A 57671-nucleotide genomic window follows, 5' to 3' on the forward strand; every position below is an offset into this window, starting at 1 on the left:
GCGCGCGCGCCGCGGTTCGACGCATGCTGCGGGCCCTATCTCGCGGGCGACGCCCGCGCCCCGAATGCGCTCGAATTGATGCGTTCGCGCTACACCGCCTATGTGCTCGGCGCCACAGACTACTTGCGCGCCACATGGGACCCTGCCACCTGTCCCGTCGATCTCGACGTCGACACCGACAGCGCCGATGCGCCGCGCTGGCTCGGCTTGCAAGTGAAGCGATTCGAAACGCGCGACGCGCGGCACGCGATCGTCGAATTCGTCGCCCGCTACAAACAAGGGGGCCGCGGACACCGGTTGCACGAAGTCAGCCGCTTCGTGCGCGGCGAGGACGAACGCTGGCGCTACGTGGACGGCGACGTCAGCGAGCACTAACTCGCACACATTTTTAGGCGGCCTTTGCTTCGGCAAAAGTTGCCGACACATCGACCCGGGCCGCGTCGCGCCCCGGGTTCTCCTGCATTGCGCAGAATATTTCGGCGACGCTACGATGGCGCTGCATCGCCGCTGTACCCCCCACTCCCGTCGCATCCCCCGATTGGCCGCCGCCACCCCGCCGCTGCCTATGGGGCGAATTGCGGCCGGTGCCGGGCTCTTTTCGGGCAACGGCATCGCGAAGGGCTCGCGGATACTGAGCAGGTCGGGCGCGCCATGGGTGCCCCGCTTGCCGTAGCGGCGCTTTTTTGTAATCAGGGCAGACGCGCATGGGTTTGAAGAACGTATTCGTCGGTTGTTTGTGCGCGTGCGCATGGGTAAGCGCTTTTGCGGGCGCGACGGCCACGGCGCCTGGCGACGCGAATACGCTGCGCGAGCTGACGCTCGCATCGAACGACACGCGGCCGCTCGGCCGTGCAAGCGTGGCACCGCTCGAGTTCGGCAACGACGCGTACGCGTTGCCCCCACTCGCGGGGAACATGAACGAACAGATCGTGCGCATCCCCGTCGACGCGGCCGGCACGATCACGCTCGAGGCAACCATCTACAAACCCGACGGGCAAGGACCGTTTCCGCTCGTCGTGTTCAATCACGGGAAGATCGAAGGCGATCCGCGTTCGCAGCCGCGCAGCCGCCCGCTTTCGTTCGCGCGCGAATTCGTGCGGCGCGGTTACGTCGTCGTCGCGCCGAATCGCGAAGGCTTCGCCGAATCCGGCGGTACGTATCGCCAGGAAGGCTGCGACGTCGAGAAAAACGGGATCGCGCAAGCCGACGACGTCAAGGCGACGATTGCCTTCATGGCGAGCCGATCGTACGTCGATGCATCGCATATCGTCGTGGCCGGCACTTCGCACGGCGGCCTGACGACGATGGCGTACGGCACGAGCGCGGTGCCGGGCGTTCGGGGGCTCATCAATTTCTCGGGCGGCCTGCGACAGGACGCTTGCAGCGGCTGGCAAGACAACCTCACGCATGCGTTCGAGCAATACGGCGAAAGCGTGCACGTGCCTTCGCTCTGGATCTACGGCGACAACGACTCCGTTTGGAGCCGCGATTTGACGAAGCGCATGTATGCGGGCTACGTCGGGCATGGCGCCCCCGCTCGCATGGTCGACTTCGGCGATTACAAGAACGATGCGCATCGGCTTGTCGTCGATCGCGACGGCGTGCGCATCTGGTGGCCCTCCGTGGAGGCGTTTCTCGAACGGATCGGCATGCCCACGCGCGTGCAGTACGAAGTCCAGGCCCCGCCGGCACCGCAGCCGTCCGGCTTTGCGGCGATCGATGCGGTCAGCGCAGTGCCCTACCTCGATGCGGCCGGACGTGCCGCTTATCGGAACTTCTTGAACCAATACCCCACCCGCGCGTTTGCCGTGTCGTCCTCGGGTGCGTGGTCGTGGGCGGAAGGCGGCGACAACCCGATGTCGGTCGCACTGAACAACTGCCGCAAGGAAAACGGCAACTCGCCGTGCCGGCTTTACGCCGTGGACGATCACGTCGTTTGGAACGGCTCGTCCTCCTCGACGAACGCTTCGCAAACGGCCTCCTCGTCCCATTCCGACAGCGCCAGCGAATCGGCACTGGCCAGCCGCGATTGATCCGATCGTTGGGTGCGCGAACTTCCCGAGTTCGCGAGCCGCGTTCTAGCGCCAATTCTTCGCCCATTTCTCCCTTTCTTCTGTCGAACGCGCCCGTCGGCGCGTTGCACGTACGCGTGCCTAGTGCCTGGAAATCGGTTCCAGCTACGCGACAGCAAATTTTTTTCTGATGCAGGGGGTCACTCTGCCGTCGCTATCTGAGCCGATTTCGGTCGATCGTTTCCAAAGCGTCGCTAGCTGCTTCGAACCGTGCCGAACGGCTAGCCGGAGCGGCCTGCGCGGGTAGGTGCAATCGCGCGCCGAACACGTTAATCTCACGCCGTTTTTGTTCGCGCGGCGTGGGTCGAGTTTGACAATCAGCAGACCTGTCGCGCGCTTTTCGCATGAATGGGGCGCGAGCGCGCGCGGCTTTCATGCCACGGAGCGGTGATTGGACAGCGCATGAGCAGAGAACTAACCAACGATCGTCGAACGCAAGCGCCGCCCGGCGCAGGCGAGGCCGAGCGCGATTGGGTCGCCCGCAGCCTTGCGGCCGTGTGGCATCCCTGCACGCAGATGAAGCATCACGAGCGGCTACCGCTCATCCCCGTCGCGCGCGGCAAAGGGGCTTGGCTATACGACCGCGCGGGTCGTCGCTATCTCGACGCGATCAGTTCGTGGTGGGTCAACTTATTCGGTCACGCGAACGACGATATCAACGCGGCGCTAAAAACCCAGCTCGACACGCTCGAGCACGCGATGCTGGCAGGGTGCACGCACGAAACCGCGGTCGAACTGGCCGAGCGCCTTTCCGCGCTCACGCACGGCACGCTGGGCCATGCCTTCTTCGCATCGGACGGCGCCTGCGCCGTCGAGATCGCGTTGAAGATGAGCTTTCACTACTGGCGCAATCGGGGGCGATCGGACAAGCGCGAATTCGTCTGCGTGGCGAACGGCTATCACGGGGAGACGATCGGCGCACTCGGTGTGACCGATGTCGCCTTGTTCAAGCATGCCTACGATCCGTTGATCCGCTCGGCGCATATCGTCGCTTCGCCCGACGCACGCCGTGCCGAGCCGGGCGAAAACGCGGGCGACGTGGCTCGGCGCGCGTTGGACGACGTGCGCGCGCTGCTCGATGCGCACGGCTCGCGCATTGCCGCGCTGATCGTCGAGCCGCTGGTGCAGTGCGCGGCGGGCATGGCGATGCACGATCGCGCGTATGTAGCCGGATTGCGCAAGCTGTGCGACGAGCACGACGTGCATCTGATCGCCGACGAAATCGCCGTGGGCTGCGGCCGCACCGGCACGTTTTTCGCCTGCGAACAGGCGGGCATTTGGCCGGATTTCCTGTGCTTGTCGAAAGGCATCAGCGGGGGTTACCTGCCGCTGTCGCTCGTGCTGTCGCGCGACGAGATCTACGCCGCGTTCTACGACGACGACACCACGCGCGGCTTTTTGCACTCGCATTCGTACACGGGCAATCCGCTTGCTTGTCGCGCCGCGCTCGCGACGCTCGATCTGTTCGCGCGCGACGACGTCCTCGCGCAAAACGAAAAGAAGGCGCTCATGTTGATGGAGGCGCTGTCTCCGCTGCGCGCACACGAAGCCGTGCGTGCCGTGCGCCGGACGGGGACGATCATTGCCTTCGACGCCGTGCTGGACGGGGACGCCGCGCGCACCTTCTCGCGCCGGTTCTTCGAGCAAGCGCTTTCGCGGGAACTGCTGTTGCGGCCGATCGGCACGACCGTCTACTTAATGCCCCCCTATATTTTGGACTCCGAAACGATTGCGCTGCTTGCCTCGCGTACCTGCGAGACGTTCGAAGCCACGTTGGGGCAGGGAGCACGCCGATGATGCTACTCGATACCTTGCGCGAGGGGCTCGCCGATCTCGATGCGCGCGGGTTGACGCGCCGGCGCCGCGTCGCCGATACGCCGTGTGCCGCGCGTATGACGGTGGGCGGCCGGCCGATCGTCGGTTTCGCGAGCAACGATTACTTGGGGCTCGCCGCGCATCCGCTGTTGGCCGATGCGGTTGCCGAGGGGGCGCGCCGTTACGGCTCGGGCAGCGGCGGCTCGCATCTGCTGGGCGGCCATTCGCGTGCGCATGCGGTGCTCGAGGAGACGCTCGCGACATTCGCGGGCAGTTTCGTGGATGCGCCGCGCGCCTTGACGTTTTCGACGGGATACATGTCGAATCTCGCCGCGGTGACGGCGCTAGCCGGACGCGGAACGACGTTGTTTTCCGATGCGCTGAACCATGCGTCGTTGATCGACGGTGCGCGGCTCTCGCGCGCGCAGGTACAAATCTATCCGCATGGTGACACGGAAGCGCTCGCGGCGATGCTCGAAGCCTCCGATACGCCGGTCAAGGCGATCGTGACCGATGCCGTCTTCAGCATGGACGGCAGCCTTGCGCCGCTCGCCCGGCTGGTCGAATTGGCGGAGCGCCATGGTGCGTGGCTGCTCGTGGACGATGCGCACGGGTTCGGCGTGCTCGGGCCGCAGGGCCGCGGCGAGGTGGCACAGGCCGCGTTGCGCTCGCCGAATCTCGTCTATCTGTGCACGTTCGGCAAAGCTGTGGGCGTGGCGGGCGCCGCGGTCATCGCTCACGAGACCGTCATCGAATGGCTGCTTCAGCGCGCGCGCCCCTACATCTTCACGACGGCCGCATCGCCGGCCGAGGCGCATGCCGTCTGTGCCAGTCTTGCGCTGATCGCGGGCGAGGAAGGCGATGCGCGCCGCCGCCATCTGGACGCCCTGATCGAACGCACGCGTGCGATCTTGCGGTCGACGCCATGGCGCCCCATCGATTCGCCGACGGCCGTGCAGCCGCTGATTATCGGCGGCAACGAAGAGACGCTTGCGCTCGCCGCTCGCCTCGACGCCGACGGATTATGGGTACCGGCCATCCGGCCGCCGACGGTGCCGGCCGGCACATCGCGCCTGCGTATTTCGCTGTCGGCGGGGCACGGCTTCGACGATCTCGACCGCCTGCAGGCCGCCCTCGTTCGCTGTGGAGCATCCGCATGAACCCGCCGCTTTCCCTGTTTGTTACCGGCACCGATACCGAGATTGGCAAAACGCTGGTCTCGTGTGCGTTGTTGCGCGGATTTGCCAAGGCCGGCTTGTCGGCTGCCGCGATGAAACCGATTGCCGCGGGTGCGTATTTCAGTGCGGAAGACGGCACGTGGCACAACGAGGACGCCGATCAACTGGATGCGGCAGCGGGTGCGTTGCTGCCGCCTGAAATGAGGACGCCTTATTTGCTGAAAGCGCCGGCCGCGCCGCACATCGTGGCCGCGCAAGAGGGCCGCACGCTCGATCTCGCGCCGATCGTCGACTGTCACCGGGAGGCGCTGCGGCGAGCCGACGTGGTGGTTGTCGAGGGCGTGGGCGGGTTTCGTGTGCCGCTCGATCGGCGTCGCGATACGGCGGACCTTGCGCTTGCGCTGGGGTTGCCGGTGGTGATCGTCGTCGGCGTGCGGCTTGGCTGCATCAACCATGCGTTGCTGACTGCCGACGCGATTGCCGCGCGTGGTCTGCATTTGGCGGGCTGGGTGGCAAACATCGTGGACCCGGCGATGCGTTTTGCCGACGAAAACGTCGAGACGATTCGTGCGTGGTTGGAACGCGAGCATGGGGTGCCGTTGCTCGGAACGATCCCGCACTTAGCGCCGCCGTCCGCGGAGCATGCCGCTGCGTACCTCGATATGTCCATGCTTTTACGCGCGTTGCGAGCGCACGCCGGCTGACCGGCTCCCCACCTTGCTTTTCGACTCAATCGATTCCCAACCGGATCAACGATATGACTGAAGCTCAACACGTTATGCAGAGTGCCTTGCCCGACCGCGATATGGCACGCGGCAACGAATCGAAGGCTAGCGCGACGCCGCGCTGGCGCGTCGCCGACGTGATCGCGCTGTACGAATTGCCGTTCAACGATTTGCTGTATCGGGCACAGCAGACGCATCGCGAGCATTTCGACGCGAACGAGATACAGCTTTCGACGTTGCTGTCGATCAAGACGGGCGGATGCGAAGAAGACTGCAAGTATTGCTCGCAATCGTCGCACTACGACACGGGCTTGAAAGCCGAGAAATTGATGGAGGTGGATGCGGTGCTCGAAGCGGCTCGTGCGGCGAAGCAAAGTGGCGCGACGCGGTTTTGCATGGGGGCGGCTTGGCGCAGTCCGAAAGAGCGGCATCTCGAGCCGATCAAGGAGATGATTCGGGGCGTGAAGGCGATGGGACTTGAAACGTGCGTGACGTTGGGCATGTTGGAGGACGATCAGGCGAAGGCGTTGCGCGAGGCCGGGTTGGACTACTACAACCACAACCTCGACACGTCGCCCGAGTTTTACGGACAGATCATATCGACGCGCAGCTACCAGGAGCGGCTGGATACGCTTGAGCGGGTGCGGGATGCGGGCATTAACGTTTGTTGCGGCGGCATTGTGGGCATGGGGGAATCGCGGCGCGAGCGAGCGGGGTTGATTGCGCAGTTGGCCAACATGGATCCGTATCCTGAGTCGGTGCCGATTAACAATTTGATTGCGATCGAGGGTACGCCGCTTGGCGAGGTTGAGCCGATCGACCCGTTCGAGTTCGTGCGTACGGTGGCGGTGGCGCGCATTACGATGCCGCGTGCGGTGGTGCGACTTTCGGCGGGGCGCCAGCAGATGGACGATGCGTTGCAGGCGTTGTGTTTCTTGGCGGGGGCCAATTCGATGTTCTACGGCGAACAATTGTTGACCACGGGCAACCCGCAGGCCGATGCGGACCGTCGGCTATTGGATCGCCTGGGCATGCGCACGGGCAGCCCGATCCCGGCCGAATCGGGCGAGTCGTGCACGGGCGGCTGCGGCCACTAACTATGGGCGAGAGGCGAAAGCCGCCATCGAGGCGGCTTCGCCCGGAAGGCCCTGTCGGAAGGCCCTGTCGATCGTTTTACGGGGACGGGGCAGTTTAGACGTGGCGGTAGCGATCACGTGCGTGGCTCTGCCTGCGCCTAGGGCCTGACTGTCATTGTGGGCGAGTGGGTAGACAACCTTTGCTGTCCGCCCAAGGACGCGCCTTTCTTTTGGTTACTTTTCTTTGGAAGACAAAGAAAAGTGACCGCTGCCCCGCGGAGGGGCGACGCTAATAGACCGATAAGAAAACAGGTTTCACGACGGGGCGTGCGGCCCACCGCATCGACTCCCGCATCGACTCCCGCATCGCCTCCCTCCCCGCATGGCCCTCACCAACGACCGAGGCCGGCCGTAAAATAACGCCCGTCCTCAATCGCCTGAGCCGTGCGCAGCACGCCCCCGATTAGATGAAGATTCTCTTCTACAAACCCGAAATCGCGGACGCGAGCCACTGGCTCGCATTATTCGCCCGCGAATTGCCCTCGGCCGAGATCCGCGTATGGGCGCCGGGCGACACGCACGCGGCCGATTACGCTGTGCTCTGGCGCCCCCCGCCCGAGCTGTTCGCGGGCCGCGAGCACCTACGCGCCATCTTCCTGCTTGGAGCCGGCGTCGACGCGCTACTCGCGCTCGAACGTCGCCGGCCGGGTACGCTACCGCCTGGCGTGCCGATCGTCAGACTAGAAGACACCGGCATGGCCGATCAAATGACCGAATACGCGCTACATGCCGCGCTGCGCTACCAGCGCCGCTTCGACGAGTACGACCTCGCGCAGCGAGCCTGCACCGTTTCAGGCGCCGGCGCGCCATGGCAAGCCCTAGAACCGCACCCACGCGCATCGTTCCCTATCGGCGTGCTCGGCCTCGGCGCGCTCGGCGCCCACGTCGCCAGCGCGCTAGCGGCATTCGGCTTCCCGGTCCGCGGCTACAGCCGCAGTGCGAAGACGATCAAAGGCGTCGCCACGTTCGCGGGCCGCGATACGCTGCCGGCCTTCCTAGACGGCCTGAAGCTGCTCGTGAACCTGCTACCGAGCACGCCTGAAACGGACGGCATCCTAAACCGCGAAACGTTCTCGCATCTCGCGCGAGGCGCCTACCTCGTCAACCTCGCTCGCGGCACCCACCTCGTCGAACCCGATCTCATCGAGGCCCTAGATAACGGCCGGCTCGCCGCCGCGACGCTCGACGTGTTCGCGCAGGAACCGCTCGCACAGGACCATCCGTTCTGGCGCATGCCGCGCGTGACAATCACCCCGCATATATCCGCACTGACCTTGCCCGAGCCGGCAGCGGTTCAAATTGCGCGTAAGATTGAAGCGCTTGCTCGCGGCGAGGCGATTGGCGGCATCGTCGATCCTCAGCGCGGCTACTGAATTCAGACAGATCGGCTCGTCCGTCGGCGCCCGTTCGTGCGCCGCTTCTTGCGGGGCCCGATTGCTTAGCATTCCAAACGAATACCATCGAGGAGACGTTCCATGTCTTTACCGAACGCAGTCAAGATCGTCGAAGTCGGCCCGCGCGACGGGTTGCAAAACGAGAAGGAGTTCGTGCCGACCGAGGTCAAGATCGACCTCGTGAATCGACTTTCCGCAGCCGGTTTCCGCAACATCGAATCGGCCTCGTTCGTCTCGCCGAAGTGGGTGCCGCAGATGGCCGACGGCGCGCAAGTGATGGCCGGCATCGAGCGCGGCAAGGGGACGACCTACTCCGTACTCACGCCGAATATGAAGGGCTTCGACGGTGCGCTCGCCGCGCATGCCGATGAGATCGTCATCTTCGGCGCGGCCAGCGAGGCGTTCTCGCAAAAGAACATCAACTGCAGCATCGCCGAAAGTATCGCGCGCTTCGAGCCCGTCGCACGCGCCGCGAAGGAAAGCGGCATGCGCGTGCGCGGTAGCATTTCCTGCGCGCTCGGCTGTCCGTATCAAGGCGACGTACCGGTGCCGGCCGTCGTCGATGTCGTGCAGCGCATGGCGGCGCTCGGCTGCGATGAAATCGACATCGCCGATACGATCGGCGTCGGCACGGCGGGACGCACGCGCGAAGTGTTCGCGGCCGTGACGAAGGTGTTCCCGCGCGAGCAACTGTCCGGGCATTTTCACGACACATACGGCCAAGCACTCGCGAACATCTACGCAGCGTTGCTCGAAGGTATCGAGATTTTCCACGCGTCGGTGGCCGGGCTCGGTGGATGCCCCTATGCGAAGGGCGCCACGGGCAACGTCGCCACGGAAGACGTCTTGTATCTCATGAACGGGCTCGGCATCGAGACGGGCATCGATCTCGACGCTGTCGTGGCGATCGGCGATTTCATTTCGAAGTCGATCGGGCGCACGAACGCTTCGCGCGTAGGACGTGCGCTGCTCGCGAAGGCGGCCAATGCCGCATGCGCCGCGTGAATTCGGGACGCAACCGCCATTAGATCGCGAACGCGAAACGCTACGAACAATAAACGTGATGAACGAACGAGACATGGAGCATCCGCAGTTCACGCCCACCAACATGCCCGATGTATCGGACGCATCCGAGCCGCTGGTCGCGCTGCCCGATTCGGCACAACGCGTCGCGCGCCTGCTGCGCGAATGCGGCCACGAAAAGCCGGTCGTCATGCTGCCGCAGACGGGCAAGACGTCCGCCGAGGCCGCGGCGGGGCTCGGCTGCTCCGTGGCGCAAATCGCGAAATCGATCTTGTTCCGGCGACGCGACGACGATGCGCCCGTGCTCGTCGTCGCGAGCGGCGCGAATCGTGTCGACGAAGAGAAGGTGGCGCAGCATGTCGGCGACATCGCGCGGGCGGACGCCAAATTCGTGCGGGAAAAAACGGGCTATGCGATCGGCGGCGTCTGCCCGATCGGGCATTTGACGCCACCGGTCACGCTGATCGATTCGGATCTGCTGCAACTCGAAAGCCTGTGGGCTGCGGCGGGCCACCCGCATGCGGTATTCAACCTATCGCCGCAGGAGTTGATTGCGATGACGGGTGCGCCAGTCGTAGATGTGGCCCTGCGCGCGTAAGTGCCGGACAAAAAGAAAGCCGTTCATCATCGAGGACGAACGGCGCAATTTCCGACGTGATCAGCGTCAGTTGTCATCATACCGATGCGCCCGGCCGCGACGCATCGGTGATTTCCCTGCAGATCGGCGAAAGCGGCTTTCAGTCGCATCGAGCGGTGCGGTACGCGTCGCGCTTAACGGCAACCCCACGGGCGCCCTCACGCCGCATCGGTACGATCGGCCAGCCGAAGTTCACGCCCGCGGCCGCGAGCAGGATCAACACAGCGCCAGCCAATTGAACCCATGCAAGCGTCTGTCCGAACGCGAACCGGTCGCAGACGATCGCAACGATCGGGTAGATGAACGAGAGCGCGGCCGTCATTCGCGTCGGCAGTTTCTGAATCGCCCCGTAGAGCAATACGTACACGAGCCCCGTATGCACGACGCCGATCGTGGCCAGATCGGCCCACGGCATGAAGGTCCCGGGCAGCGCATGGTAATCGACGAACGGCGCGAGTAGGAACACGCCAAGCGTGACTTGAACCAACGCGATCAATTGCGGCGGCGTGCCCTTCAACCGCTTCGTAATGATCGACGAAACGGCGTAGAAGAACGCCGCGCCCAGCGCATAGCCGATTCCTTCGAGATATTGCCCCGGCACGGCCAGCACGGCCGGCTGAACCTTCACCACCAACATCAGCCCGACGAACGCGACACCGAGCCACGCGGCCGTCGATGCCGTAATGCGCTCGCGAAACACCACCGCGCCGAGCGCGACAAGCATGAACGGCTGCGTGTTGTAGGCGACGGTCGACATCGAGATCGACGCCCGCGAATACGCGGCAAACAACAAGACCCAGTTCGCGACAATCGCCGCGCCGCCCGCCGCCGAAAGCGCAAGCGTGCGCCAGCTCAGCATGTCCTTGCGGACCAAGCCGAGCGCCACGCAGATAACCGCGAGCGTGGGCGCGCCGAGTGCGCAACGCACGAACACGACGTTTTGCGGCGATTGCCCCGACGCGACGACAAGCCACCCGATCGTGCCCGAGATCAACATCGCGGCGATCATCTCGAAGGCGCCGCGCCGAATGTCCTTGCCTGTCTGGTTAGCCATGGATGCACCTATGCTGGAGGTTCGTAGCCGTCTCCACGCTCGCTTTGCGCCCCACTGGGAGCGGGCCGCGCGTTGAAGATCGATGCAATCAGTCTAGCGATTCCAAACCCATCCAGACATGGATAAACTTAGGCAAATCGCACATTCTTTCTTCGAAACGAAGGCCGATATGTCAAAACGCCTTGCGGGTGGCGCACCGGCCGCCGGACTCGATGCCACCGATCGCGCGCTGCTGCGCTTGCTGGCGGAAGACGCGCGCATGCCTGTCGCCGACCTCGCCCGAGAAATCGGGCTGTCGGCCCCCAGTACGGCCGAGCGGCTGCGCCGCCTCGAAGCCCAAGGCGTGATCGAACGCTACACGGTACAGGTGGATCCGCGCGCGCTGGGCTACACCTTGCAGGCGATCGTGCGCGTGAAGCCGCTACCGGGGCAGCTCCATCTCGTGGAAGACGAGATCCGGCGCATTCCCGAATTCGTCGAATGCGACAAAGTCACCGGCGACGATTGCTTCATCTGCCGGCTCTTTTTGCGCACGATCGAAGAACTCGACGAGATCTTGATGAAAGTGGGCGAGCGCGCCGAGACGAGTACCGCCATCGTCAAGGCGACGCCGGTGGGAAGGCGCTTGCCCCCGCTCGGGCCCGCCGAGGCACGCAAGGAAATGGCGCCGGAGAAAGCGCCGCGTGCGCTCAAGCGCGGCGTTCGTTGATATGGCGCTCGGGCTTCACCATCCGTTCGCCCGATTCGTCCGCCTCGAAGAAGTCGTGAATCTCGGCGATCAGCGCATCGGGCGCTTCTTCAGGAATGTAATGACCGCATGCGAGTGCGCGGCCGCTCACGTCCCGCGCCACGCGCTGCCATTCGTGGAGTGGGTCGAAACACCGCGCCACGACACCTTCCGCCCCCCACAGCACCCGCAGCGGACATCCTATCTTGCGGCCCCGTTCCAGGTCGGCACGGTCGTGCTCGAGATCGATCGTCGCCGAGGCCCGGTAGTCCTCGCACATCGCATGCACGGCACCGGGCGCGCATAGGGCGTCGCAGTAAGCGCGCAACGCATCGGGCTCGAACGGCGCCAGCCCTGCATGGCGGCCACCCATTACGGCTTTGACGTAGGCCTCGGGGTCTGCCCCGATCAGCGTTTCGGGCAGCGGCTCAGGTTGGATCAGGAAGAACCAATGAAAGTAGGCCGTCGCGAACGCGCGATCGGTGCCTTCGTACATCGCCAGCGTGGGCGCGATATCGAGCAGCATCATGCGCTCGACCGCGTCGGGATGATCGAGCGCCATCCGATGCGCCACGCGCGCGCCGCGATCATGGGCGCACACGAGAAAGCGATCGAACCCGAAATGACGCATCACGGCCACTTGATCGGCCGCCATCGTCCGTTTCGAATAGGCCGCATGCGTCGGATCGCTCGCGGGCTTGCCCGATTGGCCGTAGCCACGAAGATCCGTAGCGACCACGGTAAAGTGCTCGGCCAGCCGCGTGACGCAGCGATCCCAAATCCGATGCGTTTGCGGATGCCCGTGCAGCAGCAACAAAGGGGGACCCTCTCCGCCTGTCAGACCGAAGATATCGACGCCGCCGGCGTCGACGCGAAACGGAGTAAAGTCGGCGAAACTCATAGCGCTCGCTCCTGCCTCTTATCGTTGTTCGAACCTTTCGTATTCTAGAAGCGTCAGGGGCGCGCGCTCGTTCGGAGCGCCACTAAACGTAGAACCAGAGCACTCACTCGAAAGCCCAGAGGCACAAGCGCCGCGTTCGGATCGCCTATAATTCGAACGTTCGTTCTTTTAATGAAGAGGAGACACGCGTCATGGCCTTGCCTGCCGTTCTACAGAATCTGACGCTGCCTGTCGTCGCGTCGCCCATGTTCATCGTCAGCTACCCCGAACTGGTGCTGGCGCAATGCAAGGCCGGCATCGTCGGGTCGTTCCCCGCGTTGAACGCCCGCCCCGCGGAACTGCTCGACGAATGGCTCACGCAAATGGGCGAGGCGTTGGCCGCACACCGTGCGGCGAACCCCGGCGCGACGATCGGGCCGATCGCGGTCAATCAGATCGTCCATCAATCCAATGCGCGGCTCGAGCATGACGTGCGCGTGTGCGTCGAGCACAAAGTACCGATCTTCATCACGAGCTTGCGGGCGCCCGCCAAGGAGATCATCGATGCCGTCCACAGCTACGGCGGCATCGTGCTGCACGACGTCATCAACCTGCGGCACGCGCAGAAAGCGCTCGAAGCCGGCGTCGATGGGCTGATTCTGGTCGCGGCCGGTGCGGGCGGCCATGCGGGCACGACCTCGCCGTTCGCCTTGGTCGGCGAAGTGCGGCGGATGTTCGACGGTCCGATCGTCCTCTCGGGTTCGATCGCGAACGGCGGCTCGGTTCTCGCCGCGCAGGCGATGGGCGCCGATCTGGCCTACATGGGCACGCGCTTCATCGCCACCCAGGAAGCGCACGCCATCGACGACTACAAACATGCGATCGTCAATGCGAGCGCGTCGGACATTGTCTACACGAACCTATTCACGGGCGTGCACGGCAATTACATTCGCGAGAGCATCGTCAACGCCGGGCTCGATCCAGATGCGCTGCCCGAGTCCGATAAGACCAAGATGAACTTCGGCAGCGACAAGGCGAAAGCGTGGAAGGACATCTGGGGCGCGGGGCAAGGCGTCGGCTTGATGGACGACGTGCCGAGCGTGGCCGAACTCGTCGCGCGCCTGAAGCGCGAATACGACGACGCGCGCGCGCGGCTCTCGCTGCGCTAGTCGAAATCGCGATCGAGCGGGCGCCGGGCGCTAGCGACCTCGCCGCACAGCCAATCGGCGAAAGCGCGCACCGCGGGTTTGTCGCCTCGCGCCTTGCGGATCAGCAACCAGAACGCGTTCGCATCCGGCACCTGGGCCGTGCCGATGCGTTCGAGCCGGCCGGCAGCGAGATCGTCGGCGACGAGCGCGAATGGCGCGAGTGCAATGCCGCGGCCGGCGATCGCGGCTTCGATCGCCAAATGCATCACGCTATAAAGCGGCCCCGATTCGGCGGCCGCGCCCCACTCGGGCGAGGTCAGGCCCGTAGCGGCGAGCCAGGCAGTCCATACGTTGTCGGGCCGGCCGCTGCTTGCATTGGGAGCCGAGTTCGGGCTCGGGCTCGGACTCGGGCTCGGGCTCGGCCTCCCACCGGCCGCCGACGGCGGCAACGTCACGCGCACGAGCGGCGCGGGCACGGCTCCCCCCGCCTGCGAGAGTTCCGCGGGCAGCTTGGCCCGCACCGACGGGCTGCAGACGGGCACGACTAGATCGGCAAATGCGAGCCGTTGCGCCTCCCACTCGCGATACGGCCCCGGCCCATAGCGCAATGCCAGATCCACCCGCCCATCGGCCGCGAGATCGACAAGCGCTTCCGATACCAGCAATTGCACCTCGATGTACGGATGACGCCGATGAAATGTATCGAGCCGGGGCGCCAACCAACGCGACGCAAACGAAGGCACTGCGCTGATCACGAGCGTATTGCGCTCCTGCACGCGCACGGGCGCCGCCGCCATCAAGGCTGTCTGAAGCTGCGCAAATGCGCCGGACACTTCCTTCGCCAACGCGGCACCGGTCGGCGTGAGGCGCACCGCCCGATTGAGCCGATCGAACAGCGCCGCGCCCACGTAGGTTTCGAGCGCGACGATCTGCTGGCTAATGGCGGCCGGCGTCACGAACAATTCCGCGGCCGCGGCCTTGAAGCTGCCTAGACGAGCGGCCGCTTCGAACGCGCGCAGCGCGCTCAGCGGCAGATTGTGGACAGAGATGGCAGTCGGCATCGCGTCAGTTTAGCGAAACTAATCCGACGCCGAAAAATCTCGTTTGTCGCCACGGCGCGCGTCCACCTATGCTGGCATTCCGATCGTTCGATACGCTTAGGACTCCCGATGAATGCCAACGAATCGTTTCTCTTTTTGCTCGGCAGCGCGCGCGGCAACGGCAACACCGAACAACTGGTTCGCCTAGCCGCTGCCGGCTTGCCTGCCGACGCCACGCAGCACTGGTTGCACCTTCGCGACTATCCGCTGCCGCCTTTTGTCGATATTCGACACGAGCCGGCGCCTGTCTACGAAACGCCGACCGGCACCGAAGCCCTTCTGCTCGAGCGCACGCTCGCGGCTTCGCATCTCGTCTTCGCCATGCCGCTCTATTGGTACAGCCTGCCCGCGGACGCCAAACTGTATCTCGACTATTGGAGCGCGTGGATGCGCGTGCCGGGCGCCGATTTCATGCGGCGCATGGCAGGCAAACGGTTGTCGGTCGTGACGACCGTCAGCGACGAAAACCGACGCGTCGCCGCGCCATTGATCGACTCGCTGCGCTTCACCGCCGAGTACCTGAAGATGGAGTTTCGCGGCGCAGCCGTCGCATTCGGCAATCGGCCCGGCGAAGCGCTGGCGGAAGGTGGGATCGTCGACGAAATCGCCACGCTGCTGTCGGCGCCTGTCGCCGCTTGAGCATTCGTCGAATGCGACTTGGAGGAGCGGTTCGTCGATACGGCGCGCCTACATGGTGCGCCGATACTGCCCGCCTACCTCGAACAGCGCGTGCGTAATTTGTCCCAGCGAGCACACACGGACTGCGTCCATCAATACGGCGAACACATTCTCGTCGTTCATCACAGCGCGACGTAGCCGGTCGAGCATCGGACCGGCCTCGTCCCGATGACGCGCATGAAAGGCACGCAGACGGTCGAGTTGGCTACGCTTCTCGTCGCTCGTGGAGCGCGCGAGCAACAAAGGCCCATGCGCAACGGAGGCCTCCTCGCCAACGAACGTGTTGACGCCGACGATCGGATAAGAGCCGTCGTGCTTGCGATGCTCGTAACGCATCGATTCGTCCTGGATGCGCCCGCGCTGATAGCCGGTTTCCATCGCGCCAAGCACGCCGCCGCGCGAAGTCAGCCGGTCGAACTCGTCCAGTACCGCCGCTTCGACGAGATCCGTCAGTTCCTCGATCACGAAGCTGCCTTGGTTCGGATTCTGATTCTTGGCCAAGCCCCATTCGCGATTGATGATGAGCTGGATCGCGATAGCACGGCGCACCGACGCCTCGGTTGGCGTGGTGATCGCTTCGTCGAATGCGTTCGTGTGCAGCGAATTGCAGTTGTCGTAGATCGCGATGAGCGCTTGCAGCGTCGTGCGGATGTCGTTGAAGGCGATCTCTTGCGCATGCAGGCTACGGCCCGACGTTTGCACGTGATACTTCAGCTTTTGGCTGCGCTCGTTCGCGCCGTATTTCTCGCGCATCGCCACGGCCCAAATGCGGCGTGCCACGCGGCCGAGTACCGTGTATTCGGGCTCCATGCCGTTCGAAAAGAAGAACGACAGATTCGGGGCGAATGCGTCGATCGCCATGCCGCGAGCGAGGTAGGCTTCGACGTACGTGAAGCCGTTTGCTAACGTGTAGGCCAGTTGCGTAATCGGGTTCGCGCCCGCTTCGGCGATGTGGTAGCCCGAGATCGAGACCGAATAGAAATTGCGCACACCGTGTTCGATGAAATACGCTTGCACGTCGCCCATCGTCTTCAAGCTGAACTCCGTGGAGAAGATGCAGGTGTTTTGGCCTTGGTCTTCCTTCAGGATGTCGGCTTGCACCGTGCCGCGCACTTCGCGCAGCGCATGAGCGCGCGTGTGCGCGATCTCTTCGTCGCTCGGCTCGCGCCCCTGTGCTTCGTAGCGCGCGCGCAGCCGCTCGATTTGCTGATCGATCGCCGCATTGAAGAACATGGCCAGGATCGTCGGCGCGGGGCCGTTGATCGTCATCGATACCGATGTCGCCGGGTCGCACAAATCGAAACCGTCGTAGAGCGTTTTCATGTCGTCGAGCGTGGCGACCGATACGCCCGAATTGCCGATTTTGCCGTGGATATCGGGACGCTCGTCGGGATCTTCGCCGTAGAGCGTCACCGAATCGAACGCCGTCGACAAACGTCGAGCGGGCATGCCCTCCGAGAGCAGTTTGAAGCGGCGATTCGTCCGGGGCGGATCGCCCTCGCCCGCGAACATGCGAGTCGGATCCTCATTCTCGCGCTTGAAGGGAAACACGCCGGCCGTGAAGGGGAAATAACCGGGCAAGTTTTCGAGCATGAGCCAGCGCAGCGTCTCGCCGGGATCGACAAATTTCGGCAGCGAGACCTTGCGGATCGACGTGCCCGATAGCGTCGTCACGGTGAGCGGCGTGCGCAGTTCGCGGCCGCGGATCGAGACGACGCGCTCCTCGCCGGCGTATTCGGCCACGGTTTGCGGCCAGGCATCGAGCAACGCGCGTTCGCGTGCGCCGAGGCGCGCATCGCGTTCGGCGATCAGCGCATCGAGGCTCGCGGCTACGGAACCGGCTGCACCCGGTCCGTCGCCCACCATCGCCATCCGCTTCGCTTCGACGAGTTGCCACCGTTCGCGCGCGTATTGCGCCTGCTCGAGCGCGCTTGCACGGTAGGCGCGGACAGTCTCCGCGATCTCGGACAGATAGCGAACCCGCGCAGCCGGCACGATCGCACCGCCTTCGCGCGAGTGACGAACGTCTAGCCGCGGGAGTCTCGGTGCGGGCTCGGGGGCGCGCAAGCCGAACTCGCGCAACCCGTCGGCGATTCGCCGGTAAAGGGCCGTCACGCCATCGTCGTTGAAGCGCGACGCAATCGTGCCTACTACCGGCATGCGTTCCGGATCTTCGCCGAAGGCCTCACGGTTGCGCTGCATCTGCTTGGCGACGTCGCGTAGCGCATCGAAGGCACCGCTGCGATCGAACTTATTGATGGCGACGAAATCGGCGAAGTCGAGCATGTCGATTTTTTCGAGCTGGCTGGCCGCGCCGAACTCGGGCGTCATCACGTAGAGCGATCGGTCGGCCACCTGCGCGATGGCGGCGTCGCCCTGGCCGATGCCCGAAGTCTCGACGATGACTAGGTCGTAACCGGCTGCCTTACACGCCGCGATGGCGTCGGGAATCGCATCGGGCAATTCGCTGGCCGCCTCGCGCGTGGCGAGCGAGCGCATGAACACGCGCGGGCCGTCGCGCCAGTCGCCGATCGCATTCATGCGGATGCGGTCGCCAAGCAGCGCGCCGCCCGACTTGCGGCGCGACGGGTCGATCGCGAGGACCGCGATCGATAGCGTATCGCCGTAGTCGAGCCGGAAGCGCCGCACGAGTTCGTCGGTCAGCGACGATTTGCCGGCGCCGCCGGTGCCGGTGACGCCAAGGACCGGGACAGGCGGCGCGGCATGGATGCGTTCGGCGAGCGCCGCGCGCGTCGCGGCATCGGCTCGGTTGTTTTCGAAAGCGCTAATGAGTTGCGCGAGGGCGCGTCTGGCCTCGGGGCTGCCGCTGCCGAGCCTTGCGAGCAGTTGGGCGGGATCGTCCTGCGTATGTGAATCGGCGTGCGCGGCGGCCTTCGCGCAGCGGGCGATCATGTCGTCGATCATCCCTTGGAGCCCGAGCTGCTGGCCTGCCTGCGGCGAATAGAGGCGTTCGACGCCGTAGCGCATGAGTTCGTCGATCTCGTCGGCGACGATCACGCCACCGCCGCCGCCAAATACAAGGATGCGCTCGCCACCGCCTTCGCGCAGCGAATCGACGAGGTATTTGAAGTATTCGACGTGGCCGCCCTGGTAGCTCGAGACGGCGACCGCGTCGGCGTCCTCGTCGAGCGCGGCGCGTGCGATTTCGGCCACCGATCGGTTATGGCCCAGGTGGATCACCTCGACGCCGCTCGCCTGCAAGATGCGCCGGATGATGTTGATGGCGGCGTCGTGCCCGTCGAACAGCGCGGCGGCCGTGACGAAGCGCAGACGCGGGCCCGGCGTGGGCCGCGTAGGGCCGAGACGTTGGGGCATCGAAAGATCGGTCATGGGCTGGCCTCGCTCGCTTGCGGCGGGTGCGCGTGATCTTTGGAGTATAGGCAACGGTGGCCGGGGGCCGGGTGGGGCGGGCTCTGGTATCGCGTGTCGAATGGTTGGGTATTGCTAGGGTTGAAGCGATGCGGCGGCGCAGCAGATCGGGCGAGAGGCGGCATGACGGATTGCCTACGAAGGGAGCCAATCGGCACCGAGCGATGGTGCTGCCATTCAGAATATTCCGATTTCTTTGGAATGGCCGCTAGCTAGCGTGTGAAGCCTCGCATTTCTCACAGGTTTGAGTGACAGTCGCCGCCGACAAAACCGCATTTCGTTACCATACCGAACCTCTGGCCGCACGCGAAGCATTTGGTGATACCCGGCCCGCCTGCGCCGTCGCTCGTTCGCGGGCTCGAGCTGACGCTCATATTGGACGAATACGCATTCGCCGGTAAAAGCATGGCCACGTTTGGAGCCTTGATGGAACAGTTCTTTGCACCGTATTTGATGACGAACGAATAGCTCGAGCTGTTGCTTCGTTCATCGAATACCGGGGTCGATCTGTGGCAGGGCATGCCGCGGGCGGGGTGCATCGAAGCAATATGACCGCGAGGGATGGCAACGCGATGATTGATCGCGGACGGGCGACGGCGGCTCAGAACGGTACGCCCGGGAGGCGATAGCGCGGCACAAAATGCCACTCGCATGCCTCTGGATCGAACATCGCGATTTGGTCGTAATCATTCGCATCCGTGTCTCTATCTGAATGGCTGCTATTGATCGCTTGCAACGCGTTCGTCGCCCAGCGCAGTTTGCTGCGGCGGGCAAGCAGTTGGTTGACTTCGCGCCAAGCGAACAGGCCGGCAGACTCGAATAGCTGCGACATCGTGAAGAATATCCTGCGATCGATCTCGATGCTCGGCCCCGCCGGACATGGGGGCTGCACCCAGCCTAGACCGACGAGCCGGCCGTCCGGCCGCTGCAAAACGCGATAGTTTCGCGCTCGCCATCCGAGGTGCACGACGATCGAGCGCTGCGTGTCGCCATCGATTGGGGCGTCCTCCGGGATGTCGGAGACACTAACCGCTTGATAGAGGCTATCGCTTCCCGCACAGAGCGCCACGGTGTCGATGAGGGCATCGAATGCACTGAGGTAGCAGCGCACCAACGGCCGTCGACGAAACGTCCATTCGCTCACGAGCCTGGTCGGCGCGTGTTCGTCCGCGCACCGCACCACGAATGGGTCGCATTGCGCGGTGCCGGCCGAAGGCAGGAGGTCCGGGGTGATCAGCATGGGGCTTTTCGTTGCACGGCTAGGCAAGGCTCGAGATGAGATGGCATCCGCACGTCGCTTGGTGGCCGTGACGAGCAATGGGAATCCCGTTGTCCGTCATCGATTCGTCTCCCTCGAGGATCACGTTGGGTTCGACGTCGGGGTGCTTCGGGCAAGACACGCGGTCGCCCTTGCGAGCGACGAATTTGCCATCGAAACGCATCGTGGACGAGGCGGTGATCACCTTGCCGCCGTGGTCGGTGGGGTCGTCTAGTCGGATAAGGTTCATCATGATGGGTCACCGGTTATAGGGAAGTTGCGGGGCGCATATGTGGTGGTTTGTCAGCCAGCAGACCTTAACGCCGTGCGCCATTGTTACGCATACAGATAGAGGCGCGAAGCTTTCGATAGAAGACAGGATCGTCTGCTATGTCTTTTTCCGTCAGCAGCATCTTCAACGATGAGTAGTCCTTTCCACCGCGACACTTCAACCCCAAGAACAAAAACGCCGCGCTAGCATATGGATCTTCCGTACTAGGAAAGACATCCGCGCCAGAATCGACTACGTTCGATACTATTCGGCTTACATCAGCCGAAGACATTTTTGTGCTCTTCACGACATTGATGGATTGCACCTTGCCAAGATGAAGCGAGGTCTGCACGGTTCCAACAGACACTAAGACGCCCTCGTACGGCAGCAAATAGTTGTAGGTCACGTGTCCCTCCATGCCGCCGGAATTTACAATTATCGACAAGAAGCCGAGCGGGCTTGCTTCAACCGACGGTTAATCATCCGCATCATACTCGTAGGTTAGCGGGGCTCGGTTTTCTTCGATATGGACGGTGACCGTAACGCGCTCTATCCGCATGCCATCGGAATTCTCGCCTGAACTTACGGAGTATTCTGCGGAGTATGCTTGATTTTTGGTGAATTTTCCATGCAGTGGTTCCGCGTTCGCGGAAAGCGCAAAAACCACACCTGTCACAAGCGATAGCTTACAAAGGATTTTTATCGTACTCATTTTCAACATCACTCGGACCACCCGCCATGATAACTCGCCGGCCTGGACCGTGGGGCCAACACGCGTTTTAGCTGCCGGTCGATTCAATCCAGCGAAGCCCGAAATCTACGAAGCTGACTCAGGTAAGTTTACAGAATCGGCTTTCATCCACTTTAATATACTCACACCATCTTTATTAACGTATTTGACGAGAATCCAATTTAACTTGTTTGTGTCCAACAACACAACCTCGTTCCCCTTCACAAGATACATCCTCGTCTTGAACGTTTCATCCGGCTGATCGTATAGTGGCGCCTTGTCGACGACAATCTTCGAAGTTGGCACGGGCATTTTATCCTGCGCGGCTTGTGCGAGATTGGATTCAATGTACTTCGCGTCGCGCTGATCCCCTTCCCTTCTTAGCTGACGAGCAATTTGCGCGTATGCATCTCTATTTACCGAACTTGGAGGTTCACACGCTATCATATTCTCGGCGCCCAAATTGTCTTTCAGCGCAGATTTAATCGAATATTGACTGGAACTCATACTTGCCGCGAGATATCCTTGCCACAGAACATTCGCGCTGTCGAAATCGTAATTCAGCATCGCACCGTCCACATCGTCCTGATCCTTGCCGCCCACGACCCAAGAGTCGCGTCCCTTGTTCCACTCGCCACCGCAAAGCTCCCCCGTTTGCATACTGACGATGCATCCTGTCTGCGTATCCAGCACGGGACAGTACTGCCTCGACTGAGCGGTCGGCTTATCGCCCGGCCGGGAAGAAACCATTAGCGCTCTGATAACATCTAGAGCGACATATCTACCAGTCGGGGAGATTTGTGGCGAAAAATCGTTCTCGTACACAATCCCCTCTTCCGATGTAAACGACTCCATCGGCAGAAGATTAATGCTTTTTCCTTTCGAATTAAAATATATAGCCCGCTTCCAACCAGGCCCAAACTTCGCCCTATCGTTAGCTCCAAGGGGCGCAGAGAAGAGTAATGAGCCTCCGCCCGGGAACACAAAACGGCTCTGAGCCTCCGATGCAGCAGCCGAAATCGCGGCTAATGCCAGCAACAGAAAGAAAAATATCGAATACTTGTTTTTCATTCCCCGTCCGTTTACGCGTGTGTCCTCGCGCCCATTCTCATATATTTCCACAGGGCCCAAATGTCCTTCTTGCGACACGATCACCTTATGAACTTGGCCGTCGTGCCCCACATCAGCGGAAAATATTTCCGCCGACGCAAAGCACGGGAGCGCCGCAAGCGTTAACGCAGCAACCATCGTATTGGCAGTTTTTCGACTCAAGAATCGCCCTGAACCTCAAATTTTAATGCGGCTACGCCAACAATACCCCATCGGATACGACTCAACAACAAAACACTAGGAATTTGGCGATGATCAACAATACCCATCAGTCATCAATATCATCGACAGGGGGAACGGTTTCGATTCCACGCTTGGCTCTCGGGCTGATTGTTTGATAGTCCCCTGCGTCGCACGTCAAATTTACCAGCCGCCTCCCATTCTTTTTGACATAAACACCACTAACATTGCCCTGGTAGATCACATAGTCATATTTTCCAGACTTGAATTTCAAATGAACTATGTTTAAATTTCCACCGAATATATCACTTATCGCGAGTTTATTTTTCGGGACAACCGGTGTGCTTGGGTATTGAAATTCCACATGACCAGGTCGGCCAATTCTATATTGAACGTACCCGTTTTCAGGGGAGACATTCCCTGAAGCACAAACCGAAATTACTTTATCTTTTACCGGGCAACTGAAGTAAATGTCTTCAAACGAGGCGCACAACGTTTTCTCGCCAGATTGAGCTAAGGCAGGCCTTATATAAAGAAATACGATAACGAATGCAGCACAGAATATTTTCATCCGACGCTCACACATTGCGAGTACCTCCGTTCATCATGATCAATCACCTTTCGCGTCAAATTCGCAGAGTGGATGAGGGTTAAAGGTCTGGATCGAGTTCAGTCGCAGCATCGCAACCATTGCAGTTGGGCTACGGTTGGACAAGCTGCCACACCCTCCACCCACTAAATATTTCTACTAGGCGCTTTATCTGTCGCTTTGTGCGACTTGGCACGCGCGCCATGAAATGATCTCGATCATTCGCTATTATCGGACTCGCATTCGTGTCGAGGTGAAACACACCCGCCACCGACGATAGGTAGGTGATGTCATAACAGTACGCCATTCCTGATTCGCCTGGCCGCTTGTCAAGCAAAACGAACATACTCGCGGACAATTTCTTCCTGTCCGCCGGCGAACAAAGTGGCGTCGATCCAAATCTATCGGGCACGACAACATCTTGGCTTTGCTGTAAAAATCCAACCTTAACGTAACGTCCGTAATTCAAACCAATCACACTATCGCCATCGACGAGAAAATTTTTGTTTTCCTCTGCGGTATCCGATCCAACGCATTGAAGCAGAATCACGGATGAATTTTTTCGCCATGCTATGGATACAATGTTCGTCCCACAGACGGGTCTCGTTTCTTGCAAAGGTCGAGTGAACTCCGCTGAACATTCACCGTTCGCATCACAGTTACCGAAGAGCGGCATCGGCGCACCTAACGCTGCAGCGTTTAAGGACGCTAAGGCAGCAAAGCAAACTACGAAATCACGTTTGGCAAACATGCGTGTACATCCCGCGAATCGGCATCGAGGCAACTTAGTTCCATATCGCATGGTGCGCCAACCACACTTTACCTCCAACCATGCGCACCGTAATAATCAGATAAAAATCAATTGCAAGATTCGACGCTCTTACGCTCAATCCATCGCCTCAATTCCTTTCTATTTGCCATGACATATATAATTTGGCAGTACCCTCCGTCCGGCGACGGCCCAATAACGGTGACATCATCACCTTTTATCAAATAGGCTTTGGAGATTGTCGCCGCCGAAGGCGCGTCAAACAAGTATGCCCTGTCGCTTATTATTTTTCTACCATGCAAACTAAGAATCGGGGCTGAACTCGCGTCAATGCTACCTCCAACGCCAGAGTCAAGAGTAGATCTCAATTTTCGATAAAAAAGCGGGTCATTCTCAGGCTTCACCTTATTCAGCAAACCTTCAAGATTTCGGTAACCAACACTTCCTTTAAACCCGCCCCCTCTCAAAAACAGGAAAGCCGCCTCACCGTAGTGATCGCCCCCGTCCTCGCCAAATGCGTTCGGATTTTTGTTGACCGCCATCAAGACCAAATGATTTATGACATCTCGAGACAAATGCTCGTTCGCGCTGACATCAATGGAGCTTGCTTGGTTACCAATGAGCCCGATATGCACTTTCCCAATGGACCTCAACTCGCCGCCAACGGGGATAACGTAATTATATGTCACATCGCCGTCCGCAGCCCCACAATGATCGACGATCACTAAGACGCCAATCTTGCTCGCACTCACAACGGGACCACAGTCCGTATCATACTTATATACAATAGGAGACGCCGCCCCGCTTATCTTCAGGGTTATTATCGTATGCCAAATCGGCGTTATACCGTCAGAGTCTTTTGCCGGCTCCGCCGTAAAATCACCAGAATACGCCTGACTCGTTGCAAAATTTCCAATCAAGCTAGGCGCACCACTGGCGACAGCGAAGCGCATGCCAACAACGCATAGAAATGCGAAAAATAGCCTCTTCATCTCAGTTACTCTCCGCCAAAATTCTTCCCCTAGCCTGCGCGACCAATTTTACGGCCTTTTCGAACAGAACCTCCCCGATAGCCGGCCCGTGTGGCTGGCATTGAGCCATCTCGATTGCGGCCCTCTTCGTTGGTATCGAAACCGCCACACTCAACACCAACCTGCGCGAGGAAATGCACCTTTCTAAGGCAAGTCGTTATTTCGAATTCATTCATGTAGAGATTCAGCAACGCGAGGAACTCTTGTTTGTCCGTACCGCGTAAGGTCGGGTCAAATGCACTGCAAAACAATCCATTCGACTTGGCTTTATCAGAGCAAACGAAGTCGAGTTCTTTCATCGATAAATCTCTCCCACAGAGACAGCCGGACGCAAAATTTCCGATAAGCCCAATGGGATGAAAGTGCCAAGCAGTCGCCGACGAGGATGGGAAATCCTTGACCGCGGCGACCTGTTGATTCCACCATTGCAGTTTTTGAATCCGTTCCAATTCACTCTGCCAGATCGGTGCCCGTTCCTTCACGATCGGGTCAGGGCTACCCATCTATCCATGCTGCCACCCCATTCACTCTCGTACTTAACCACTAAGTGCGACAAGGCTTCGGCCAACCATGACGTGGTATGAGCTGTTGCGACCTCCTGCGCAGTGATCGTTCCGAACGGGTTGCAAGGCGTTGGGTCCGTTATATGGCGAAGACGCTGCTCAATTTGCACCGACATTTCCTATTGTTTTCAGGTCGTGGAATGTCGACATTAGAAATCACCGAGCGACAGCGCGCAAATCGTCCCTACGCTTCCTCGAGTCGCGCATCGAGTTGATAGAGGTATCCCTTGCCCGTGCCCGGATGCGCAATGTGACTGCCCGCCAAACTCAAAAACTTCATCGGTACCGGCGCGACGGGCTCCGCGGCAGGGCACCGCGCGCGACGCTTCACGCTAAGCAGCGGCAGGCCAGCCAACGGCGCATCGAAAAACTGCCGGCGGATTTCGCGCGCAAGCACCTCGGCCAGTAAACTCGGAACCGCGTTGCCGATCTGTCTCTGAACCTCGATGCGATTGCCAGTGATCCGCAGATCCTTCGGAAAGGTTTGCAGCCGCGCCAGTTCCTCACCGCTTAAGCGCCGATTCTTCCAGTGGAACGGCCCGGTTGCAGGCCCGGGTTGCGCTTGAATGGTCCATGCAGGCCGGTTCTTCGCCAGCTTCAACAAGAAATTCCAATACCTGCGACGCCAGCCGAACAGCGGCAAGCCGCCCATGCGGTCTGTGTGCCATAGGTAGTTCATCCCCTCGGGAATCGACGGCAGCAAATCGGCCCACTTGCCGGTGAGGCTCAAATCGTCCTTCGGTTCTCTCGTTCCGCCAATCGCGTCCCAGGCGGTCATCCAAGGTTCAGCGAAGAGCGAAGCCGGGCCTTCTGGATCGTAGTGAGTCGGAACAGGCGGTACAAACACGCGCCCGTCTCGCGCGCCAATCACGAATACGCGGCTGCGTGTTTGAGGAACGCCGAAGTCGGCAGCGTTGAGGGTGACGACGACGGGACGATAGCTGGTTTTATGGGTCGCGTTGATACGTTCGACGGCGGCGAGAAGTAGCCTCAAGCCCTCGTCCTTGCCGCCGAAAGCGAGCCCCTCTACGTTCTCAAGTAAGAATGCGCGTGGCCGCACGTCTTCGAGCACTCTGAGATATCCGCCCAACGTGCTCGCTCGCGGGTCTTCCAGACGCAAGCTGTCGCCCGATTTCCACCAACCGCTCTTCGAGAACGGTTGGCAGGGCGGACCGCCGATCAGCATATCGACCGAGCGCGCGCGCAGCCCTCCCACCTTCAAGATGTCTTTGGTGGCGGTCTCGAGTAAATCGTCTTCGATGACAGGCCAATCGCGGCTCGCACGGAGGCTTTCGCAGCACTGGCGGTCCCTTTCGAGCGCGACTCGAGTCTCGAAGCCGGCCGCTTCGAAGCCATAGTCCAAGCCGCCCACGCCGGTGAACAGACTCAATACCGAAAACTGCTTTGTCGTCATTATTCCTGTGCGGGAGAACAAAGAATCCCCCCGCCGCAACGCTCCGGTCGTGACAGGCCCGAACGTGACCCGCGAGGCCAAGACTCCCTCTGCCTCGCGCGCCCCATCGACCATCCGCTTAGAACTTCGCCCGAATCCCCGCCCCCACCGTTTGCCCCGTCGACAACCCGCTCAAGCGGTCGTTCATATAAGCCGCGTACAGATCCGTGCGCTTCGACAGCGGATAGTCATACCCGAGCGCCCACGTGCGGCGCGTTTGATCGAGCCCGCCCGCGTCGCGCGAATAGGCGTACGACGCCATCACCGTACCCGGCCCGACCGGCACCGTGACGCCACCCTGCCCGGTGTTCACGTGCCAGCTGCCGCCCGTCAAGTTGTCGTTCTTCGTGTACATGTACTGGCCGTAGAACTTCACGAACTTCAAGTCGTAGCTCGCCCCGAACTGGGCGACGCTCTGGCTCTTGAACGGTACGATCGTCCCGAACGCCGGAACGTTGACGAGATCGCCCGGGCTATTGTTGAAGTTCACGTACTGATAGACACCGGTCGCGGCAAACGGCCCGTGGAAGTACAGGAACTGCGCGCTCCACTTCTTCGCACCGTTGTTCCCGGCTTGGTTGCCGAGGCCGTACATGATGCTGCCCGAGAGGCCGTTATAGTTCGGCGTCGAGTATTGCACCGCGTTGTTCCAACCCGAATCGCCCACCACGCCCGTGTCGGTCCCGTACGTCGCGCCCGTCGGCGTCGCCGTGTTGCCGAGGAACACGTGATACACCATCGGCGAGAACGTGTACGAATCGATGAAGGGGTTGAACAGGATCGTCGAAACGAAAAGATGCGTCGTCAGGCGGCCCGCCGTCACCGTACCGTAAGGCGATTCGATACCCACATACGCATTGCGCGAGAAGAAGCTGTCGCCCGTGAAACGCCCGTAGTTGCCGTTTTGCGGCAGGAAGAAGTCTTCCAACGTGAAGACAGCCTTATAGCCGCCGCCGAGGTCTTCCGCGCCCTTCATCCCCCAGTACGACGTCGACATGCCGCCGCCGCCTTCCACAAACGCGCGTTGCCCGCCTGGGAATTGCTGCATCCCTGCCCACGTGTCGACCTGGCCATAGAGCTGAACGCTCGATTGCGCATGCGCGGCCGTGCCTGCGGCGGCAGCAAAGGCGGCGACGGCCGCCATGCGGAAACTCTTCTTCAGCGCGCGGCTGACGGTGGCTTTCATACGATCTCCTGTCTTTGTCAAAAAAGTGAAGCGTGCGGCCGCTGGGGCGCCGCGGCGCGCCTACGTTGTTCGGGGGCGGATCCATCGTTACGGACCATATTGATGGACAAAATTACGTCCGCTTATTGCCGGTATAGCGATTCGATTAAGCATGCTGCATACGAATGCACGGCTGCCTCGGCACAGTGCGCGAATACCGCCGCATGCACCCGGCGAGCGCACGACCATCGGCCGGAAAGGCGCGCCGGCGTTCGCTCGCAGACTTCGGTGTCGAAACAGGGAGCAATATGACGCACGGCCCGCGGACGACAAAATGTTTTTGTCCGAGGAGTGCTTCGTTGTCGGTGGAATCGGGGATCCGAGTGCAAAAGTGTGGCGTATTTGCATCACACGCCCGCACAGCACCGATGGATTAAACGGGATGGGTAAACGAGGCGACCGGGTTCGCCGAGCCGCGGCGAGCTTTAGCCGCCGCGGCCACCGGCAAGGATGAGAAAAGCGAATGCGAGGACGCCAGCGGCAAGCGCCGCGGGCGGATTAATTGCGATAGACCGACGGCTGCCTCGCGCCGCGCGGTTCGTCGCCGTTCGCATTGGGCGGGCGCGGAACGTGAGTCGCCTCGCGCTCCTCGTTGTAGCGAGCGATATCCGCACGGATCGAGCCCGCCCGCATGTAGGCGTTGCCGCCCTCGCGCGCCAGCGTGCGAGCCTCGTCGCTGACAGGCCGGAACGGTACGGTCGACGGTGCCAGCGCAGGGGCCGGCACTATGTGTGCGCCACCGTGCCCGTACGCGTCCGTCGCCATGACGAACGAGCGGGGTTCGTTACCCCGGGGCACGCGATGCGGCGCGAGCGGGGCGGCGGAACGATGCGGCGCGCCCCAGAATGCATGAGCGTTCGGCGCGGCAAACTGCGCCCGGTAGCCGTGCGGCGGCTGAGCATGGGCGATCGAAGCCGCAGCCGCGCAAAGCGCCGCTGCCGCCCAACGTCCGATGATGTTTAAAGCCGAATCCGCCATGATCGATGCACTCGCCTACCGCCCTATGGGATGCCGTCGCGCACCGGCGCGTCACACGCGCCATCTTTACCGAGCGGTCGTCAGATAAATCGTGCTCCGAGGGATCTCGATGTGTAATTTATGGGTCGCCCATCAAGGTGTCGAGGCAAAAAGTGTTAGGCGAGCGACGCCGTTGTAACTCGGTGTTACCGTGGCGGTTTTGTCTGCGGCCGCGTATTCGTGCGACCATTTCGCCGCACCGCGCATCGTCATTTGCGCCCCGATTTTCCGTCACGGGTTTTGCGCCCGTCGGCGGTTCCATTTCGCAATAAAAGAGAAGTTCGCTTATGCGCCGCCCTCCGTTTCTGGTTCCCGACAATTTCACGCTTGCGCTCGTCGGTACCGTCGTCTTTGCCAGTCTTTTGCCTTGCAGGGGCGAGACGGCCGTCGCCGTTAATTGGATAACCAACATTGCCATCGGTCTGCTGTTCTTCCTGCACGGCGCGAAACTCTCGCGCGAAGCGGTGGTGGCGGGCGCGACGCACTGGCGGCTGCACGTGCTCGTGCTGCTCAGCACGTTCGTGATGTTTCCGCTGCTCGGGCTCGCTTTGAAGCCGTTCGTCGCACCGCTCGTCACACCCGCGCTCTATACCGGCATTCTGTTTCTCTGCACCCTGCCGTCGACTGTCCAATCGTCGATCGCCTTCACGTCGATCGCGCGCGGCAACGTGCCGGCCGCCGTCTGCAGCGCGTCCGCATCGAGCCTCATCGGCATCTTTCTCACGCCCGCGCTCGTGAGCATCGTCGTCACCAACCACGCCGCCACCTCGGGCTCCGGCTGGCATACGGTCGGCGCAATCGTCATGCAATTGCTCGTGCCGTTCGTGGCGGGTCAGTTGCTCCGGCCGCTCATCGGTCCGTGGATCGACCGCAATCGCGGCGTATTGCGCTTCGTCGATCAAGGCTCGATCTTGCTCGTCGTCTATACGGCATTCAGCGAAGCCGTCAACGAAGGGCTTTGGCATCACCTGCCGCTCACGGCGCTGGCCGGCCTGTTCGTCGTCAACGCGCTGCTGCTCGCGGCCGCGCTCGGCATGACGTCGTTCGCCAGCAAAAGGCTCGGCTTCAATCGCGAAGACCAAATCACGATCGTCTTTTGCGGTTCGAAGAAAAGCCTCGCATCGGGCATCCCGATGGCCAAGGTCATTTTCGCCTCGCAGGCGGTCGGCGCCGTCGTCTTGCCGCTCATGCTCTTTCACCAGGTGCAGCTGATGGTCTGCGCCGCCCTGGCTCAACGCTGGTCCGCACGCGAAGATTCCGGGGCGGCCGGTGCCCGGGGGCGCTAGACAAGCCAGGCGCCGGCCCCAGGGGAGCTAGCGTCGCGCGCGCGTACGCACCGCTCCACCGTGGACGGCATGAAATATTGCATTGCATCCAGAATCCCCCTATCTCTCCGATAGAGAAAATCGATTAGGGCGCCGAGTTTTTTGCCGTCCGAAAAGAACTGCCGCCCGGCGGCAAACGTTTGGCGTTTCGAAGATACATAAAAAATGTGAATCCGCCGCCTTTGCAATTGGCTGAACAGCGCCTCGCGTGCGCCTCAAAAGCTCGATCGACGTCCGTCAAAAAGCACCGTATCCCCCCAGGCGACCCTCCGTCGCTCATAAATCTTCTTAAAACCGTTCCGCGCGGCATTTAGCGCTATTAGAATGGCGCCACGAAACGGGGTGCCGATAAGCTGTTTCCGTGAATGCCGAAATTGCACTTCCAAGCGAGACAATAAATGACCAGCGAGGATCGATCTCACGACGGTCGCCATGAGGCGGCGTCGCGCCGCTTGCGGCGCATCCGGGGGCGGCGCGCCAAAACGATCGAGGCGCCGGAAGACAATCTTTCGTTCGAAGACTACGCCGCCCACCGGCTCTGGTCTTTTCTCTGCGCGCAACTCGCGACCGCGCTCGTCGGTTACGTGGTGCTCGTGGCGGGCGACGCATGGCTCGGCAAGCAGCATATGGCGCCCGTGGCGCTCATGGCTGCCCTGCCCGCGCTGCCGATGACGTTGGCCTTGTTGTTCGCTTGGACCCAGGGCAGCGGGCTGCGAGCGAGCCTCGCCGCCCTTGCCTTCATCGCCTCGCTCGAGGCCGGCATCGTCATGCACGCGCTCCAATGGGGCGACGGCATGCTGATCGTGCTGCCGGCCTTCGTTCTGATTCCGTTGACGTTCAGTCCCGTGCTGCTCCGAGGATGGGACTTCCCGGCCGCGGCAATCCTTGCCGTGGCGGGCCCGCTCGCCCTCGTGGCGATCAGCCAGCCGCCCGCGGTCGAACAGTTCGGCGTCGTCTTGTCGATGTTCATCGCCATCTCGACGAGCCTCGTCACGAATCTGTTCGCGCTGCGCTCGCAGAAGAAAAGTTTTCGGCTAGAACGTCAGCTGCGCGCCTTCGCCGATATCGACGAACTCACGCAGCTTCCGCGGCGGCGCCGCATGTTCGAACTCGGTCGCCGGATCTTGCTGCGCGCCGAGCGCGTGGGGCAGCCGTTTTCCGTGCTCTATATCGATGCCGATCACTTCAAGTCCGTCAACGATCGCTTCGGCCACGATGCCGGCGACCGCGCGCTGCAACTGATCGCCCAGCATATCCAGCACAGCATGCGGCCGAGCGACGTCGCCGGCCGCTTCGGCGGCGACGAGTTCGTCGTCCTGCTGCCGGGCACCGACGAGCATGACGCCGCGCGCGTCGCCGAACGGCTGCGGCGCCGGATCGAGGACTGGCGCCAATTCGAAGTCGCGTTGACGATCAGCGTCGGCGTCGCTCAGCACCTGCGCGGGGAGCCGATCGAACGCGTGATCCGGCGCGCCGACGCCGCGCTGCTCGACGCCAAAGGCAGCGGCCGCAATCGCGTCGTCATCGCCGCGCGGCCGTACGAGGTCGCCATGCCGCTCAAGGAAGCCGACGCGATGGGCCGGGCCGACCGCGTGCGCGAACACGTCCGAGGGGACGCCGCCAACGATTCCCTGGCTCAGCCCGGGCGCGAGCCGCTCGCCGATTAGGGCCGCGGCGGCCGAGCCGGCCGGGGGCCCAGTGAGCACGCCGTCTCACACACCCTAGCGAGACCGCATCCAGTCGCGCACCCAATCGGTGCATCGATTCATCGAAAATTCATTCAACTCTCAAGCGTTGCGGTCGATAAGCCGATGGTCCAATCATTCCGGCTTGTAGTCCTGTCATGTCTTTGAGCCAGTCCCCGTTGCTCGACCAACCGAGCGTTGCCGAGCTGATCGCTCGGCGCACGCTGACCGCCGTCTTCCAACCGATCGTCGATTTCGACGGCGGCGCCATTTTGGGCCACGAGGGCCTGATCCGCGGCCCCGCCGGCTCCGCGCTCGAAACGCCCGGGGCGTTGTTCGCGCAAGCGGCCCGCGAAGGGCTGTCGGTCGCACTGGAACACGCGGCGGCACGCACCTGCGTCGCGGCGTTCGCGAGCCTAGGGTGCGAGGGTAAGCTGTTCCTGAATTTCAGCGCCGAAGCGCTCGTCGGCCTGGGCGAGACGCGCGATCGCACCGTTGCTTGGCTGCACGAACACGGCTTGGGGGTCGATCGGATCGTGCTCGAGCTGACGGAACAAGGGGAGATCCCCGACGTGGCCCGGTTCGTCCCGGCCGTGGGCGCGCTGCGCGAAACAGGGATCCAGTTCGCGCTCGACGACTACGGAACCGCCAATGCGAGCATGAACCTGTGGGTGCGATTGCAGCCCGACGTCGTCAAGATCGATCGGTTCTTCATCCACGACATCGCGAACGATCCGCTGAAGTTCGAGGCCGTGCGCGCCATGCAGCATTTCGCCGGTGCGAGCGGCGCGCGGCTCGTGGCGGAGGGCATCGAAAACGCGGCCGATCTCATCGTCGTGCGCGACATGGGCATCGCGTTGGGTCAAGGCTTCTTTATCGGCCGGCCCGCCGCACGGGCGTCGCGCGAATTCGCGCCGAACGCGCGCGAGGCGCTGAGCGCCGGGCATATCGCGGTCTTTCCCGGCGCGACGCGCACCCCCGTTGCCGCCTCGCCTTCCGGCGGCATGGCGGCCGCGAAAATGATCGTCGCCGCCCCCGCGCTGCCTAAAAGCGCCACGAACAACGACGTGCTGGAACTGTTCAACCGCCTGCCGACCTTGCACGCCGTCGCCATCGTGGAGCACGAGCGCCCGATCGCGCTCATCAACCGGCGCGCCTTCATGGATCGCTACGCGCTGCCCTACCACCGGGAACTCTTCGGCAAGCGTCCTTGCATGCTGTTCGCCAACGCTTCGCCGGTCGTCATCGAAAAATCGATGACCGTGGAACAAATGGCCAAGCTGCTCGCCAGCGACGACCAACGCTACCTCGCGGACGGCTTCGTGATTACCGACGAAGACCGCTATGTCGGGCTCGGTACCGGCGAGAGCCTGGTGCGCGCCGTCACGGAGGTGCGCATCGAAGCGGCCCGCTACGCGAACCCGCTCACGTTCCTGCCCGGCAACATCCCGATCAGCTCGCACATCGCCCGGCTCGTCGAGCATCGTGCCGAGTTCCATGCCTGCTACGTCGACCTGAACCACTTCAAGCCGTTCAACGATCGCTACGGCTATTGGCAGGGCGACGAAGTGCTCAAGTTCGCGGCGGCTGTACTTGCCGACGTCTGCGATCCGACGCGCGACTTTCTCGGCCATGTGGGCGGCGACGACTTCCTCGTGTTATTTCAGAGCGAGGATTGGGCTGAGCGCGCGAAGCGGGCATTGCGCGCGTTCGACACGGGGGCGCTGCGCTTTTACGCGGACGAAGACCGCGCCGCGGGCGGGATCCACGGCGAAGACCGGCGCGGCAACCCCACCTTCTTCGGTTTCGTGACGATGGCGATCGGCTGCGTGCGGGTGAGCCCCGACGCGCGCGGCGGCTTGCATTACGGCAGCGAGGAGATCGCCTCCGTGGCGGCGCTCGCCAAACATCGCGCCAAGCAGGAAGCCAGCGGCTTTTTCGTCGTCGACATGGAGGAAGGCGCGGCGCAATTGCATCTGCACGAGCCCCCAGCCGCCACGATGGCGCAGCCCGTCGGCGCGCTCGGCTAACACGCGCCGAAATCGTCTGCCGATGCGATACTGCACCGGTGCTCAGCCGGCGACGCGCCTGAGCGCGCATCCGCGCGCGACGCCGTCGGACGACGAGGATCCCTCCGATGGGACAACTGTACGAAAGGGGCGCGCGCCTCCTACGGCGGCTTTACGACCGGCGGCTGGTCGAGCCCGCTATCCTGGACATCGCTAGCGATTTCCCCGAGGCGGCCCAGTTCGTCGCCGCGCTGCCGGCACTGCGCGCCGAAGCGCTAAGCGTCGCGCGGCGATTCGACGCCATCCCCAGGTTTCACGACATCATGCCCGCACAGGCCGACATCTCAGCCAACGATGCGCGCGACTGGCGCATGTACATCATGCAAGCCTATGGCGTACCCATCCACCGTAATCTCACGCGCTGTCCGACGCTCGCCGCGCTCGTCGCACGCACCCCCGACGTGCTGTCGGCTTCGTTCTCCTTTCTGGCGCCGGCCAAACACATTCCGCCTCATCGAGGGCCATTTCGCGGGATCGTGCGCGGCTATCTACCGCTCGTCATGCCGCTCGATGCGGCCGGCCGCCCCGCCGCCATGCTCACCGTCGACGGCACAGTCCACCGATTGCACGAGGGCGAGTTCATGCTCTGGGACGACACGTTCGAACACGAAGTGCGCAACGCGAGCGATAAGGTGCGCGTCGTCCTGCTTTTAGACATCCGCCGCCGGCGACAGCCGCCCGGCTTGCGGCGTCTGTCGAATTTGATCATCGGCATCGTAGGACTGGGCATCCGCCTCCAGCGCGCCAAAATAGCCGTTTAGCATTTTTACTAAACATCTTTTCATTCAACCTTCCTTACTGCATCGACGCTTAAGGTGAATTCCTAACGTCTGCCCACGAATCGTTCGCCATTTTTACTATACAATTGACCGCATTCTCACCCACCCACTGCGAGCGACGATGGCCACCACGATTCGCGACATCGCCCGAGCGGCGAACGTGTCGATCGGCACGGTCTCGCGCGCGTTGAAGAATCAGCCGGGATTGTCCGAAGCCACGCGGTTGCGTGTCGTCGAAACGGCCCAGCGGCTGGGTTACGATGCGGCGCAGTTGCGCCCGCGCATTCGCCGCCTGACCTTCTTGCTGCATCGTCAGCACAACAATTTCGGCGCGAGTCCGTTCTTTTCGCACGTCCTGCACGGTGTGGAAGACGCCTGCCGCGCCCACGGCATCGTGCCGTCGCTGCTGACGGCGGGGCCGCTCGACGACGTCGCCGAGCAACTCCGGCTGCATGCGCCCGACGCGATCGCCGTCGCGGGCTTCGTCGAACCCGAAACGCTGGCCGCCGTCGCCGCGATGCAGCGCCCGCTCGTGTTGATCGATCTTTGGGCGCCGAACATGCGCTCGGTCAACCTCGACAACGCGGACGGCGCGGCGCTCGCCATGCGCCACCTGTTCGCGCTCGGGCGCCAGCGCGTCGCCTTCATCGGCGGTTCGCTCGCGCACTACAGCATCGCGCAGCGCGCGCTCGGCTATCGGCGTGCGTTCTTCGAGGCCGGCCTGCTGTTCGATCCCTCCCTAGAAACGTCGATCGATGCGCATTTGCCGCCCGACGAAGGTGCGGCGTTAGCGATGCAGCGCTTGCTGGACACGCACGGTCCGGAGCGCACCCCGAACGCCGTCTTCGCCTACAACGACGTGGCGGCCTTGGCCGCGATGCGCGTCGCGCTCGCACGCGGCTTGCGCGTGCCCGAAGACATCGCGTTCGTCGGCTTCGACGATATCCCCGCCGCGTCGCACGCCACGCCTGCGCTGACGACGATCGCGATCGATAAAGAAGCGCTCGGTGCGCGCGGCGTGCAATTGCTGCTGGAAGACACACCCGGAGAGCTAACGGTGCGCCTGCCCGTGAGGCTCGTCGTGCGAGCGAGTACGGCCGGCGGTACGGACGCGCAGCATGCGTTCGGCGGGGCCGGCATTGAATCGGAAACCACATCATGACGAAGCTGCCCAACGCCTCTCGAAGCCCCAAGCCCGCATCGGGCGCCATCCATACGAATACGATGGTGCCGCCCGTCGGCGACTTTCGCGATCGTGCGTTCCTGCTGGAGCACGTGGCCGACACGCTGGCGTTCTACGCGCCGACGGTTCACGACCCCTCCGGCGGCTTCTACCACTACTTCAAGGACGACGGCACGGTCTACAACCGCAGCTCGCGCCACCTCGTCAGCAGTTGCCGGTTCGTCTTCAACTACGCGGCCGCCTATCGCCATTTCGGCGATCCACAATACCTCGAGTACGCACGCCACGGTCTCGCCTTCCTGCGCGATGCGCACTGGGATCCCGAGCATCGCGGATACGACTGGGAGATCGAGTGGCGCAACCGCGAGAAAAAGACGACCGACGGTACCCGCCACTGCTATGGCCTCGCGTTCGTGCTGCTGGCCCAGGCTCATGCGGCGATGGCGGGCATCGAAGAAGCGCGGCTGCAGATCGCCGAGACGTTCGAGTTGATGGAACGCCGCTTCTGGGATCCGGCTGCCGGCCTGTACGCCGACGAAGCGACGCCCGACTGGCACGTGTCGACCTACCGTGGCCAGAACGCGAACATGCACACGACGGAAGCGCTGCTCGCGGCCTACGAGGCCACCGGGCATCTCGTCTACCTCGATCGCGCCGAGCGCGTCGCGACGAACATCGCTCAGCGCCAGGCGCAGCTTTCGCACGGGCTCGTCTGGGAACACTTCCACGCCGATTGGTCGGTCGATTGGCACTACAACGAAGAAGACAGCTCGAACATCTTTCGCCCGTGGGGTTTTCAGCCCGGGCACCAGACCGAATGGGCCAAGCTGCTGCTGATCCTCGAGCGGCATCGCCCGCTGCCTTGGCTGGTGCCGCGCGCCGTGGAACTGTTCGACGCCGCACTCACCCATGCTTGGGACGACGAACACGGTGGCCTATGCTACGGCTTCGGCCCCGACGGCAAGATTTGCGACCACGACAAGTACTTCTGGGTGCAGGCCGAAACGCTCGCCGCGGCGGCGCTGCTCGGTCATCGCACGGGCAGCGAGCGCTTCTGGGATTGGTATGACGAGATCTGGAGCTATAGCTGGACGCATTTCGTCGATCACCGTCACGGTGCCTGGTATCGCATCCTCACGTGCGACAACCGCAAGTACAGCGACGAAAAGAGCCCGGCCGGCAAGACCGACTATCACACGATGGGTGCCTGCTATGAGGTGCTGAACGCGCTCGTCGAGACCAACGGCGACGCAACCGGCGCGCAAGCGTCGGGCGTGCAGGCTGGCGCCGGCCCTAACGGTCTTAATGGTCTGAATGGCCTTGACGGTTTCAACGGTCGCGGCGGGGCGACAGGCATCGGCGGAAACGGAGACGGAAACGGAATCGGCGGCAATTTCGCGAACCGAGCTTGAACATACGATCTATGCAAAATCCAAACGCAATGAGCACGGCCACCGCGACGAAGGCCGAACCCGCCGGATCGCCGGCGGCTTTTCCGCAGTTCGTCAGCGCGGGCGATATCCTCACCGATCTCGTTCGCACGGGCGGCCCGCATTGGCAATCCCATCCGGGCGGCGCAGGCTGGAACGTCGCGCGCGCGGTGGCGCGCCTGGGCGTCCCGAGCGCGTTTGCCGGTTCGATCGGCGTCGATTGCTTTTCCGACGAACTGTATCGGGCGAGCGAAGCCGCCGGTCTCGACTTGCGGTTCTTGCAACGCGTCGAGCGCGCGCCGCTGCTCGCGATCGTTCACGAGACGCACCCGCCCGCGTACTTCTTCATCGGCGACGCGAGCGCCGATTTGGCATTCGATCCCGAATCGCTGCCCGAAGGCTGGGCCGGTGCGGCGCGCTGGGCGCACTTCGGCGGCATTAGCCTCGCGCGCGCCCCGCTCTCGGCCACGCTATCGACGCTGGCGGCCGATCTACGCGCACAGGGCGTCAAAATCAGCTTCGATCCGAATTACCGCAATCTGATGCAACACGGCTATCGCCCGATGCTGGAGACGATGGCGTCGCTCGCGGATTTGATCAAAGTCTCGGACGAAGATTTGCGCTGCCTGTTCGGCACCGACGAAGACGCGGCGCTGGAAGAGCTGCGTGCGATGAATCGGCAGGCCACGTTGCTGGTCACGCGCGGCTCGGGTCCTGCGACGCTGATCGCGCCGGGCGAAACGATCGCCGCGATGCCCCCGCGGATCGAGGTGGTCGATACGGTGGGCGCGGGCGATGCGTCCATCGGCGGCCTGTTGTTCAGCCTCATGCAGCGGCCGGAGCGTCCCTGGCGCGACCATCTGGCGTTCGCGCTAGCCGCGGGCGCGGCGGCGTGCCGGCATGCCGGCGCGCATTCGCCGACGCTCGACGAGGTTGTCGCACTCCTGCAATAGTCCGCGGCTCATGATCGGCTTTTGATTCCCGTGAGCGAAAGCGCCGGGTGAGCGGAAGCGCCGGGTGAGCGGAAGCGCCGGGCGAGCGAAAGCGCCGGGTGAGCGGAAGCGCCGGGTGAGCGGAAGCGCCGGGCGAGCGGGAGTGCCCCGGTGAGCGGAAGCGGCACACCGTCTATCCGCCATCGGCGTGCTAGCATGAATTCATGCGTCCGGACAGGAGCGCCGATCATGGAAGACGTCATCTACACGAAAGGGATCTACACGGCTAAACCGGGCGTGCAAGCGCTGGACGACGGCCGGTTTCAGGGCGTCGTCCAGCTAGCGCGCGACGATGCGACCGAACCCGAGACAACGGTGTACGAAGTCAAAGGTGTCAGTGCCACGGTGTCGGAAGCGCTAGAGGAAGCCAAAGCGCTCGCCCATCAGATTCTCGGCGAACTCGAGTTGTAGTGCTGCGAGCCGGCGAGCGCCTTATTGGAACGGCGCTCGCCGAGGAACGGCGAAGGAGGTTCAAGATGGCCGAAGAGCAATTCGTGTACGGCGTCTATTCGATCCACGTGCGAACCATCGAACTCGAAGGCTCGCGCTGGGACGCCGAGTACGAGATCCGCCAGCATGACAAGCCCGTGCAGCGTTGGACGACGGTAGGCGGCGACGCCGGTTACGCCGACGCCGCCGATGCGATCGATTCCGCGCATCGGCGAGCGGTGGCCGACATCGAGCACGGCGCTGGCGTGCCGAAACCAAGGGCGTTCCCGTAGGCGCGCGTCGGCTCTGCGTGCTACGCTGCGCTCGTTCATGACACGACGACGCGCTAGCGCGATGGCTACCCACACGCACCCCCAGCCCCATTCCACTGCCGCGCAAGAAGCATCCGCCACGACACCGGGCGGTAAGCCGCGGCATGTGCCGCGCTCGCCGAATCGCCGGCGCGCGGCGGAGCGGCGCACGATCAGCCGCCAGGGCGGCCGCATCCTGCGCACCGGCACGGGCACCGTGGTCACGCACGGAATGCCGGACCGCGCGCGGCTCGATCTCTACCACCGAGCGCTGACGGCGCGCTGGCCCGTGTTCTTCGGTTCGATGGGCGCTTTCTTCGTGCTGCTGAACGCGTTTTTCGCGGTCCTCTATTCGCTGGGCCACGCGCCGATCGCGAACCAATCGCCGGAGGGCTTCCTCGGCGCGTTCTTCTTCAGCGTGGAAACGCTCGCGACGGTCGGCTACGGCGATATGCACCCGCAGACGGTCTATGCGCACGCAATCGCGACGCTCGAGATTTTCACGGGCATGTCGAGCATCGCGTTGGCGACGGGCCTCATCTTCGTGCGCTTCTCGCGCCCGCGCGCACGGATCATCTTCTCGCGCTACGCCGTTGTACGGCCGCTCGACGGCGTACCGACGCTCATGCTGCGCGCCGCGAACGCGCGGCAAAACTTCATTGTCGAGGCGAAGGCGAAGCTGCGGCTGATGCGGCACGAAACCAAGCCGGAGGGCTATTCGCTGTGGCGGATCGAGGATCTAAAGCTCGTGCGCGAGCAGCATCCGATCTTCCTGCTGGGCTGGAACCTCATGCACGTGATCGACGAAACAAGCCCGCTCTTCGGCGAGACGGCGGAGAGTCTCGCCGCGGCCGAGGCCTCGCTGATGCTCGTGATCGAAGGGGCGGACGAAACCACGACGCAGACGATGTTCGGACGCCACAACTGGGAATTCGACGACATTCGCTGGCAGCATGCGTTCGCCGATCTGCTGCAAGACGACGAGGACGGCGTCACTCACTTCGATTACGCGAAGTTCCATGAAGTGCGACCGCTCGACGAGGCCGCCGAGGGTTAGTCGAAGGCCGCGTGCCGCCTGGGTCCTTACTCGCCGCTTTGCGCGCGGGCCTTGCGCACGAGATCCGGCAATCCGTCGTGCGGTCCCAGCTCGCGTTCGGGCCAATCGAGCCATCGATCGGACCGCGTCGCTTCGTGGGCCTCGTTGCGCGGATAACGGATGCGGTTATCGTCCTTCGGTTTTTCGCCCACCACGATCAGCCGCACTTCGCTCTCGGTATTGTTGATGAACGTGTGGCAGATGCCGGTGCCTGCCGGAAAGCCGACGGCATCGCCTGGCGAGAGCCGATGCAAATGCCCGTCGATCCAAGCGTCGGGCGTGCCTTCGAGCACATAGACGAACTCTTCCTCGGCACTCTCCGCATGCGGGTACGACGTGCGGCGCCCGGGCAGCAGGCGAACGTGGTGAATACCGATCCGCGTCAAACCGAGCTTGTCCGCGAGCGGCGCGCCGATCGCCATCAATTCGGTATCGCCCTTGTAATGCGCGTTGTCCTCGCCTTCGAGTTCGGTCCAGTGGCGGATGAAGCTGGGGCGTTGCATTCGTTTGCTCCTTCGGAAGTAGGTATCCGTTGGCCGCGCACGGCATACATCCAACGATCGGCCGAGCCGCGGCTCGACCGCGTCCCATGCGGGGGACCAAATGACAAAAAGGACGCTCACGGCGTCCTTTTCCAGCATTTGGGTGGCCCGCGCATAGCGGGCCACAAACCGACCTAGATCCATACACCGGCACATAGGTCCGGGAGAGGGATTTGTAGGGCTGCGTCGGGATTATAGCTGGAAATCGAGCGAAAACGGCCAGCCTCCACAATCACGTCGGATAATCGCACTTTTATTGAGGGAGCGGCATCGGCCGCCCATACATGCATGAACTGGGACGACTTCGAAACGACATTCTCAGCAGCCCGGTTAGGGCATGTCGTTATACACAACGTCCCGGTCGTTCGGCGCAGGCGACGAAGCCCGTTTACTTTCAATGACATACAGCAGCGCTTGTAAACTGTTGGCGTTTCGCGTTTACTCTCCGCTTTTGAGCGGACGCCTTGGTCACCGAATCGACGCCCTGGACACAAACGAAATTCGAGCAACTGGACCTTGGCGACGCGCGCCTGAACAAGCGAGCGAGGCTTTTGATTGTATGTGGCCGACCGAGAAGCGGATCGGTGGCGCTGATGGAGCGCGCCGATGCGCTGGGCAACCCGGCCGACTGGTTGGTACGTGCCTCGCATAACCGCAGCCTGCCCGAGGGCGACAAACTGTGGGAACGAGCATCCACGCGTTGCCCCACGAATGTGAGCTACTTTCTATAAATCTAGTAACTGAAAAATGATCTTTCGATTTACTTTAAAAATAATTTCTAATTAAAAACAAGTAAAACGTTTGCCTCTGATATTTCTTGCTAACGAGGCACCGCTCATGCTGTAATTCATCGCCGCAATACCGCTCTTGAAACATTCAGCCCCATGTTTAGTGCGTAAATGCGCATAGCGAGCACAAATTCGAAGAAATCTAAGGTAAGTCGGGCGTGGCAACCAACGACGAGATGGGCGCAGCAAGTGTGTGGCCGCAGATGGCTATGAATTTGGCTACTGTGAATTCGGTCGCGGTCAGCTTAGCGGGCGTAGTCTGATCGCGACGAATGACGTCGTCGGACAGCAAATAGCCGCACGCGACGGAGCGCCTTCTTGTAGCGATTTGAGCCATTACATCTGTGATACGTCGATTCTTTGTCCGGTAGCCGAAGGCTGCGCTCGCACCAACAACCTAGCTGAGAGTAAGTCAACGATGGCAAAGAACAGACACTCAAACATACCGCGCTCAGTATCGAGTGTGAGCACTCGTGTTAGCGGCCGCTAGTGCGACCGCTCTCATCTGCAGCAGAACCGTTGCATCGCCGATTACATCTTCTTCAGCATCCGTGGCCGAGACAGGAGTATCGGGTCAGCCCTCCGCCGACACGAAGATCGCCAAGCCGGATACTGAAGAGAAATTCCTCAGGAATCTAAAAAGCGCGGTCGACGGTGACGCGATGTTCCGGCCTGATTTCTACACGCAAGAGTCATTGTATAGATATTTTGCCGTTGTGAATGTCGTCAGTGGCGTTGTGCGCGAAGATGATAACGAGGTGCGAATTTGGGCACGCGCCGGTGATTTTGAAGAAATCTTCCCGCGCGTGGAAAGAAAGGGGGCATCTGGGCCGGTTGCCAACGCCGATATTGCGGTTGGACTATCGATGAGCGCATCGAATGATAAGAAGGCCGAGTTGAACTTTGGTGTACTGGAAAGTGGCCTCACCTTCGAACGGGTCAGACGTATCTTCGATACGGACCTGACGCTCGACAAATCGATCCCTCACGAACCACCACCGCCACCTCTCGGGCCGCACGCGAACGAGGCGTGGTGGTACATCCCTCACAAGAAGGGTGAGGCAATCCGGGGGCTGCTGCAATTCGATAGTGCCGGCATTCTTAAAGGGGCATCATTCGAGCTTGAACAAGCGGGTGCTTCGCGGTAAGGAACGGGAGTGCTGTGGGTACGCCGCTGGACGGCCGGTCCGACATCACGCCTGGGCAACAAAGGGCTATTCGACGATCAAGGCACAAACTCGCGTGGAAGGTGCGACGATCTATTTTGCCGAGGAGGCGATGTTAGTTTTGACGATTGCGCCAGCGTGCTCGTGTATGAAGCGGATCCTTTAAAAATTTCGGTAAAACGTTTGCGGACAATATCTCTTGCTATCGCATGTCCGGTTGTGCTGTAATTTCACGTCGCGACTAAAGTTGCGAAAAACACGCGACGGTGAGAGCGTTGCGGGTGTGTATGTAAATAAACGGAAGCCGGTTCAACATGGAAAACAAGCGTGACGCCGTGCAGACGCAATCACGGGCGATGGTGAATTCGGCCGCTGCAGAGGTGCAGCAAGTCATCTCGTCTCGATCCACCTGCGTATAAAACATATCGTCGAGAGAATGAAAAGAGGGCGAGTGAAATGGATGAATTGCCTCTGATCGACAGATAATACGAAATGCGTTGATTTGCTGGGTAAAGGATATGCGCATCAAACAACATCTTATTTGTTTTTCTATTGTGGCTTCGTGTGCGCTGTATGCCGCCCCTGCCATGGCCGGCATCTTTGATAACTCCATGTCAATGGATGAGAGTCCGATCGAATTCAGTCTAGGGGCTGCGAAATATCGGATTCCGCGGAATTACCTGACTCAGATGAGCAACTGGGCAGGCGGCCCGCAGCAATACGCGGCGATTCGCGTGACTTATCCAGGGCTGAAGCCGTTCAGCAAGGAGACGGAGCCGTGCATGCTTCACAAGACGACGTGCCGAATTTACTCAGTCAACTTGAGCGACACGTTCACGGTCTGGGAGGACGGAACCCTGAACAAGGAAGCAGCAAAGCATCCGGAATGGGGGGAGCCTGGACCTTATGGCTTCACGCTATTCGCGGAGGGGCCGGAGAACGCAAGATCGGAATTCTACAGAAAGATGGTGAACGGCAAGCCTATCATTTTTTTCTGCTTGCCGTTTGATAACCGTGGCAAGCGTGATGCGGTCTGTCAACACGCGGCGCACACATCATCCGGCGCGACGATATTATATTTCTTCAACATGGATGGTTTGCGCGACGCAGTTGAAGTTGATGAGTCGTTGCAGAAATTGATTGACGGATTTTCTATAAGGTAAAATATATGACTGCGTTCAATTTAAGCCAAAGCACGATTGACTTAATCAATACGGCGCGCAGCGAAGGGCCGGGGGCAAACAACGTCAACTATCTGAACGCGTATAACGCAATCTATAGCGATATCAAGAGCCAACCTGGCGTTGATCCGGGTACAGTGAACTGGTTCTCGCAGGCTGGCTTGGTCAACACTCAGCTGTTCAATCCGACTCCTGCGGGCACGTGGATCTACAATTACATGTTCGCGGCCGCGCAGTCGGAGGGTGTAACGCTCAACGATAAGATCTTCCAACAGGTATCGGACAAGATCGCGCAGACGGTGTTCGGCCAGATTTCCCAAAACGGTTTTGTGTTCGATGCCAGCACGTTTTCACCAGCCAAGATCGTTGAAGACGACGCAGGCGCAGGTCTTGGCTTGCTTCAAGCGATGTTCCCGGACGCGCGCCTGGATTACGCGATCTGGGGCGGAACGCTGTTCACTTCGAACATCCTAAACGATCCCACATACTACTCGACGTACAGCATCGACACATCCAGCCCGTCCACAAGGGACTGCCAAGCGATTGATGCCGGATTCAAAGCAGCAGTGACGAAAACGGCTGGCCTGTTGTTGAGCAGCCCCCAATACCTGGCCAGCGCTAGCGGCACAGCGTTGCAAATCGATATACAGACCATCGCGGCCTGCATGGATGGTTCACAGCTATTCGGATCGACGTCTGGCGTTTTTCAAACGGCAGGCTATACCACGAACGGATCGCCAAACTTCACACCAGTCTGGTCCGACATTATCGGTACCGAGGCCAATGTCGAGAACAATTCTGGCAGCGTATCGGAATTGCAAGCCGACGCATCCGCATTAGCCAAAGACTTTAGCGTTCGTGAAGAAAATGGCGCATTTGGGTTAACGCTAGGCGGCACCTCGGTCGCCGAGCTAGTCACCAGCGGGAATCAGTTCTATAGTGCCGAGTTAACGGGCGTAAATGCGATCTATGATTTCGCGGGCAAGAACCAGATCACGTTGTCTGGTCAGGGTATGCAGGCAACCGCGAACGACGATCAAATCAACGTAGCGCAAGGTGCGCAAGTCACTGTGAACGGGTCGAGCGATGATATTGCAGCCGTCGCTGGCTCTGCCTTAACGCTGGACGGTACAAGCGAACAGGTAAGCGGATCAGGTGCGACCATCACGCTCGCGATGAATTCGAATGCCGACATCGTCGGCAACAATAACGTCGTCACGGACGTTGCCGGTTCAGCCGACGTTGTGGGCTCGAATAACAGCGTCGATCTATCCGGGGCAGGCTCAAGCGCGACAGTAAGCGGCAACAACAACGCAGTCTCGCTAACAAGCGGCGCCTCCGGAAGCACGGTTACTTTCGAGAATACCTCCTCTGGTGCAGACACATTAAGCGTCGCGGCGGGAACAACGGGCGTAACAGCGCAGCTGGGCAACTCCGCAACAACGATCGATCTCGCCAGCAACACCACCCTCACGATCCAGAGCCCGAACGGTGGCGGTACCGTCGTGGGCGCGTCGGGCGACAATGCCACGCTAACCGGCAACAACATCACGCTCGATGCAACCGCGGGCCAATACAGCCTAAGCGGTACAGGCGATCAGGTTAATGCATCGGGCGGCGTGATCACCCTAAGCAACGCCACGATCAATGTGGCGGCTGGCAGTAACGTTACGATTCTCGGATCCAACGACACCATTGTCGGCGGAGCGAACGATGTTATCGCTATCGACGGCAATGGCGACAACTTGAATAGCGGTGCCGGTAGCACCTTGACTCTAACCGGTCAAGGCGACTGCGTTTCAGCCGCGAATAGCACGATTGATGTCAGCGCTAATACCGACGCGACAGTAATCGGTTCGGACGATAGTGTGTTCGGCGCGGCAGGCTCGGGAACATCAATCAAAGGTCAGCAAGATACGGCGACCGTGTCGGACGGGAACATTTACCTGTACGCCGACGCAGGCGTTACCGTGGCTGGGTCGGGCGACGCCGTCTACGGGCAAGTAGGAGATTCGATCTCGGTGAACGGCCAATCCGACCTGGTCAGCGCATCCGACAGCGGCGTCTATCTTTACGGTAATGCCGGCGTTACCGTCGCTGGATCGAGCGACAGCGTCTACGGCCAAGCGGGCGATGCCATTTCGGTGAACGGCCAATCGGATTCAGTCAGCACATCCGATAGCGGGGTCTATCTTTACGGTAACACCGGCGTCACCGTGACGGGCACAAGCGACAACGTCTACGGCCAAGCAGGCGATGCTATTTCCGTCGACGGCCAATCCGATTCGCTCAGTACATCCGATAGCGGAGTCTATCTTTACGGCAACACCGGCGTCACCGTGACGGGCTCAAGCGACAACGTCTACGGCCAAGCAGGCGATTCGATATCCGTAAACGGTCAATCGGATGCCGTGGAGGCATCCAACAGTGGCGTCTATCTTTACGGGAACACCGGCGTCACAGTGGTTGGATCGAGCGATAACATCCACGGCCAAGCAGGCGATGCGATCTCCGTAAACGGCGAATCCGATGCAGTGGACGCAACCGGCAGCGGAGTCTATCTTTACCGCAACACCGGCGTCACGGTGGATGGGTCGAGCGATACTATCTCTGGCCAAACAGGCGATACGATCTCGATTGAGGGAAGCGGCTACTCCGTAAGCGCGAGCGGCGACATCATCGACGCCGGGGCAAACACGCAATTTTCCATTAGCGGCAGCGACAACGCGTTAAACCTCGGCGCAGGCGACTCAGTGCAGGTGTTCGGCAGTGGCGACCGTATTACAGGCTCGTCTGACAGCTTGTCGGTCGACGGACAAAACGATAGCGTCGTGGGTAACGATGACTCCGAATCCAACACCGGAAGCTCTGCGGGCGATTCAATGTCGGGCAGTGGCGACAACGCTAACGGCACCGCCGTCGACACCGGCGCCCCGAGCGGCGATCCCGCTGGCGATCCAAGTGGTACTCCTACCGGCGACCCCAGTAGCGATCCCGCCGGCGTCCCTCCTAGCGATCCTACTCCAGATGCTTCCGCGAGCGATGGCTCGATCTTCAATCGCTCAATGGCGCTCGCCGAGCCACACACGGCACATATGCAAACGGCTTCAACTCAAACCACAGCGCTCGCATACGCCTTCAGTGCCTCCCGGAGTTCGCCGGTTGGCACCCCAAGCTTGACCGACCTCCAGATCGAGAATCTGATTGCAGGCATGGCCGGATATAACTCGCGCGGCCTTGCAACTGTGACTCAGTCATTCATCGCGGCAACGCCGGATGCGATGCTTGCACCATCACACTAGCATGGGCTGTCCGTAGTTCGTGCGCCCGCGGCGTCAAAACCGCGAGCGCATATCGTTCTACCAAGCCACGCGTTGACGGCCGGACCACCGCACGCGTGCACTTCGAAGCGAAAGTCAAAATAAATTGAACGCACCAGAAACACCCTCTCTCGCTGCGGGGCGCGAGATTGATGCGGCACTAGCTTGCCTTGTCGTCATTGCCCGATTTCACAGCATCGCTGCGGACGCCGCTCAATTGCGTCATGCGTCCGGTAGAGGAAACATCCCTTTCGACGCCGATGCGCTTATCCTCAGCGCCCGCTCGCTCGGCCTTAAGGCGCGACCCGCCCCCCTGAGGACTGATCGACTCGATCGCACGCCATTACCGGCGCTTGCGTTCGATAAGACTGGGCAGCACTTCATCGTTGCCCGCCGCGACGGCGATACGGTCCTTATCCTCGAGGCCGGGGCTCAAGCGCCCACGGTCGTGCCGCTAGAACAAGTGAACGCGCGATCAACGGGAGACATGCTCCTATTCGCGTCACGTGCCTCGCTCGCAGGCGAACTGGCCCGCTTCGACTTCTCATGGTTCATCCCGGCAATCATCAAATACCGGCGACTGTTGCTCGAAGTGCTCAGCATTTCTTTCTTCGTTCAGATTTTTGGCCTGGTCTCGCCGCTGATGTTCCAAGTGGTGATGGACAAGGTCTTGGTCAACCACGCCTACAGCACGCTCATCGTCGTGGGAATCGCACTGCTCGTGAGTTCGACCTTTGAGGTACTGCTTACCGGCCTGCGCAACTTCATCTTCTCTCATACGACGAACCGCATCGACGTCGAGCTTGGTGCCCGGCTTTTCCGGCACCTGATCGCTTTGCCGCTACCCTACTTCGCCGCCCGACGCGTGGGCGACACCGTCGCGCGTGTCCGCGAGCTGGAAAACATTCGCAATTTTCTTACGGGGCAAGCGTTGACGGCGGCGATCGATCTGTTCTTCTCGGTCGTCTATCTCGGTGTCATGTGCATTTACAGCGTCGCACTTACGCTCGTCGTTGCGGTATCACTGCCCATCTATGCGGGGATATCGGCCGGCCTCGTTCCAATTCTCCGTCGACGCTTGGACGAAAAATTCGCACGCGGTGCCGACAATCAATCCTTTCTCGTCGAATCGGTCTCCGGTGTGGAGACAGTCAAGGCGCTAGCCGTCGAGCCACACTTCATCAAGAAGTGGGAATTGCAGCTAGCAGCCTATGTCGCCGCAGGCTTCCGCGTGACTCACCTCGGGAACATCGGTCAACAGCTTATCCAGTACGTCGGCAAGCTCGTTTCTCTGGCTACGCTGATGCTCGGCGCCAAATTCGTAATCGATGGACATCTAACGGTCGGTGAGCTAATCGCATTCAACATGATGTCGCAGCGTGTCGCATCTCCGGTACTTCGCCTCGCGCAGCTTTGGCAGGATTTCCAGCAAATCGGAATCTCCATGAGCCGGCTCGGCGACATTCTCAATACCCGAACGGAACTCTCAACGAGTAAGCAAGCAATGCCGAAAATTGTGGGTGACGTACGATTCGAAAATATCCGTTTCCGCTACCGTCCCGATGGCCCTGCCATCCTGGACGACGTGTCGTTAGACATCATGTCCGGTCAAGTAATTGGCATCGTCGGACGTTCGGGCTCGGGAAAGAGCACGCTGACGAAGCTGCTACAACGCCTGTACCTGCCCGAACAAGGCACTGTCCGCATCGACGGCATCGATCTAGCGCTCGCCGATCCCGCTTGGCTACGTCGGCAAGTCGGTGTGGTGCTGCAGGAGAACCTGCTCTTTAACCGATCGATCCGCGAGAATATTGCGTTGACGGACCCTGGCGCTCCGTTGGATGCCGTCATGCAGGCAGCGAAGCTCGCGGGCGCACACGAATTCATATGCGAATTGCCCCAGGCATATGACACGCCGGTCGAAGAACACGGCGGCAATCTTTCCGGCGGTCAACGCCAGCGGCTAGCGATTGCTCGAGCATTGCTGACCAACCCTCGGATTCTCATTTTCGACGAGGCGACGAGCGCGCTCGACTTCGAAACCGAGCGCGTAATCCAGAACAACATGAAGGCAATCTGCAGCGGTCGAACCGTCATCATCATCGCGCACCGGTTGACAGCGGTACGCAACGCCAACCAGATCATCGCGATGGACAAAGGCAAGATTCTCGAGCGGGGCACGCACAACGAACTGCTCGCACAAGGTGGCTACTACGCGCACCTGGTATCGCTACAAAACGGGTGAGATGGTGAGACTCCGTTTACACGCACTTTTAGACCTGCTCCGTCGCTACTGGGCGGTATCGCGAGCGGGATGGTCCATTCGCCATCAACTCGATGCGCCGCGCAAGCTCGAATACGAACTCGCGTTTCAGCCGGCACACCTCGAACTCGTCGAGACTCCAGTTCATCCCGCGCCCCGTCTTGCAGCGCGCGCCGTCGTCGCACTGACTGTGATCGTATTGGCGATCTGTATCTTTGCGCGCCTCGATATCGTCGCAACGGCCACGGGCAAGCTGTCGCCCAATGCACGGGTAAAGGTCGTGCAGCCAGCGATCACGGGCGTTGTGCGTCAGATTGCCGTTCAGGACGGGCAGCGAGTAGTGGCTGGTCAGCTATTAATGAAGCTCGACACAACGCAAGCTGCGGCCGACGAGGACAAGGCGAGAGCCGCCAAGCTCGATGCCGCACTGCAGGTTGACAGGGCTCGCGCGCTGCTGGCAGCTCAACAGCAGTCGAAACCGCCACAGGTCGCAGCAGAAAGCGGAGTACCGGATGTCCGTAAAAACGACGCTCAACGTTTTGCCGAAGGAGAATGGCGCGAGTACAAGGACAAATACGACGCTGCGCAGGCGGAACTCTACAAACGGGAAGCGGAACTCGATGGTACGCGACAGGAAATCGCAAAGCTAGAAGCGACGGCGCCGCTCGCCCGCAAGCAAGCGAATTCGTATAAGGCTCTCGCCGTAGACAAGTACGTCGCTGAGAGCGATTACCTGGACAAGGAACAGACCGCTCTCGGTCAAGAACACGAACTGGAAGCCCAGCGAAGCCACGGGCGAGAGCTAGTGGAAGGCGTAGCGGAGCAGCGAGCAGCGGTTCGATCTATTGCCTCTGAGTTCCGCCGCGATCAACTCGACGCCCTTGAAAAGGGCACGGAAGCGCTTTCTCAGAACAGCAGCGACGAGACCAAGGCAAAGACCCGAAAGGGGCTATTGAGCCTTACCGCCCCGGTGGCAGGCACAGTCCAACAACTCTCGGTGCACACGCTCGGCGGTGTCGTAACAACCGCTCAATCGCTAATGGAGATCGTGCCCAACGATACCCTCGAGGCGGAGGTGACTGTAGAAAACAAAGACGTTGGTTTTGTCAAAGTTGGCCAACGCGTCGCAGTAAAGATCGAAGCATTCCCTTACACGCGTTACGGCATGCTGGAGGGCGAGGTCTCCGAGGTTTCCAACGACGCAGTACTGGACAAGAAGCAAGGGCTCGTCTTTACCGCGCACGTTCGTTTAAAGGCGAACCGAATATGGATCGACAAACAATGGATTGCCCTGACCCCAGGCATGGCGGTCACTGCCGAGATAAAAACCGGCACGCAAACGGTCGCTCAGTACCTGTTGGGGCCACTTATTGAGGGCGTGCATGGGAGCCTGCATGAACGGTAAGCGTGCATTTTTGGTCGTATCGCCAGTGCTTTTCGGCTCATGTCTCGGCCTTCCTGCGTTCGCCTTCGATCCCTTGTTGGCGGAGCGATCGATCAGCCCAGCGCCGACGGAACGCAGCTTGGAGCAAGCGAGCCCGTGCGGGTTCGGTTCGTTGGAAACACCTGTGGTGTTGGCCGACGCAGTCGAGCGCGCGCTGTGCAACAACCCGAAAACAAGGGCGGCGTGGGCTGGCGTCAAAGAGCAGGCCGCCGCTGTAGGCGTTGCGCGAGCGGCATACCTGCCGACCTTATCGGCCAACTGGCAGGGTGTGCGAGATCAGTCGGTAACGAACGTATCCGATCAACCGCAGTTGGGTTCTAGATCGAGCGCCACCGTGCAATCGGAATCCGCAACGCTCAATTGGTTGCTATTCGATTTCGGCGGCCGTTCAGCGGCCCTACGCAATGCCGATGCCTTGCTTGCCGCAGCCAGGGCTACGCAGGACGCGGCCTTACAAGCGCAATTCGATACCGTCGCCAAGGATTACTACGGAGCGCAATCTACGCAGGGAGCACTAGCGGTAGCGAACGATGTCGAGAAAACGACGCGCGACAGCATGGTTGCTGCACAAGCACGCGTCGAGCGCGGGGTCGCTCCCATTACAGATGCACTGCAAGCCGAGACGCAACACGACGACGCAGTCTTCAATCTCGCCAAAACGCGAGGCGATGCGCAAATGGCCATCGGCACGCTCGCATCGGACATGGGTTTGGATCCATCGCAATCACTTTCCGTCCCACCGGTCACGCAAACGCAATTACCCGGTCACGCCTTCAATGAATCTGTTGAGGCTCTCATCGACCAAGCCAAAACGACGCATCCCAGCGTGCTTGCTGCGCAGGCGCAAGTAGAAGCCGCCCGTGCAAAGGTCGCACAAACGCGAGTTCAGGGTTTGCCATCGGTGAGCCTCGTCGCGAAGTATGGTCGCAGCAATCAGCCTCAGAGCCTCGGACTAGGCATGCCGACATTTCCAGCCACCGGCCATGACAGCTACGTCGGTGTCCAGGTGACGATCCCGCTTTTGGAAGGATTCAGCAGGCACTATCAGATCGATCAGGCACGTGCGGAGCAGGAGCGCCAGCAGGACCTGCTCGACGACGCTCGCAAGCAGGTCGCACTCGATGTGTGGAATAGCTACTATGCGCTCCAAACGGCAACGGAAAACACGCACAACAGCGTAAGACTCCTTGCCATAGCGCAACGTGCATACCAAGCCGCGGAGCACCGGTATAACGCTGGCGTGGGAAATATCCTGGAGCTGCTCAACACGCAGACAGCGCTTGCGAATGCGCGGCTGAGACAGGTGCAAGCGCTGACCGATTGGGACTACGCGCGCCTTGATCTGGCATCGAAGCTCGGGCACTTGACGATCGACAACGTAGCAGGCCAGTGACATAGCGCCCCGCTCGTTACCCATCCCTCCGACCAACATGATTACGCTTGAACGCTGGACCGCTAACCGCCCAGCGAAGTAACAAGAAATCGGCACAATCGAACGAATCCAAACGATCTGCAATCCGAACAGAAAATTTTCCCTCAAGTTCGGCCGTTGCGCGTATTAATCGCCGCGCAGACATCAAACTGGAGGCGAGATAGCAAAAATCCTCCCCTTTTGCCGCGAAAGAATAGATCCTTCACAGCCCCGCGCCAAACACGAGCGATCCGCCGTTGGTCGGCATCCCGATAGCCGAGGGCCCAAAAGGATGAAGGAGACACACCATGACCGCCCGCCTGCCGATCGACGGCACGCCCGCTCTGTCCGAGTACAAGCTCACCGATAACCTCTCGGCCACGCGCGGCCGCATCTTCCTCACCGGCACGCAGGCGCTCGTGCGCATCATGCTCGCCCAGCGCGAACTCGATCGCGCCCAAGGGATGAATACCGCCGGCTTCGTCAGCGGCTACCGCGGCTCGCCGCTCGGCATGGTCGATCAGCAAATGTGGAAGGCGAAGAAGCTGCTTGACGCCGCCGACGTGCGCTTCTTACCCGCCATCAACGAAGAACTCGGCGGAACCGCCGTGCTCGGCACCCAACGCGTCGAAGCCGATCCGCAGCGCACCGTCGATGGCGTCTTCGCCATGTGGTACGGCAAAGGCCCCGGCGTCGACCGCGCGGCCGACGCGCTCAAACACGGCAACGCGTACGGCTCGTCGCCGCACGGCGGCGTGCTCGTCGTGGCCGGCGACGACCACGGCTGCGTCTCTTCGTCGATGCCCCATCAAAGCGACTTCGCCATGATGGCCTGGCATATGCCGATCGTGAATCCTTCGCATATCGGCGACATGCTCGAATTCGGCGCCTACGGCTTCGCGCTCTCGCGTTTTTCCGGCGCGTGGGTCGGCTTCAAGGCGATTTCGGAAACGGTCGAATCGGGGTCCACGGTGGACCTCGACGCCCTCACGATGCAGTGGCCCGCGCCCAGCGATTTCACGCCGCCGGCAGGCGGCTTGCACAACCGCTGGCCCGATCTGCCGAGCCTGACGATCGAAGCGCGGCTCGCGGCCAAGCTCGACGCCGTGCGCGCGTTCGCCCGCACGAACAGCATCGACAAGTGGATCGCGACGAGCCCGCGTGCCGACATCGGCATCGTCACCTGCGGCAAAGCGCACCTCGACCTCATGGAAGCGCTGCGCCGGCTCGATCTGACCGTCGCCGATCTCGATGCGGCCGGCGTGAGGATCTACAAAGTCGGCCTGTCTTTCCCGTTGGAGACGACCCGCCTAGAGACGTTCGTCGACGGCCTCAAAGAAGTGCTGATCATCGAAGAGAAGGGGCCGGTGATCGAGCAGCAGATCAAGGATCATCTCTACAATCGTGCGCCGAACGAACGGCCCGTCATCGTCGGCAAGCACGACACGCAAGGCCGGCCGCTGCTGTCCGCGCTCGGCGAACTGCGCCCCTCGCGCGTGCTGCCCGTGTTCGCCGATTGGCTCGCGCGCCATAAGCCGGCGCTGGACCGGCGCGAACGCGTCGTCGATCTCGTCGCCCCGCAGATTCTGTCGAACGCGGCCGATAGCGTGCGCCGCACGCCCTACTTCTGCTCCGGCTGCCCGCACAACACCTCCACCAAAGTGCCCGAAGGCTCGATCGCCCATGCCGGCATCGGCTGCCACTTCATGGCCTCGTGGATGGAGCGCGACACGACCGGCCTCATTCAAATGGGCGGGGAAGGCGTCGATTGGGCCTCGCACTCGATGTTCACGAAAACGCCGCACGTTTTTCAAAATCTCGGCGACGGCACCTACTTCCATTCGGGCATCCTTGCGATCCGCCAAGCGGTCGCCGCGAAGACGAACATCACCTACAAGATTCTCTATAACGACGCCGTGGCGATGACGGGCGGTCAGCCCGTCGACGGCAGCATTTCCGTCCCGCAGATCGCCCGGCAAGTCGAAGCCGAAGGCGTTTCGCGCTTCGTCGTCGTCTCTGACGAACCGGAGAAGTACGACGGCCATCACGGCCTGTTCCCGGCCGGCACGACGTTCCACCATCGGCGCGAACTCGATGCCGTGCAACGCGAGCTGCGCGAAACGGCCGGCGTGACCGTGCTCATCTACGATCAAACCTGCGCCGCCGAAAAGCGCCGCCGCCGCAAAAAGGGCGAATTCCCCGATCCGGACAAGCGTCTTTTCATCAACGAAGCTGTGTGCGAAGGCTGCGGCGATTGCGGCGTGCAATCGAATTGCTTGTCGGTCGAACCGGTCGAGACGCCGCTCGGCCGCAAGCGCCGCATCGATCAGTCGTCGTGCAACAAGGATTTCTCGTGCGTGAACGGCTTTTGCCCGAGCTTCGTCACGATCGAAGGCGGCAAGCTCAAGAAAGCAGCCGGCGCGGCGTTCGACGAAGCCGCGCTCGCGCGCTCGGTCGATGCGTTGCCCACCCCGCACACGGGCCTCGATGCGGCGCCCTACGACATCCTCGTGACCGGCGTGGGCGGCACCGGTGTCGTGACGGTCGGCGCGTTGATCAGCATGGCCGCGCACCTCGAAGGCAAGAGCGCATCGGTGCTCGACTTCATGGGCTTCGCGCAAAAGGGCGGCTCGGTGCTGTCGTTTGTCCGCTTCGCGGCGCGCGACGAATGGCTCAACCAAGTGCGCATCGATACGCAGCAGGCCGACGTGCTGCTCGCCTGCGACATGGTGGTCGGCGCAAGTGCCGACGCACTGCAAACGGTACGGCATGGCCGCACCCGCATCGTCGTCAATACGCACGCGATCCCGAACGCCTCGTTCGTGAGTAACCCGGACGCCGATTTGCACGCGGATGCCCTGATCGAAAAAATGCGCCACGCCGCCGGCGCCGAGCGCATGTCGAGCTGCGACGCCCAAGCGCTGGCGGCCAAGTTCCTCGGCGACACGATCGGCGCGAACATCCTCATGCTCGGCTTCGCCTGGCAGCTCGGCCTCGTACCCGTCTCGCATGCCGCGCTCATGCGTGCGATCGAGCTGAACAACGTCGCCGTGCCGATGAACAAGCTCGCTTTCGCCATCGGCCGTCTAGCCGCCGGCGCGCCCGATGCGCTCGATGCACTATGGGCCGAACGCCATGCCGCCCGTGCCATCCACGCCGCGCAAGCAACGGGCGAGCAACCGGATGCGCCGCTCGATCTCGATGCGCTCGTCGCCGATCGCGAGGCGCGTCTTGCCGCCTATGGCGGCCCGGGCTACGCCCGCCGCTACCGTGCGCTCGTCACCGCCGCGCGCGAAGCCGAGCGTCGCGTGCCCGCCGCGAACGTCACGCGCGCCGTGGCGACGACCTTTTATCGGCTGCTCGCGGTGAAGGACGAATACGAAGTGGCGCGCCTGCATACCGACGGCACCTTGCGCGCCGCCTTGGAAGCGCAGTTCGAAGGAACGGCCGGCAAGGACTTCCAGGTAAAGTTCAATCTCGCGCCGCCTTCGTTGGCCAAAGCGAAGGCAGGCGAAGTGCCGAGCAAGAAGACCTTCGGCCAATGGATGTGGCCGGTGCTCGGGGTGCTCGCGAAGTGGCGCGGCTTGCGCGGAACCGCACTCGATCCGTTCGGCCGCACCGTCGAGCGCCGCATGGAACGCGCGCTGGCCGACGACTACGAGACGACGATGCACCGCGCCTTCGCCGTACTCGATGCTGTCAACGCCGACGACATCGCGGCACTCGCCGCGCTGCACGCCAAAGTGCGCGGCTACGGTCACGTGAAGCTACGCAACCTCGCCAGCGTCAAGCGCGCGGAGCGCGAACTGGCCGCGCGCCTCGCGCTGGACGCGGCGACGAGCGCGGCCGTTCGTCAAGCGCTCGATGAAATGAAGGGTGCCGGCTCGCTGCGCGGCATTCCCGTGGTCGTCGCGAAGTAAGCCCCGGGGCTCGGGCCTAAACCAGGGCCCCGGTGTGCGGGCGGACGCGCGCAAACACGGCGCGTCCGCCCGCACGTGCGCCCATCCACTCAAGCGCTACTTCGGCGCAACCCAGCGCCCGCCGGGTTCGAGCTGACGATACGGCTGGAACTTCCCGCCTTCCGCGATCACCGCCATATAGACGGCATGGCTGCGGTCGCCTTTGTCGTTGAAAGTGATGTCGCCCGTCGCCCCTTTGAAGTTCGAGATCTTGTGCAAGGCCGCGACAATGTCGGCGGGCTTCGTCGATTTCGCGTCGGCGATCGCCTGCGCCGTCACGGACACAGCATCGTACTCGTAGATCGAATAAGGGCCGGGCGTCGTATCGGCACCGTAGGCCTTCTTATAGTCGGCGATGAAACGGCGCGCCTTCGGGTTCGTCAGGAATTGCGGCAGCGGCGCCGTCGTACAGATCATCCCTTTGGCGGCGGGGCCGGCCGTTCGAATCAACGAGGGATCGGTGGTGCCGTCGCCCCCCATGAGGGTTTTGACGGGCAGCTTCAACTGCCGAACGTCCTTCGCGAGCAAGGCCGCCTCGGGGTAATAACCGGTGTAGTAGACGACATCGGGCTTCAAATCGCCGACGCTCTTGGCGACGTCGGCATAATCCATTTGCCCGGGCGTCACCGCGTCGTTGTACACCACGTCGAGGCCCTGCTTCTTCAACGCATCGACGGCGTTATCGGCCAAGCCCTTCGAATAAGTCGTGTTGTCGTTGATGACGGCCACCGATTTCGCGTGCAGCACCTCCTTCATGAACTTCGCCGCAAACGGTCCTTGTTCGTCGTCGCGGCCGATCGTGCGAAACGCATCGTTCCAGCCCTTCTCGGTGAGTTCGGGATTCGTCGATGCATCCATCACGTAGGCCAGATTCGCGCCATGAAACACGCGCAACTCGGGCAACGCCGCGCTCGAACAGTAGCCGCCCGCCACCGCTACCACCCCTTTGCCGACTAGGGCTTGCGCGGCACCGGCCGCGGTATCCGCGTCGCATTGATCGTCCTCGGGCACGAGTTCGATCTTTTTGCCGAGCACGCCGCCCTTGGCGTTGATGTCGTTCGCGGCGAGCTGCGCACCGTTCAGGATGTCCTTGCCGGCCGTCGAGTAGCTGCCCGAGAGCGGCACGGGCACCCCGATCTTGATCG

Annotated in this window: 47 protein-coding genes (1 of these 47 running past the window's edge); 31 read left to right on the forward strand and 16 right to left on the reverse strand. The window is 61.7% G+C overall.

Going from position 1 to position 57671, the window contains the following annotated elements; genetic code table 11:
* From ACTHN9_RS11595 to ACTHN9_RS11635, 9 genes are all read left to right on the forward strand, one after another.
* Positions 1 to 375: YchJ family metal-binding protein (locus ACTHN9_RS11595; RefSeq protein ID WP_440536905.1), on the forward strand; the 375-nt coding region annotated here is incomplete at its 5' end.
* 329 nt (positions 376 to 704) lie between these two features.
* Positions 705 to 2033: a dienelactone hydrolase family protein gene (locus ACTHN9_RS11600; protein WP_440536906.1), complete on the forward strand. Its 1329-nt coding sequence runs from the start codon at positions 705 to 707 to the stop codon at positions 2031 to 2033.
* Between the two features lie 441 nt (positions 2034 to 2474).
* Positions 2475 to 3869 carry an adenosylmethionine--8-amino-7-oxononanoate transaminase gene (gene bioA, locus ACTHN9_RS11605; RefSeq protein WP_440536907.1) on the forward strand — a complete coding sequence of 465 codons (1395 nt, stop codon included), beginning with the start codon at positions 2475 to 2477 and terminating at the stop codon, positions 3867 to 3869.
* Positions 3866 to 5047 carry an 8-amino-7-oxononanoate synthase gene (gene bioF / locus ACTHN9_RS11610; protein WP_440536908.1) on the forward strand — a complete coding sequence of 394 codons (1182 nt, stop codon included), beginning with the start codon at positions 3866 to 3868 and terminating at the stop codon, positions 5045 to 5047. The genes bioA and bioF overlap by 4 nt, the downstream gene beginning before the upstream one ends.
* Positions 5044 to 5769, forward strand: coding sequence for a dethiobiotin synthase (gene bioD / locus ACTHN9_RS11615; protein ID WP_440536909.1), 726 nt, complete (start codon positions 5044 to 5046; stop codon positions 5767 to 5769). The genes bioF and bioD overlap by 4 nt, the downstream gene beginning before the upstream one ends.
* A 101-nt stretch (positions 5770 to 5870) precedes the next feature.
* Complete coding sequence (gene bioB, locus ACTHN9_RS11620) at positions 5871 to 6887, forward strand: biotin synthase BioB (RefSeq protein ID WP_440537007.1); 1017 nt, start codon at positions 5871 to 5873, stop codon at positions 6885 to 6887.
* Between the two features lie 446 nt (positions 6888 to 7333).
* The gene (locus tag ACTHN9_RS11625; protein ID WP_440536910.1) at positions 7334 to 8299 is read left to right on the forward strand and encodes a 2-hydroxyacid dehydrogenase; all 966 of its coding nucleotides are present in this window, start codon (positions 7334 to 7336) and stop codon (positions 8297 to 8299) included.
* Positions 8300 to 8401: 102 nt separating this feature from the next.
* Positions 8402 to 9325: a hydroxymethylglutaryl-CoA lyase gene (locus ACTHN9_RS11630; RefSeq protein WP_440536911.1), complete on the forward strand. Its 924-nt coding sequence runs from the start codon at positions 8402 to 8404 to the stop codon at positions 9323 to 9325.
* A gap of 103 nt (positions 9326 to 9428) precedes the next feature.
* Positions 9429 to 9941, forward strand: a complete 513-nt coding sequence (locus ACTHN9_RS11635) for a YbaK/EbsC family protein (RefSeq protein ID WP_440537008.1) — start codon at positions 9429 to 9431, stop codon at positions 9939 to 9941.
* Between the two features lie 139 nt (positions 9942 to 10080).
* On the opposite strand, the gene ACTHN9_RS11640 is transcribed toward ACTHN9_RS11635, so the two are convergent.
* Complete coding sequence (locus ACTHN9_RS11640; protein ID WP_440536912.1) at positions 10081 to 11034, reverse strand: DMT family transporter; 954 nt, start codon at positions 11032 to 11034, stop codon at positions 10081 to 10083.
* A gap of 169 nt (positions 11035 to 11203) precedes the next feature.
* Here ACTHN9_RS11640 and ACTHN9_RS11645 point away from each other — a divergent pair, with 169 nt between their 5' ends.
* Positions 11204 to 11743, forward strand: a complete 540-nt coding sequence (locus ACTHN9_RS11645; RefSeq protein WP_440536913.1) for an Lrp/AsnC family transcriptional regulator — start codon at positions 11204 to 11206, stop codon at positions 11741 to 11743.
* Here ACTHN9_RS11645 and ACTHN9_RS11650 read toward each other — a convergent pair.
* Complete coding sequence (locus ACTHN9_RS11650; RefSeq protein ID WP_440536914.1) at positions 11724 to 12662, reverse strand: alpha/beta fold hydrolase; 939 nt, start codon at positions 12660 to 12662, stop codon at positions 11724 to 11726. The genes ACTHN9_RS11645 and ACTHN9_RS11650 overlap by 20 nt on opposite strands.
* A gap of 191 nt (positions 12663 to 12853) precedes the next feature.
* Here ACTHN9_RS11650 and ACTHN9_RS11655 point away from each other — a divergent pair, with 191 nt between their 5' ends.
* Positions 12854 to 13810, forward strand: a complete 957-nt coding sequence (locus ACTHN9_RS11655) for an NAD(P)H-dependent flavin oxidoreductase (RefSeq protein ID WP_440536915.1) — start codon at positions 12854 to 12856, stop codon at positions 13808 to 13810.
* Here the strand turns inward: ACTHN9_RS11655 and ACTHN9_RS11660 are convergent.
* A complete protein-coding gene (locus tag ACTHN9_RS11660) occupies positions 13807 to 14850 on the reverse strand; it encodes a LysR substrate-binding domain-containing protein (RefSeq protein ID WP_440536916.1) in 1044 nt (347 codons plus the stop codon). The genes ACTHN9_RS11655 and ACTHN9_RS11660 overlap by 4 nt on opposite strands.
* 108 nt (positions 14851 to 14958) lie before the next feature.
* On the opposite strand from ACTHN9_RS11660, the gene ACTHN9_RS11665 reads away from it, so the two are divergent.
* Positions 14959 to 15528 (forward strand): flavodoxin family protein, encoded by a 570-nt coding sequence (locus tag ACTHN9_RS11665; RefSeq protein ID WP_440536917.1) that lies wholly within the window; start codon positions 14959 to 14961, stop codon positions 15526 to 15528.
* Positions 15529 to 15576: 48 nt separating this feature from the next.
* On the opposite strand, the gene icmF is transcribed toward ACTHN9_RS11665, so the two are convergent.
* Positions 15577 to 18918, reverse strand: a complete 3342-nt coding sequence (gene icmF / locus ACTHN9_RS11670; RefSeq protein WP_440536918.1) for a fused isobutyryl-CoA mutase/GTPase IcmF — start codon at positions 18916 to 18918, stop codon at positions 15577 to 15579.
* A 357-nt stretch (positions 18919 to 19275) separates the two neighbouring features.
* Here icmF and ACTHN9_RS11675 point away from each other — a divergent pair, with 357 nt between their 5' ends.
* Complete coding sequence (locus ACTHN9_RS11675) at positions 19276 to 19425, forward strand: type VI secretion system baseplate subunit TssF (RefSeq protein ID WP_440537009.1); 150 nt, start codon at positions 19276 to 19278, stop codon at positions 19423 to 19425.
* A gap of 133 nt (positions 19426 to 19558) precedes the next feature.
* On the opposite strand, the gene ACTHN9_RS11680 is transcribed toward ACTHN9_RS11675, so the two are convergent.
* The 10 genes from ACTHN9_RS11680 to ACTHN9_RS11725 all read right to left on the reverse strand — a co-directional run bounded on the left by ACTHN9_RS11680 (position 19559) and on the right by ACTHN9_RS11725 (position 29114).
* The gene (locus tag ACTHN9_RS11680) at positions 19559 to 20197 is read right to left on the reverse strand and encodes a hypothetical protein (RefSeq protein WP_440536919.1); all 639 of its coding nucleotides are present in this window, start codon (positions 20195 to 20197) and stop codon (positions 19559 to 19561) included.
* A 19-nt stretch (positions 20198 to 20216) separates the two neighbouring features.
* A complete protein-coding gene (locus ACTHN9_RS11685; RefSeq protein WP_440536920.1) occupies positions 20217 to 20468 on the reverse strand; it encodes a PAAR domain-containing protein in 252 nt (83 codons plus the stop codon).
* Positions 20469 to 20532: 64 nt separating this feature from the next.
* Positions 20533 to 20892 (reverse strand): hypothetical protein, encoded by a 360-nt coding sequence (locus ACTHN9_RS11690; protein WP_440536921.1) that lies wholly within the window; start codon positions 20890 to 20892, stop codon positions 20533 to 20535.
* Positions 20893 to 21303: 411 nt separating this feature from the next.
* Positions 21304 to 22287 (reverse strand): hypothetical protein, encoded by a 984-nt coding sequence (locus tag ACTHN9_RS11695; RefSeq protein WP_440536922.1) that lies wholly within the window; start codon positions 22285 to 22287, stop codon positions 21304 to 21306.
* 307 nt (positions 22288 to 22594) lie between these two features.
* Positions 22595 to 23092 carry a hypothetical protein gene (locus ACTHN9_RS11700; RefSeq protein WP_440536923.1) on the reverse strand — a complete coding sequence of 166 codons (498 nt, stop codon included), beginning with the start codon at positions 23090 to 23092 and terminating at the stop codon, positions 22595 to 22597.
* 861 nt (positions 23093 to 23953) lie between these two features.
* A complete protein-coding gene (locus ACTHN9_RS11705; protein ID WP_440536924.1) occupies positions 23954 to 24856 on the reverse strand; it encodes a hypothetical protein in 903 nt (300 codons plus the stop codon).
* A gap of 29 nt (positions 24857 to 24885) precedes the next feature.
* Positions 24886 to 25398 carry a hypothetical protein gene (locus tag ACTHN9_RS11710; RefSeq protein ID WP_440536925.1) on the reverse strand — a complete coding sequence of 171 codons (513 nt, stop codon included), beginning with the start codon at positions 25396 to 25398 and terminating at the stop codon, positions 24886 to 24888.
* Positions 25399 to 25642: 244 nt separating this feature from the next.
* The gene (locus tag ACTHN9_RS11715; protein WP_440536926.1) at positions 25643 to 26872 is read right to left on the reverse strand and encodes a DNA cytosine methyltransferase; all 1230 of its coding nucleotides are present in this window, start codon (positions 26870 to 26872) and stop codon (positions 25643 to 25645) included.
* A gap of 118 nt (positions 26873 to 26990) precedes the next feature.
* Positions 26991 to 28097, reverse strand: a complete 1107-nt coding sequence (locus tag ACTHN9_RS11720; RefSeq protein ID WP_440536927.1) for a porin — start codon at positions 28095 to 28097, stop codon at positions 26991 to 26993.
* A gap of 537 nt (positions 28098 to 28634) precedes the next feature.
* Entirely contained in the window at positions 28635 to 29114 is a 480-nt protein-coding gene (locus tag ACTHN9_RS11725) for a peptide-binding protein (RefSeq protein ID WP_440536928.1), read from the reverse strand.
* Positions 29115 to 29440: 326 nt separating this feature from the next.
* Here ACTHN9_RS11725 and ACTHN9_RS11730 point away from each other — a divergent pair, with 326 nt between their 5' ends.
* From ACTHN9_RS11730 to ACTHN9_RS11775, 10 genes are all read left to right on the forward strand, one after another.
* Complete coding sequence (locus ACTHN9_RS11730; protein WP_440536929.1) at positions 29441 to 30439, forward strand: bile acid:sodium symporter family protein; 999 nt, start codon at positions 29441 to 29443, stop codon at positions 30437 to 30439.
* A 437-nt stretch (positions 30440 to 30876) separates the two neighbouring features.
* Positions 30877 to 32145 (forward strand): GGDEF domain-containing protein, encoded by a 1269-nt coding sequence (locus tag ACTHN9_RS11735; RefSeq protein ID WP_440536930.1) that lies wholly within the window; start codon positions 30877 to 30879, stop codon positions 32143 to 32145.
* A gap of 176 nt (positions 32146 to 32321) precedes the next feature.
* Positions 32322 to 34193: an EAL domain-containing protein gene (locus ACTHN9_RS11740; RefSeq protein WP_440536931.1), complete on the forward strand. Its 1872-nt coding sequence runs from the start codon at positions 32322 to 32324 to the stop codon at positions 34191 to 34193.
* A 107-nt stretch (positions 34194 to 34300) separates the two neighbouring features.
* Complete coding sequence (locus tag ACTHN9_RS11745) at positions 34301 to 34993, forward strand: aspartyl/asparaginyl beta-hydroxylase domain-containing protein (protein ID WP_440536932.1); 693 nt, start codon at positions 34301 to 34303, stop codon at positions 34991 to 34993.
* A gap of 139 nt (positions 34994 to 35132) precedes the next feature.
* Entirely contained in the window at positions 35133 to 36173 is a 1041-nt protein-coding gene (locus tag ACTHN9_RS11750; protein WP_440536933.1) for a LacI family DNA-binding transcriptional regulator, read from the forward strand.
* The gene (locus tag ACTHN9_RS11755; protein WP_440536934.1) at positions 36170 to 37606 is read left to right on the forward strand and encodes an AGE family epimerase/isomerase; all 1437 of its coding nucleotides are present in this window, start codon (positions 36170 to 36172) and stop codon (positions 37604 to 37606) included. The genes ACTHN9_RS11750 and ACTHN9_RS11755 overlap by 4 nt, the downstream gene beginning before the upstream one ends.
* Positions 37607 to 37635: 29 nt before the next feature.
* Positions 37636 to 38577 (forward strand): carbohydrate kinase family protein, encoded by a 942-nt coding sequence (locus ACTHN9_RS11760; RefSeq protein WP_440536935.1) that lies wholly within the window; start codon positions 37636 to 37638, stop codon positions 38575 to 38577.
* Between the two features lie 228 nt (positions 38578 to 38805).
* Positions 38806 to 39027, forward strand: a complete 222-nt coding sequence (locus tag ACTHN9_RS11765) for a hypothetical protein (protein ID WP_440536936.1) — start codon at positions 38806 to 38808, stop codon at positions 39025 to 39027.
* A gap of 65 nt (positions 39028 to 39092) precedes the next feature.
* Complete coding sequence (locus ACTHN9_RS11770) at positions 39093 to 39338, forward strand: hypothetical protein (RefSeq protein ID WP_440536937.1); 246 nt, start codon at positions 39093 to 39095, stop codon at positions 39336 to 39338.
* A 61-nt stretch (positions 39339 to 39399) separates the two neighbouring features.
* Positions 39400 to 40413 (forward strand): ion channel, encoded by a 1014-nt coding sequence (locus tag ACTHN9_RS11775; protein WP_440536938.1) that lies wholly within the window; start codon positions 39400 to 39402, stop codon positions 40411 to 40413.
* Between the two features lie 26 nt (positions 40414 to 40439).
* On the opposite strand, the gene ACTHN9_RS11780 is transcribed toward ACTHN9_RS11775, so the two are convergent.
* Positions 40440 to 40955 (reverse strand): cupin domain-containing protein, encoded by a 516-nt coding sequence (locus ACTHN9_RS11780; protein ID WP_440536939.1) that lies wholly within the window; start codon positions 40953 to 40955, stop codon positions 40440 to 40442.
* A gap of 503 nt (positions 40956 to 41458) precedes the next feature.
* Between ACTHN9_RS11780 and ACTHN9_RS11785 the strand changes: the two genes are divergently transcribed.
* From ACTHN9_RS11785 to ACTHN9_RS11820, 8 genes are all read left to right on the forward strand, one after another.
* The gene (locus tag ACTHN9_RS11785) at positions 41459 to 41725 is read left to right on the forward strand and encodes a hypothetical protein (RefSeq protein WP_440536940.1); all 267 of its coding nucleotides are present in this window, start codon (positions 41459 to 41461) and stop codon (positions 41723 to 41725) included.
* A 608-nt stretch (positions 41726 to 42333) separates the two neighbouring features.
* Entirely contained in the window at positions 42334 to 42930 is a 597-nt protein-coding gene (locus ACTHN9_RS11790) for a hypothetical protein (RefSeq protein ID WP_440536941.1), read from the forward strand.
* Between the two features lie 536 nt (positions 42931 to 43466).
* Entirely contained in the window at positions 43467 to 44111 is a 645-nt protein-coding gene (locus ACTHN9_RS11795; protein ID WP_440536942.1) for a hypothetical protein, read from the forward strand.
* A gap of 5 nt (positions 44112 to 44116) precedes the next feature.
* Complete coding sequence (locus tag ACTHN9_RS11800) at positions 44117 to 47431, forward strand: beta strand repeat-containing protein (protein WP_440536943.1); 3315 nt, start codon at positions 44117 to 44119, stop codon at positions 47429 to 47431.
* Positions 47432 to 47555: 124 nt separating this feature from the next.
* The gene (locus ACTHN9_RS11805) at positions 47556 to 49694 is read left to right on the forward strand and encodes a type I secretion system permease/ATPase (RefSeq protein ID WP_440536944.1); all 2139 of its coding nucleotides are present in this window, start codon (positions 47556 to 47558) and stop codon (positions 49692 to 49694) included.
* 1 nt (position 49695) lies between these two features.
* Positions 49696 to 51117, forward strand: a complete 1422-nt coding sequence (locus ACTHN9_RS11810; protein WP_440536945.1) for an HlyD family type I secretion periplasmic adaptor subunit — start codon at positions 49696 to 49698, stop codon at positions 51115 to 51117.
* 163 nt (positions 51118 to 51280) lie between these two features.
* Complete coding sequence (locus tag ACTHN9_RS11815; RefSeq protein WP_440536946.1) at positions 51281 to 52549, forward strand: TolC family protein; 1269 nt, start codon at positions 51281 to 51283, stop codon at positions 52547 to 52549.
* Positions 52550 to 52875: 326 nt separating this feature from the next.
* Positions 52876 to 56487, forward strand: a complete 3612-nt coding sequence (locus ACTHN9_RS11820) for an indolepyruvate ferredoxin oxidoreductase family protein (protein ID WP_440536947.1) — start codon at positions 52876 to 52878, stop codon at positions 56485 to 56487.
* A gap of 96 nt (positions 56488 to 56583) precedes the next feature.
* On the opposite strand, the gene ACTHN9_RS11825 is transcribed toward ACTHN9_RS11820, so the two are convergent.
* Positions 56584 to 57671: the 3' portion of a branched-chain amino acid ABC transporter substrate-binding protein gene (locus ACTHN9_RS11825; RefSeq protein WP_440536948.1), read on the reverse strand. Its footprint extends 112 nt past the window's final position; the window shows 1088 of its 1200 coding nt (coding positions 113-1200); its start codon lies off the right edge, out of view — the gene reads right to left on this strand; its stop codon occupies positions 56584 to 56586.

The organism is Trinickia sp., assembly GCF_051953405.1.
Lineage (GTDB): Bacteria > Pseudomonadota > Gammaproteobacteria > Burkholderiales > Burkholderiaceae > Trinickia.

Bases quoted from the DNA above. Each gene is read 5' to 3' on its own strand.
- ACTHN9_RS11600 (WP_440536906.1), top strand. From the start codon at position 705: ATGGGTTTGAAGAACGTATTCGTCGGTTGTTTGTGCGCGTGCGCATGG.
- bioA (WP_440536907.1), top strand. From the start codon at position 2,475: ATGAGCAGAGAACTAACCAACGATCGTCGAACGCAAGCGCCGCCCGGC.
- bioF (WP_440536908.1), top strand. From the start codon at position 3,866: ATGATGCTACTCGATACCTTGCGCGAGGGGCTCGCCGATCTCGATGCG.
- bioD (WP_440536909.1), top strand. From the start codon at position 5,044: ATGAACCCGCCGCTTTCCCTGTTTGTTACCGGCACCGATACCGAGATT.
- bioB (WP_440537007.1), top strand. From the start codon at position 5,871: ATGGCACGCGGCAACGAATCGAAGGCTAGCGCGACGCCGCGCTGGCGC.
- ACTHN9_RS11625 (WP_440536910.1), top strand. From the start codon at position 7,334: ATGAAGATTCTCTTCTACAAACCCGAAATCGCGGACGCGAGCCACTGG.
- ACTHN9_RS11630 (WP_440536911.1), top strand. From the start codon at position 8,402: ATGTCTTTACCGAACGCAGTCAAGATCGTCGAAGTCGGCCCGCGCGAC.
- ACTHN9_RS11635 (WP_440537008.1), top strand. From the start codon at position 9,429: ATGCCCGATGTATCGGACGCATCCGAGCCGCTGGTCGCGCTGCCCGAT.
- ACTHN9_RS11640 (WP_440536912.1), bottom strand. From the start codon at position 11,034: ATGGCTAACCAGACAGGCAAGGACATTCGGCGCGGCGCCTTCGAGATG.
- ACTHN9_RS11645 (WP_440536913.1), top strand. From the start codon at position 11,204: ATGTCAAAACGCCTTGCGGGTGGCGCACCGGCCGCCGGACTCGATGCC.
- ACTHN9_RS11650 (WP_440536914.1), bottom strand. From the start codon at position 12,662: ATGAGTTTCGCCGACTTTACTCCGTTTCGCGTCGACGCCGGCGGCGTC.
- ACTHN9_RS11655 (WP_440536915.1), top strand. From the start codon at position 12,854: ATGGCCTTGCCTGCCGTTCTACAGAATCTGACGCTGCCTGTCGTCGCG.
- ACTHN9_RS11660 (WP_440536916.1), bottom strand. From the start codon at position 14,850: ATGCCGACTGCCATCTCTGTCCACAATCTGCCGCTGAGCGCGCTGCGC.
- ACTHN9_RS11665 (WP_440536917.1), top strand. From the start codon at position 14,959: ATGAATGCCAACGAATCGTTTCTCTTTTTGCTCGGCAGCGCGCGCGGC.
- icmF (WP_440536918.1), bottom strand. From the start codon at position 18,918: ATGACCGATCTTTCGATGCCCCAACGTCTCGGCCCTACGCGGCCCACG.
- ACTHN9_RS11680 (WP_440536919.1), bottom strand. From the start codon at position 20,197: ATGCTGATCACCCCGGACCTCCTGCCTTCGGCCGGCACCGCGCAATGC.
- ACTHN9_RS11685 (WP_440536920.1), bottom strand. From the start codon at position 20,468: ATGATGAACCTTATCCGACTAGACGACCCCACCGACCACGGCGGCAAG.
- ACTHN9_RS11695 (WP_440536922.1), bottom strand. From the start codon at position 22,287: ATGAAAAACAAGTATTCGATATTTTTCTTTCTGTTGCTGGCATTAGCC.
- ACTHN9_RS11700 (WP_440536923.1), bottom strand. From the start codon at position 23,092: ATGTGTGAGCGTCGGATGAAAATATTCTGTGCTGCATTCGTTATCGTA.
- ACTHN9_RS11705 (WP_440536924.1), bottom strand. From the start codon at position 24,856: ATGAAGAGGCTATTTTTCGCATTTCTATGCGTTGTTGGCATGCGCTTC.
- ACTHN9_RS11710 (WP_440536925.1), bottom strand. From the start codon at position 25,398: ATGGGTAGCCCTGACCCGATCGTGAAGGAACGGGCACCGATCTGGCAG.
- ACTHN9_RS11715 (WP_440536926.1), bottom strand. From the start codon at position 26,872: ATGACGACAAAGCAGTTTTCGGTATTGAGTCTGTTCACCGGCGTGGGC.
- ACTHN9_RS11720 (WP_440536927.1), bottom strand. From the start codon at position 28,097: ATGAAAGCCACCGTCAGCCGCGCGCTGAAGAAGAGTTTCCGCATGGCG.
- ACTHN9_RS11725 (WP_440536928.1), bottom strand. From the start codon at position 29,114: ATGGCGGATTCGGCTTTAAACATCATCGGACGTTGGGCGGCAGCGGCG.
- ACTHN9_RS11730 (WP_440536929.1), top strand. From the start codon at position 29,441: ATGCGCCGCCCTCCGTTTCTGGTTCCCGACAATTTCACGCTTGCGCTC.
- ACTHN9_RS11735 (WP_440536930.1), top strand. From the start codon at position 30,877: ATGACCAGCGAGGATCGATCTCACGACGGTCGCCATGAGGCGGCGTCG.
- ACTHN9_RS11740 (WP_440536931.1), top strand. From the start codon at position 32,322: ATGTCTTTGAGCCAGTCCCCGTTGCTCGACCAACCGAGCGTTGCCGAG.
- ACTHN9_RS11745 (WP_440536932.1), top strand. From the start codon at position 34,301: ATGGGACAACTGTACGAAAGGGGCGCGCGCCTCCTACGGCGGCTTTAC.
- ACTHN9_RS11750 (WP_440536933.1), top strand. From the start codon at position 35,133: ATGGCCACCACGATTCGCGACATCGCCCGAGCGGCGAACGTGTCGATC.
- ACTHN9_RS11755 (WP_440536934.1), top strand. From the start codon at position 36,170: ATGACGAAGCTGCCCAACGCCTCTCGAAGCCCCAAGCCCGCATCGGGC.
- ACTHN9_RS11760 (WP_440536935.1), top strand. From the start codon at position 37,636: ATGAGCACGGCCACCGCGACGAAGGCCGAACCCGCCGGATCGCCGGCG.
- ACTHN9_RS11765 (WP_440536936.1), top strand. From the start codon at position 38,806: ATGGAAGACGTCATCTACACGAAAGGGATCTACACGGCTAAACCGGGC.
- ACTHN9_RS11770 (WP_440536937.1), top strand. From the start codon at position 39,093: ATGGCCGAAGAGCAATTCGTGTACGGCGTCTATTCGATCCACGTGCGA.
- ACTHN9_RS11775 (WP_440536938.1), top strand. From the start codon at position 39,400: ATGGCTACCCACACGCACCCCCAGCCCCATTCCACTGCCGCGCAAGAA.
- ACTHN9_RS11780 (WP_440536939.1), bottom strand. From the start codon at position 40,955: ATGCAACGCCCCAGCTTCATCCGCCACTGGACCGAACTCGAAGGCGAG.
- ACTHN9_RS11795 (WP_440536942.1), top strand. From the start codon at position 43,467: ATGCGCATCAAACAACATCTTATTTGTTTTTCTATTGTGGCTTCGTGT.
- ACTHN9_RS11800 (WP_440536943.1), top strand. From the start codon at position 44,117: ATGACTGCGTTCAATTTAAGCCAAAGCACGATTGACTTAATCAATACG.
- ACTHN9_RS11810 (WP_440536945.1), top strand. From the start codon at position 49,696: ATGGTGAGACTCCGTTTACACGCACTTTTAGACCTGCTCCGTCGCTAC.
- ACTHN9_RS11820 (WP_440536947.1), top strand. From the start codon at position 52,876: ATGACCGCCCGCCTGCCGATCGACGGCACGCCCGCTCTGTCCGAGTAC.